Origin of the sequence: Fluviicola sp., from assembly GCF_029266855.1 — a bacterium.
In the GTDB taxonomy this organism is placed as follows: domain Bacteria; phylum Bacteroidota; class Bacteroidia; order Flavobacteriales_D; family Crocinitomicaceae; genus Fluviicola.
On the sequence record NZ_JAQSWB010000009.1, the window covers coordinates 1 to 57,671 of the forward strand.

General features: G+C 40.1%; 54 protein-coding genes and 1 tRNA gene (1 of these 55 running past the window's edge). 38 read left to right on the forward strand and 17 right to left on the reverse strand.

Annotation, left to right across the window (positions count from 1 at the left end):
• From K0S23_RS16120 to K0S23_RS16130, 3 genes are all read right to left on the reverse strand, one after another.
• Positions 1–1,604: PKD domain-containing protein (locus K0S23_RS16120; protein ID WP_300359582.1), on the reverse strand; the 1,604-nt coding region annotated here is incomplete at its 3' end.
• A 2-nt stretch (positions 1,605–1,606) separates the two neighbouring features.
• The gene (locus K0S23_RS16125; RefSeq protein WP_300359584.1) at positions 1,607–2,005 is read right to left on the reverse strand and encodes a hypothetical protein; all 399 of its coding nucleotides are present in this window, start codon (positions 2,003–2,005) and stop codon (positions 1,607–1,609) included.
• Between the two features lie 285 nt (positions 2,006–2,290).
• Positions 2,291–5,671, reverse strand: a complete 3,381-nt coding sequence (locus K0S23_RS16130; protein ID WP_300359586.1) for a methylmalonyl-CoA mutase family protein — start codon at positions 5,669–5,671, stop codon at positions 2,291–2,293.
• Between the two features lie 254 nt (positions 5,672–5,925).
• Here K0S23_RS16130 and K0S23_RS16135 point away from each other — a divergent pair, with 254 nt between their 5' ends.
• The 3 genes from K0S23_RS16135 (at position 5,926) to K0S23_RS16145 (ending at position 12,085) form a co-directional block, all read left to right on the forward strand.
• A complete protein-coding gene (locus K0S23_RS16135; RefSeq protein ID WP_300359588.1) occupies positions 5,926–8,427 on the forward strand; it encodes a T9SS type A sorting domain-containing protein in 2,502 nt (833 codons plus the stop codon).
• A gap of 77 nt (positions 8,428–8,504) precedes the next feature.
• Positions 8,505–11,336: a histidine kinase gene (locus tag K0S23_RS16140; protein WP_300359590.1), complete on the forward strand. Its 2,832-nt coding sequence runs from the start codon at positions 8,505–8,507 to the stop codon at positions 11,334–11,336.
• A 2-nt stretch (positions 11,337–11,338) separates the two neighbouring features.
• A complete protein-coding gene (locus tag K0S23_RS16145) occupies positions 11,339–12,085 on the forward strand; it encodes a LytTR family DNA-binding domain-containing protein (protein WP_300359593.1) in 747 nt (248 codons plus the stop codon).
• Between the two features lie 4 nt (positions 12,086–12,089).
• Here K0S23_RS16145 and K0S23_RS16150 read toward each other — a convergent pair whose 3' ends face one another.
• Positions 12,090–12,536: a hotdog domain-containing protein gene (locus K0S23_RS16150; protein ID WP_300359596.1), complete on the reverse strand. Its 447-nt coding sequence runs from the start codon at positions 12,534–12,536 to the stop codon at positions 12,090–12,092.
• Positions 12,537–12,654: 118 nt separating this feature from the next.
• On the opposite strand from K0S23_RS16150, the gene K0S23_RS16155 reads away from it, so the two are divergent.
• From K0S23_RS16155 to K0S23_RS16190, 8 genes are all read left to right on the forward strand, one after another.
• On the forward strand, positions 12,655–14,619 hold the full coding sequence (locus K0S23_RS16155) for a tetratricopeptide repeat protein (protein ID WP_300359598.1): 1,965 nt from the start codon (positions 12,655–12,657) through the stop codon (positions 14,617–14,619).
• A 32-nt stretch (positions 14,620–14,651) separates the two neighbouring features.
• Positions 14,652–15,152, forward strand: coding sequence for a GNAT family N-acetyltransferase (locus K0S23_RS16160; protein WP_300359600.1), 501 nt, complete (start codon positions 14,652–14,654; stop codon positions 15,150–15,152).
• Between the two features lie 4 nt (positions 15,153–15,156).
• Positions 15,157–15,546, forward strand: a complete 390-nt coding sequence (locus tag K0S23_RS16165; protein WP_300359602.1) for a DUF1801 domain-containing protein — start codon at positions 15,157–15,159, stop codon at positions 15,544–15,546.
• Complete coding sequence (locus tag K0S23_RS16170) at positions 15,543–16,169, forward strand: hypothetical protein (RefSeq protein WP_300359604.1); 627 nt, start codon at positions 15,543–15,545, stop codon at positions 16,167–16,169. The genes K0S23_RS16165 and K0S23_RS16170 overlap by 4 nt, the downstream gene beginning before the upstream one ends.
• A 210-nt stretch (positions 16,170–16,379) precedes the next feature.
• Positions 16,380–16,682, forward strand: a complete 303-nt coding sequence (locus K0S23_RS16175) for a winged helix-turn-helix domain-containing protein (protein WP_300359607.1) — start codon at positions 16,380–16,382, stop codon at positions 16,680–16,682.
• A gap of 245 nt (positions 16,683–16,927) precedes the next feature.
• Positions 16,928–17,491, forward strand: a complete 564-nt coding sequence (locus K0S23_RS16180; RefSeq protein WP_300359609.1) for a LemA family protein — start codon at positions 16,928–16,930, stop codon at positions 17,489–17,491.
• Positions 17,492–17,500: 9 nt separating this feature from the next.
• A complete protein-coding gene (locus K0S23_RS16185) occupies positions 17,501–18,421 on the forward strand; it encodes a M48 family metallopeptidase (protein ID WP_300359612.1) in 921 nt (306 codons plus the stop codon).
• Positions 18,422–18,428: 7 nt separating this feature from the next.
• Positions 18,429–18,863: a hypothetical protein gene (locus tag K0S23_RS16190; RefSeq protein WP_300359615.1), complete on the forward strand. Its 435-nt coding sequence runs from the start codon at positions 18,429–18,431 to the stop codon at positions 18,861–18,863.
• Positions 18,864–19,045: 182 nt separating this feature from the next.
• Here the strand turns inward: K0S23_RS16190 and K0S23_RS16195 are convergent, their stop codons facing one another.
• From K0S23_RS16195 to K0S23_RS16210, 4 genes are all read right to left on the reverse strand, one after another.
• On the reverse strand, positions 19,046–19,264 hold the full coding sequence (locus K0S23_RS16195; RefSeq protein ID WP_300359617.1) for a peptide chain release factor-like protein: 219 nt from the start codon (positions 19,262–19,264) through the stop codon (positions 19,046–19,048).
• Positions 19,265–19,298: 34 nt separating this feature from the next.
• The gene (locus K0S23_RS16200; RefSeq protein WP_300359620.1) at positions 19,299–21,896 is read right to left on the reverse strand and encodes a TonB-dependent receptor plug domain-containing protein; all 2,598 of its coding nucleotides are present in this window, start codon (positions 21,894–21,896) and stop codon (positions 19,299–19,301) included.
• Between the two features lie 287 nt (positions 21,897–22,183).
• Entirely contained in the window at positions 22,184–23,770 is a 1,587-nt protein-coding gene (bshC, locus tag K0S23_RS16205; RefSeq protein WP_300359622.1) for a bacillithiol biosynthesis cysteine-adding enzyme BshC, read from the reverse strand.
• Between the two features lie 9 nt (positions 23,771–23,779).
• Positions 23,780–23,941, reverse strand: a complete 162-nt coding sequence (locus K0S23_RS16210; protein WP_300359625.1) for a hypothetical protein — start codon at positions 23,939–23,941, stop codon at positions 23,780–23,782.
• Between the two features lie 135 nt (positions 23,942–24,076).
• Between K0S23_RS16210 and K0S23_RS16215 the strand changes: the two genes are divergently transcribed.
• A complete protein-coding gene (locus K0S23_RS16215; protein ID WP_300359627.1) occupies positions 24,077–24,529 on the forward strand; it encodes a peptidylprolyl isomerase in 453 nt (150 codons plus the stop codon).
• A gap of 64 nt (positions 24,530–24,593) precedes the next feature.
• Here K0S23_RS16215 and K0S23_RS16220 read toward each other — a convergent pair whose 3' ends face one another.
• Positions 24,594–25,034: a DUF1573 domain-containing protein gene (locus K0S23_RS16220; RefSeq protein ID WP_300359629.1), complete on the reverse strand. Its 441-nt coding sequence runs from the start codon at positions 25,032–25,034 to the stop codon at positions 24,594–24,596.
• 470 nt (positions 25,035–25,504) lie between these two features.
• Complete coding sequence (locus K0S23_RS16225; protein WP_300359632.1) at positions 25,505–26,113, reverse strand: NUDIX domain-containing protein; 609 nt, start codon at positions 26,111–26,113, stop codon at positions 25,505–25,507.
• A 7-nt stretch (positions 26,114–26,120) separates the two neighbouring features.
• Here K0S23_RS16225 and pyrE point away from each other — a divergent pair, with 7 nt between their 5' ends.
• Together pyrE and K0S23_RS16235 are read left to right on the forward strand one after the other, a co-directional pair.
• The gene (gene pyrE, locus K0S23_RS16230; protein ID WP_300359635.1) at positions 26,121–26,762 is read left to right on the forward strand and encodes an orotate phosphoribosyltransferase; all 642 of its coding nucleotides are present in this window, start codon (positions 26,121–26,123) and stop codon (positions 26,760–26,762) included.
• A gap of 4 nt (positions 26,763–26,766) precedes the next feature.
• Complete coding sequence (locus K0S23_RS16235) at positions 26,767–27,168, forward strand: hypothetical protein (protein ID WP_300359638.1); 402 nt, start codon at positions 26,767–26,769, stop codon at positions 27,166–27,168.
• A 74-nt stretch (positions 27,169–27,242) separates the two neighbouring features.
• Here the strand turns inward: K0S23_RS16235 and K0S23_RS16240 are convergent, their stop codons facing one another.
• Positions 27,243–28,004, reverse strand: coding sequence for a biotin--[acetyl-CoA-carboxylase] ligase (locus tag K0S23_RS16240; RefSeq protein WP_300359641.1), 762 nt, complete (start codon positions 28,002–28,004; stop codon positions 27,243–27,245).
• A gap of 81 nt (positions 28,005–28,085) precedes the next feature.
• Between K0S23_RS16240 and rsfS the strand changes: the two genes are divergently transcribed.
• From rsfS to K0S23_RS16265, 5 genes are read left to right on the forward strand one after another with little or no spacing between them, the layout of a single operon-like run.
• Positions 28,086–28,463, forward strand: a complete 378-nt coding sequence (rsfS, locus tag K0S23_RS16245) for a ribosome silencing factor (RefSeq protein ID WP_300359644.1) — start codon at positions 28,086–28,088, stop codon at positions 28,461–28,463.
• Between the two features lie 6 nt (positions 28,464–28,469).
• Entirely contained in the window at positions 28,470–30,578 is a 2,109-nt protein-coding gene (ftsH, locus tag K0S23_RS16250) for an ATP-dependent zinc metalloprotease FtsH (protein ID WP_300359646.1), read from the forward strand.
• A gap of 55 nt (positions 30,579–30,633) precedes the next feature.
• Positions 30,634–31,518, forward strand: a complete 885-nt coding sequence (locus K0S23_RS16255; RefSeq protein WP_300359648.1) for a phosphatidate cytidylyltransferase — start codon at positions 30,634–30,636, stop codon at positions 31,516–31,518.
• A gap of 9 nt (positions 31,519–31,527) precedes the next feature.
• Positions 31,528–32,190, forward strand: coding sequence for a phosphatidylserine decarboxylase family protein (locus K0S23_RS16260; protein ID WP_300359650.1), 663 nt, complete (start codon positions 31,528–31,530; stop codon positions 32,188–32,190).
• 39 nt (positions 32,191–32,229) lie between these two features.
• Positions 32,230–32,433, forward strand: a complete 204-nt coding sequence (locus tag K0S23_RS16265) for a hypothetical protein (protein ID WP_300359652.1) — start codon at positions 32,230–32,232, stop codon at positions 32,431–32,433.
• Positions 32,434–32,511: 78 nt separating this feature from the next.
• Here the strand turns inward: K0S23_RS16265 and K0S23_RS16270 are convergent, their stop codons facing one another.
• Together K0S23_RS16270 and K0S23_RS16275 are read right to left on the reverse strand one after the other, a co-directional pair.
• Positions 32,512–32,943, reverse strand: a complete 432-nt coding sequence (locus K0S23_RS16270) for a DUF2147 domain-containing protein (RefSeq protein WP_300359655.1) — start codon at positions 32,941–32,943, stop codon at positions 32,512–32,514.
• A 139-nt stretch (positions 32,944–33,082) separates the two neighbouring features.
• Entirely contained in the window at positions 33,083–33,661 is a 579-nt protein-coding gene (locus tag K0S23_RS16275) for an aminodeoxychorismate/anthranilate synthase component II (RefSeq protein WP_300359657.1), read from the reverse strand.
• Positions 33,662–33,697: 36 nt separating this feature from the next.
• On the opposite strand from K0S23_RS16275, the gene K0S23_RS16280 reads away from it, so the two are divergent.
• The 14 genes from K0S23_RS16280 (at position 33,698) to K0S23_RS16345 (ending at position 47,616) form a co-directional block, all read left to right on the forward strand.
• Positions 33,698–34,075, forward strand: coding sequence for a Rid family detoxifying hydrolase (locus K0S23_RS16280; RefSeq protein ID WP_300359659.1), 378 nt, complete (start codon positions 33,698–33,700; stop codon positions 34,073–34,075).
• A 21-nt stretch (positions 34,076–34,096) separates the two neighbouring features.
• Complete coding sequence (locus K0S23_RS16285; RefSeq protein ID WP_300359662.1) at positions 34,097–36,049, forward strand: glycosyltransferase; 1,953 nt, start codon at positions 34,097–34,099, stop codon at positions 36,047–36,049.
• 72 nt (positions 36,050–36,121) lie between these two features.
• On the forward strand, positions 36,122–37,480 hold the full coding sequence (locus K0S23_RS16290; protein ID WP_300359664.1) for a dihydrolipoamide acetyltransferase family protein: 1,359 nt from the start codon (positions 36,122–36,124) through the stop codon (positions 37,478–37,480).
• Positions 37,481–37,569: 89 nt separating this feature from the next.
• Positions 37,570–39,909: an OmpA family protein gene (locus tag K0S23_RS16295; RefSeq protein ID WP_300359666.1), complete on the forward strand. Its 2,340-nt coding sequence runs from the start codon at positions 37,570–37,572 to the stop codon at positions 39,907–39,909.
• Positions 39,910–40,118: 209 nt separating this feature from the next.
• Entirely contained in the window at positions 40,119–40,973 is an 855-nt protein-coding gene (locus K0S23_RS16300) for a 3'-5' exonuclease (protein ID WP_300359668.1), read from the forward strand.
• 80 nt (positions 40,974–41,053) lie between these two features.
• Positions 41,054–41,665: a fumarylacetoacetate hydrolase family protein gene (locus tag K0S23_RS16305; RefSeq protein ID WP_300359670.1), complete on the forward strand. Its 612-nt coding sequence runs from the start codon at positions 41,054–41,056 to the stop codon at positions 41,663–41,665.
• Between the two features lie 5 nt (positions 41,666–41,670).
• Positions 41,671–42,543: a hypothetical protein gene (locus K0S23_RS16310; protein WP_300359673.1), complete on the forward strand. Its 873-nt coding sequence runs from the start codon at positions 41,671–41,673 to the stop codon at positions 42,541–42,543.
• Between the two features lie 122 nt (positions 42,544–42,665).
• Positions 42,666–42,748: transfer RNA gene (locus K0S23_RS16315), tRNA-Leu, on the forward strand.
• A gap of 205 nt (positions 42,749–42,953) precedes the next feature.
• A complete protein-coding gene (locus K0S23_RS16320) occupies positions 42,954–43,307 on the forward strand; it encodes a four helix bundle protein (protein ID WP_300359676.1) in 354 nt (117 codons plus the stop codon).
• 118 nt (positions 43,308–43,425) lie between these two features.
• Positions 43,426–43,956, forward strand: coding sequence for a hypothetical protein (locus K0S23_RS16325; RefSeq protein ID WP_300359679.1), 531 nt, complete (start codon positions 43,426–43,428; stop codon positions 43,954–43,956).
• Between the two features lie 367 nt (positions 43,957–44,323).
• On the forward strand, positions 44,324–45,247 hold the full coding sequence (locus K0S23_RS16330) for a T9SS type A sorting domain-containing protein (protein ID WP_300359681.1): 924 nt from the start codon (positions 44,324–44,326) through the stop codon (positions 45,245–45,247).
• A gap of 121 nt (positions 45,248–45,368) precedes the next feature.
• Entirely contained in the window at positions 45,369–45,818 is a 450-nt protein-coding gene (locus K0S23_RS16335) for a hypothetical protein (RefSeq protein ID WP_300359684.1), read from the forward strand.
• Positions 45,819–46,133: 315 nt separating this feature from the next.
• Positions 46,134–46,328, forward strand: coding sequence for a hypothetical protein (locus K0S23_RS16340; RefSeq protein ID WP_300359687.1), 195 nt, complete (start codon positions 46,134–46,136; stop codon positions 46,326–46,328).
• 280 nt (positions 46,329–46,608) lie between these two features.
• Positions 46,609–47,616 (forward strand): hypothetical protein, encoded by a 1,008-nt coding sequence (locus tag K0S23_RS16345; RefSeq protein WP_300359690.1) that lies wholly within the window; start codon positions 46,609–46,611, stop codon positions 47,614–47,616.
• A gap of 78 nt (positions 47,617–47,694) precedes the next feature.
• Here K0S23_RS16345 and K0S23_RS16350 read toward each other — a convergent pair whose 3' ends face one another.
• The gene (locus K0S23_RS16350; RefSeq protein WP_300359693.1) at positions 47,695–48,768 is read right to left on the reverse strand and encodes an SGNH/GDSL hydrolase family protein; all 1,074 of its coding nucleotides are present in this window, start codon (positions 48,766–48,768) and stop codon (positions 47,695–47,697) included.
• Positions 48,769–48,863: 95 nt separating this feature from the next.
• Complete coding sequence (locus K0S23_RS16355; protein ID WP_300359696.1) at positions 48,864–50,081, reverse strand: hypothetical protein; 1,218 nt, start codon at positions 50,079–50,081, stop codon at positions 48,864–48,866.
• Between the two features lie 344 nt (positions 50,082–50,425).
• Between K0S23_RS16355 and K0S23_RS16360 the strand changes: the two genes are divergently transcribed.
• The 4 genes from K0S23_RS16360 (at position 50,426) to K0S23_RS16375 (ending at position 54,274) form a co-directional block, all read left to right on the forward strand.
• Positions 50,426–50,986, forward strand: coding sequence for a hypothetical protein (locus tag K0S23_RS16360; RefSeq protein WP_300359699.1), 561 nt, complete (start codon positions 50,426–50,428; stop codon positions 50,984–50,986).
• Positions 50,987–51,020: 34 nt separating this feature from the next.
• On the forward strand, positions 51,021–51,872 hold the full coding sequence (locus K0S23_RS16365) for a sigma factor (protein WP_300359701.1): 852 nt from the start codon (positions 51,021–51,023) through the stop codon (positions 51,870–51,872).
• Positions 51,873–51,999: 127 nt separating this feature from the next.
• Complete coding sequence (locus K0S23_RS16370; RefSeq protein ID WP_300359704.1) at positions 52,000–52,368, forward strand: VOC family protein; 369 nt, start codon at positions 52,000–52,002, stop codon at positions 52,366–52,368.
• Between the two features lie 211 nt (positions 52,369–52,579).
• Positions 52,580–54,274 (forward strand): T9SS type A sorting domain-containing protein, encoded by a 1,695-nt coding sequence (locus K0S23_RS16375; RefSeq protein WP_300359707.1) that lies wholly within the window; start codon positions 52,580–52,582, stop codon positions 54,272–54,274.
• Positions 54,275–54,338: 64 nt separating this feature from the next.
• Here the strand turns inward: K0S23_RS16375 and K0S23_RS16380 are convergent, their stop codons facing one another.
• Positions 54,339–55,478, reverse strand: a complete 1,140-nt coding sequence (locus K0S23_RS16380; RefSeq protein ID WP_300359709.1) for a DUF692 family multinuclear iron-containing protein — start codon at positions 55,476–55,478, stop codon at positions 54,339–54,341.
• Positions 55,479–55,670 carry a hypothetical protein gene (locus tag K0S23_RS16385; RefSeq protein WP_300359711.1) on the reverse strand — a complete coding sequence of 64 codons (192 nt, stop codon included), beginning with the start codon at positions 55,668–55,670 and terminating at the stop codon, positions 55,479–55,481.
• A gap of 260 nt (positions 55,671–55,930) precedes the next feature.
• Between K0S23_RS16385 and K0S23_RS16390 the strand changes: the two genes are divergently transcribed.
• A protein-coding gene (locus K0S23_RS16390) for a PKD domain-containing protein (RefSeq protein ID WP_300359714.1) crosses the window boundary here: on the forward strand, positions 55,931–57,671 show its 5' portion. The gene runs 299 nt beyond the window's last position; only the first 1,741 of its 2,040 coding nucleotides appear in the window; it begins with the start codon at positions 55,931–55,933; its stop codon lies off the right edge, out of view.

Genomic DNA, 57,671 nt, shown 5'->3' on the forward strand with positions numbered 1-57,671 from the left:
CTCACGGAATTATTGTTGACAGCAGTTGCTTCAAAGCTAACCAGACCAATTGGCAAAGAAGCTCCACAGTTAACAGTAATGCATTGCGGAGCAGTATAAATACACCCGAAATTGTCGGTTACACTATAAGTAAAACAAGGAGTTCCCTGGTTAGTTGGAGTAACGTCAGCGGTTGTAGCTCCCGTACTTGAAAGTATTGGACTTGCCGACCATCCCTGGGAAGCAATGGTTGGGGTAAATGAAGGTGCAGATAAAAGCGCTGCATTGAAATTAATGTCCCAGTTAAAAATATAACCGTTATCTATTGCAAGATGATCCGTAACCTGGATTGTCCAGCTCCCATTCAACGGACAGCCTACTAAGCCTGCAAATGAGTTAGCCGGCATATAATTGCCAGGGCTTATAGAAGTTGCTGCAGGATTACCGGCAGTAGTCGTGGATCCGTTAACCAATAAGGTCGCAGCCGAAGGAGTAAAACAGTAAGTAGCTCCAACACCGGGACCAGTTCCTGCGTCATCCAAAGCACCACCCAAATAAGTACTTCCCCCACCCGGATAATCTTTCAAACTAATTGACAACCCACTCGGACAAATTAATTCAATATCTAAATCTCCCAGGTAAGAATGCTCAATATTCAAACACACATTTGTAATATCTGTCGCCGTAGTTACCACTGCACTCGGACTATAACAATTGGTTGTGATTGATGTGGTGTAGGAAACTCCGGAGCCGTCCGGTAAGAAAGTCGTACCGGAAACGGGCGGTGTACAGTTTACAGTATACGGTGTCATTGCAACATTGGCAGCCAAGGCGCTTGTGAAATTAGTACACACAGTAGCAGGTGTAGCAGAGGTTCCGACCGTTGGTGTAGTTGAAACCTGAACATTACGATTGAGGGAATTGGAGTTCGTACATCCATTTGGATCCGTAATCGTCAAATTGACCAAATAACTGCCGGCTGCCGGATAAGAATAGTTGATGTTTGTTCCATTCACTGTAACTCCATTTCCCATTGACCATGTATAAGTTGCTCCTGCAGCCGAAGTACCGAATGTTCCGCTCCCAACGAAGTTTACACTTTGCCCCTGGCAAACTCGAATAATCCCGTCACCTGCGGGAGCTTCATTCGAACTTACCCAATTGGAAACAATTGATTGACATGGCGTAATACAACTGATCGTTCCGGCCCAACCCGCAGCCGTTGAAGGGAAGAAAAAATTCCCATCCGAAGTGAAACGGAAAGTCAGACAACCGGAAGCATTGCTCAAAGTTGCCTGCACAATACCAGGACTTGAATTTCCTGAATAAACACCCAAGCTAGGGGCTGAGGTATTGGCACCATCGTAGATATAAAGATAATCCCAGCCGTTTTCCGTAGCAAAAGAGGTGAAATTCACCCGGATTTTATTTCCGGCTACTCCCGGACAAATGGTATATGTCCGGTCCTGACCGTATCCGTAATTAGAACCTGATCCACCTGAATCATAAAATGTTCCGCTACAGGTACTGACAGTATTTGTACCACCTGGCATATTATACGTTTGGGCAAATGAATTTGCTATGGATAGTGAAAATCCAAAAATGAGTAGTGTTAGTTTTTTCATAATCAGCGCAGAGTTACTGGATCAATGACTATAATGTAATTAGTTCCATCCACTCTAATGACCTGTTTTTGGTCACTAAAAAACGGAAGGTTATAGGTAATCGGGATAAATGTTGCAGGATTAAATTGGCTGTAATTGATTGCTACAATTGTCGGATTATAGCGATTCATTAAGGGAAACGAAGAAAGTAAAGGATACTTGTCGTTTGGAGTTAAAGGTTCTACCAGGTATTTCATCCGATTGACAAAGCAATCTTCCAGAGCTGTTACCGCATCCGGATTATTAGCAACCCAGCTGTCTCCATATACGGATGTGATCGCGGGAAGATATTGCGCTGAGGCATAATTAGTAGTTAAAATGCAAAAAACGCACGCAAAAGTAGTAGTAAATAAGTAGTTCATTTCAAATAGTGTTTGAACAAAATTAATCGATAAACTACACTAAATGAGTGCTTAACAAGAAGTTAGAAGCGATGAAAAATAGCTAACAATTTAGTAAACTATGGATATTCGGTCGCTAATTACAAATTTTCATTCGCCTGCCTAAAATTTTAAACCTTCACAGATTTATGAAAAAAAAATTCTGTTACAGAAATCACTAAATACAATTTCCTGAGAAATTTTACAAACAAAAAACCCTTCTTTTGCACAGCAAAAGAAGGGTGTAAACTATTGTATTAAAGGATCTTACATATTTCTCCTGTACTGTCCTCCTACTTCAAACAAAGATTTCGTGATCTGTCCTAAGGAAGCGTATTTACAAACCTCCATTAACTGATCGAAGATGTTCTTATTCTGAATTGCCGTTCGCTGAAGTTCACTGAGTAAATCATCCAATTTATCTTTATGGCTTGTCTTCAGGATTTCCAGCATCGTAATTTGGTATTGTTTTTCCTCCTCGGAAGCACGAATCACTTCTTTTGGCTCAACCGTCGGAGATCCCTTTGAACTCAGGAAAGTATTTACCCCGATAATCGGGAAATCTCCGTTGTGCTTCAAAGTTTCATAGTAGAGTGATTCTTCCTGTATTTTTGATCTCTGGTACATCGTTTCCATTGCTCCAAGCACCCCTCCGCGTTCAGTAATCCGATCAAATTCCGTCAGTACTGCCTCTTCCACTAAATCGGTCAGTTCTTCAATAATGAATGAACCCTGCAATGGATTTTCATTTTTCGCCAAACCTAATTCGCGATTAATGATCAATTGAATAGCCATCGCTCTGCGAACCGATTCTTCGGTTGGTGTGGTGATTGCCTCATCATATGCATTTGTGTGCAATGAGTTGCAGTTATCGTAGATCGCATACAAGGCCTGTAGAGTGGTTCGAATATCATTGAAGTCAATTTCCTGGGCATGTAATGAGCGTCCGGAAGTTTGAATGTGATATTTCAACATTTGAGCACGCGGATTTGCGCCATATTTTTTTGACAGTGCTTTCGCCCATATTCTTCTTGCAACCCGACCAATAACCGCATATTCCGGGTCAATTCCGTTGGAGAAAAAGAACGACAGGTTCGGTCCGAAAGCATTGATATCCATTCCCCGGCTTAAATAGTACTCCACATATGTGAATCCGTTTGCCAAAGTAAATGCCAGCTGAGTGATCGGATTTGCTCCTGCTTCTGCAATGTGGTATCCGGAAATAGAAACAGAATAGAAATTCCGCACTTGTTTTTCAATGAAGTATTGCTGAACATCTCCCATCAGGCGAAGAGCGAATTCCGTAGAAAAAATACAAGTGTTTTGAGCCTGATCCTCTTTCAAAATATCTGCCTGAACAGTTCCGCGGACCTGTTTTAATGTTTCGGTTTTGATCTCAGTATAGACATCAGCAGGAAGTACCTGGTCACCCGTAACTCCCAAAAGCATTAGACCCAAACCATCATTTCCTTCCGGAAGCGGTCCTTGGTAGCTTGGTCTCTCAACCCCTTTTGCTTTATAAATTGCAGCTATCTTAGCCTCAACTTCTTTCTCCAGCCCGTTTGCTTTGATGTATTTCTCACAATTCTGATCAATTGCAGCATTCATGAAAAAGCCCAATAACATCGGAGCAGGTCCGTTTATCGTCATGGAAACTGAAGTAGCCGGATGTGACAAATCAAATCCGGAGTATAATTTCTTCGCATCATCCAGACAACAGATCGAAACACCTGAATTTCCTACTTTACCATAAATATCCGGTCTTACATCCGGGTCATTTCCGTAAAGCGTAACAGAATCAAACGCAGTTGACAAACGTTTTGCCGGCATTCCAAGGCTTACGTAATGAAAACGACGGTTTGTTCTCTCGGGACCACCTTCGCCAGCAAACATACGAGTCGGATCTTCTCCTTCTCTTTTAAAAGGGAATAAACCTGAAGTATACGGGAATTCACCCGGAACATTTTCCTGTAAAGACCAACGCAAAATATCTCCCCACGATTTGAATTTAGGAAGTGCTACTTTCGGAATCTGTGTATGAGACAAGGATTCAGTATGTGTAGCCATTCTCAGTTCCTTATCGCGAACCTTAAAAATAAATTCCGGTGCGGCGTATGAAGCCTTCTTTTCTTCCCAAGCCTCCAATAATTGCCAGTTATGCGGATCCAAATCGCGTTTCACGTTTTCAAATGCTTCCTGAACTCCTTTTACCAAGCGGTCTTTGTCCTCCATTGAACTCGCCTGGATAGTTTCAATAGATCTTTGCAAACCATATAACCTGTCTGCTACATCAACCTGTTTGTCAACCCATTTATCAAAATTCCGGTTGTTTTCAGAAATTTCGGATAAATATCGTGTTCTATCAGGCGGGATAACAAAGATCTTTTCAGACATTTCCTTTGTAATCTCGAATTTCGAATCCAAAGGAGCATTCGTTTTCTCTTTCACTTTATCCATGATCACCTTATACAAGGTATTCATTCCCGGATCATTGAATTGGGAAGCGATCGTACCAAAAACAGGCATTTCATCAACCGGTTTTTCCCAGAGATTATGGTTTCGCTGATATTGTTTGCGTACATCTCTCAAAGCATCCAAAGCGCCTCGTTTGTCGAATTTATTCAATGCGATCACATCGGCAAAATCCAGCATATCAATCTTCTCAAGCTGAGTTGCCGCTCCGTATTCCGGGGTCATCACATATAAAGAAACATCTGAGTGATCTAAAATTTCCGTATCCGATTGCCCGATCCCGGAAGTTTCCAGGATGATCAGATCGTAGTTTGCTGCTTTCAAAATCTGAATTGCTTCCGCAACGTGTTTTGACAATGCAAGATTCGACTGACGGGTTGCCAATGAGCGCATATAAACACGATTATTTTTGATCGCATTCATACGAATTCTGTCGCCCAGTAATGCCCCTCCTGTTTTACGTTTTGACGGATCGACGGAAACAACAGCGATTTGTTTATCCGTAAAGTCCATCAGGAACCTGCGAACCAACTCATCAACCAATGAGGATTTACCTGAACCTCCCGTACCGGTAATACCCAAAACCGGAACATCATTTTTAGCAGCCAATTGATGCACCTGTTCCATAACAGGAGCAGCCATTTCTGGATAATTCTCTGCCGCTGAAATCAGACGTGCGATCGAAGGAACGTGTTTTTCAGCCAAATGATCGATCTCTCCATTCAAAACATCTCCAATGGGATAATCAGAGCGCTCAACCAAATCATTGATCATTCCTTGAAGTCCAAGAGAACGGCCATCATCCGGGTGGTATAAACGCGTAATTCCGTAATTCTGTAACTCTTCAATTTCGGAAAGAAGAATAGTTCCTCCTCCTCCACCGAAAATCTTGATATGCGGAGCACCTTTTTCTTTCAGCAAATCATGCATATACTTGAAGTACTCCGTATGCCCACCCTGATAGGATGTCATTGCAATTGCCTGTGCATCTTCCTGGATTGCCGTATCAACTACTTCTTCTACTGAACGGTCGTGACCTAAATGGATTACTTCACAGCCGGTAGACTGAATGATTCGACGCATGATATTAATCGCTGCGTCATGACCGTCAAACAGGGATGCTGCTGTTACAATCCGGATGTTATTTTTTGATTTGTAGGGTGCTTGTTGCTCCATATCAAATGTTGTTTTTTTCGATTTTTAAGTTCCCAAAGATAACTCAATTTGCAGACACTTTTTCGTTCTCAGAAACGAAATTCTTCCTCATTTGGAGTAAAGTGGTCAAAAACTCCATTATCTGGTAATCCGAAAAACAAAAAAACACCTTCTCTTTGCCATACATGAATGAAATTAACCTACAGCTCATTTGTAAAATAAACAGCGGTAGCCGAAAAGCTTATGAGTAGGCATCATTATTCAATTTAATCACAATGATCAAAAAAACATTTACCATTTTGGCCGGTTTGCTCCTGAGTTGGAGTTCACAGGCACAATTTTTTGAAAATTTTACAACGCCTACCTACACCTGGACCCCAGCCGGAGTGAATGTTGGCATTTCCGCAACGCAGGTTAAGTTTACAGGCTGTGCTGACGGGCAATCCAATCGAATTTACACCAACCATGGTTTAACAATGACTGATAATTGGGTTTTGGAAACAGATTTTCAATTCACTGCAGTAGGAACGGGTGGTCCAGGTCATCATATTGCATCGGTAACAGCTGGCACCCAAGATCCGGTTTCGGGTCCCTCACCTACTTATACTGCAACGAATCAAAGTGCTATTGCGATGATGTTTTATTCAACCAATCACACCAATAATCCCAGCAGTTTTGAATTGGTTGGAACTTGCAAAAACGGAAGCGGAGCATGGACTAATTCTGCCGGGATCGTATTATCTAATGGTAAAACATACTATTTGAGATTGGAACGTCTTGATGCAACTCATGCACGTGTTTCCGCTTTTATGGACCCTGCAAGAACAGTACACGCAACAAACTCGCCACAATGTTTCAACTTGGGTATTCATTTTACGAATAACTTATCAGTTATTCAACATGGAAATTCATGTTGGGGATCTCCTGATCGAATATTAACCGGATGGATCGACAATACGCGCCTAACCAGTTACACAACCAGCGAGATTATCGCAGGAAATCAGCAAGTTTGTTCCGGGACAGGAAATCCGGTTGCATTTACTTCCAGTGCAACTTCCAATAATCCGGATGTAACTTACCAATGGCAAGCCTCAACTGATGGTGGTATTACCTGGACAAATGTCGGGGCTAATTCAGCAACTTATGATCCACCTGCAGGCATTACTCAAAACACCTTGTACAGACGACTTACAACACATACATCTTGTGGTGATCAACACTTCTCAAACACCATTAGTGTAACAGTTGTGAATTGCAATAACTTACCATGTGACTATTCAAATGATTTCTCAAGTGCCGCAAACTGGACAACTGAGGGTACAGGATTAGATATTAATGGTGGTACTTTCAATTATAACAATTGCTCAGGTGGAGTTTCCAATCGTATGTTTACCAATCATAATGTAGCCCTTACAAATAACTGGAGACTTGACTTTGATTTCAATTTCACTGATTTCGGAACTGGCGGTCCGGGACATCACTTAGCTTCCTTAACTTCCGGAACATTGGATCCGGTATCCGGTTCGAACGGTTCTCCATGGGTAGCAACGAACCAGGACGCAGTAGCTGCTATGTTCTATTCTACAAACCATACAGATACAGAGTCAACTTTCATGCTTGTCGGCTGTTCAAAAAATGACAACAGTCCATGGGTTCTTTCAAGCGGAATACTGCTTGAGGACGATACTCAGTATTTTATTACACTTGAACGTCTGGATCAAACTCATGGTCGTATTTCTGTGTACTCAAATGCTGCCAGAACAGTCCATGTAGCAAATTCACCACAATGTTTTGCTATAAATGCAGGTGTTACATCCAATTTAAACATTCTTCAACATGGAAACACTTCATGGGCAGGATCTGACAGAAGCTTAACAGGAACGATTGATAACGACTGTTTGTCCCTGTTGAACTTTACAGGCGGTACTATCACTTACAATCAAAAAGTACCTTGCGGAACCGCACCAAACACCATCATGTCAACATCTCCTGCCAGCGGACCGAATAACTTTTACACATTTACATATGTATGGGAACAATCAACTGATAATGTCAATTGGACAGCTGTTGTTCCTGCAGCTACCGCTTTAAATTTTTCTCCACCAATTTTATACCAAACAACTTACTATCGCAGAGTTGCAACAGGACCATGTGGTATGACTTTGATAAGTAATACGATTACTAAAACGGTTAGTTTAAATACTGCATACAATTCAGAGTTCAGTTTAAATGTGAATTGTCAGTCAGGTCAAGCCAATTTCTCTGTAGAGGCCAATCCAGTTGTCAGCTCCGGAAATAATTTCCTAGGCACATGGACTATTACAGACATCACAGCGGGTACTCCGTCTTATTCAGATCCTTCATGGAACAACGACGACCCTTGTTATTTTGCAGGTTACAATTTCATTCAAGGTCATGTTTATGAGATTGTTTATACCGTACAAGACATCTGTACCCAACCAGGTTCAACGCTGCATACCGTAACTTGTTCTGCAGGAATGATCTTACAGGATGGAAGAGAAATCGACGGTAAAACGACAACTACCAGTGCGATAAATCCTAACCCGACAAACGGAGTATTTACGGTTGAGGTAAAAGACTTAAATGCAACGGAGGTTTCTATTTACAATGCTCAGGGAAGATTAATTCGATCTGTTATGATCTCAAATGACGCTATCAGTTCCCGTTTTGATCTATCTGATCAACCAAGTGGCATCTATCTTGTGAACATTCGCACGGAAGATGGAATACTAACACACAAATTAATTAAAGAATAAATATCTAACCCTTAATGAACAAACCGTCCCGAAAGTAATTTTCGAGGCGGTTTACTTTTTTTATTTATTCTTGTAAAATGAATCTGAGAGTCTTAACGATCCTTTTTATTTGCTGTTTCACCAACTCAAAAGCTCAAGAACTTTATGGTAAATACTTAGGTACGGAACAGGGATTATTGTCTAAGGAATGTTACGACATTAATTTTAACAAGGAAGGCTATTTGATTGTAGGCACCCAATACGGTCCTATGAAATATGACGGTGAAAAATTTATTTCCATTTGCATGAACCTTCCCATTGAGCGGCGAATCATTTACGATTTCGAAAAAGATCCATACGGGCAGATTTACATGTTGAATTCAAAAAATGAAATCTATATTCTAAAAAAAGACCGGGCAGTCCGTATCATTTTCAAAACTTCTCCTCCCTTAAAAGCACATATTCATTTTAAAAAAATACATTGGTACAGTAAAGGTTTGATTTTTCTCACGAGCGATGTTTATTATCGGTATCAGTTCAAGAACAACAGTTTGTCGCGATATTCCGAAAAAAACAAATTGTTTAAAAACAGATTCATTTATGACCCTTCGAAAGAATTTCCTTTCGAAAAATATTTTTCCGAAGCAACAATTATTCCGGATTATACTATTGAATTGAATTTAAATAAGAAAAAAATACTGTATGAGGTCAAAGAATCTATTATTTCAGGATCACGCGAAGATATAATCAAAGTAGCAAACACCCATTTCGCTGTTATCAATTCAAATCTCTATCAAATTTATCCGACCAAGATAAAGGCCCTTCCCTACAAAGACATATTATTCATTGAGTTTTTCCATAACAGAATCTGGCTGGCCACTAATGACGGACTAATTGAGCTTGATACCAATGGAAATTTAATTCAAATTCATTTTCGCGGACAAGTAGTCGGAGGCGTTGTATCAATTCCTGATAAAGGCATTGCAGTGTCTCTTAATGAAAATGGAGTTTTTATGTGCTCCAACATATACGAACGCTACTACAAACAAATTATGCCAACAGATATTTCCGGGCACGGAAAAACAATCATTGTAGGAAATAAAACAGGAGAATTGTTTGAGTTCAAAAACCATAAGCTACATAAAATAGAAAATACGATCCAACTAAATGTCAAAGGTCCAACTGCTGCTTATCTGAAAAGTATCCGACGAATCGAATTCATCAAAAACAAATGGTACATCTGTACTATCAAAGGATTGTACGGATTGACACCTAACCTGAAGAGATCAGAAAAAATATTCATGAATCAATATTTAAGTTTCAGCGATTTTTTCATTTCAAAGGAACAGATTTATTCAATCAATTGGAGTGGAGTTACTTTACATAAACCTGTCACACATCGTCTCATCACTCCCTTTATCCGCTGCAAGTGCCAAGTTAATGATTCAGTAATTCTATTGGGTAGTGAAGATGGACTTTTTGAGTTTAACATAAACAACTGGAAAATAACCCGGTCAGCTCTTTTTAAAAAACCATTCTATATTAGTTACATCCAAGCTTTGGGGCCCAACGAGTTACTTGTTTCATCCCGTTATGAAGGCATCTTCCATTTTAAAAACGGACACCTGATAAAAAAGTATCAGGCACCCTGTTTCTCGTTAAAAAAAGCATTAATTTCTGAAAATCAACTTGTTGCCGGTGGAAACCAAGGAATTTATATCACGCAACTATACAACAAGAAAAAAAATTCCTGGACAAAGATCTTCAACAAGGAAATCCAGAATATGTTTTTGATCAAAAAGAAACTATTCATTTGCGCGGATAACGACCTTATTACGAAAGAACTCATTCCCTATCATGAAATCAGGAAACCGGCAATTATTTTGAATGAAATTCTTTTGGGAAGACAGAAGATCAAAAAACTCCCCAAAGAAATCAGCTATAACATCCCTATTTCATTGGATTTCGACATTTTAAACTTTAGCGCAAACAAACTCAGGCTTTATTACCGGTTAAACGGTGAATCCAGGATCTGCCGATATACCGAAGAAACCAAAATCAGTTTTGAGGCACTCCCAAGCGGTAAATATCGGTTAGAATTATTTCCCGTTATTGATAGTAAAATTCAATTCGACAACTCGAAGCAATATCACTTTAAGATCAATCAGCCATTTTGGGAAAGCACCTTATTCTATTTATTGGTTTCCGTCGTTATTCTTCTCCTGCTATTATCCATTCGGCTTATAAGAAATCTCCGGCGTAAGAAAAGAGCAGCCGAAAGAGCAGAGTTGGAAAGTAAACTGAATGAATACAAACTCCTCGCAGTAAAAGCACAGGTAAATCCACACTTTCTGAGTAATGGGCTTGCCGCAATACAAGCATTGATTTTAAAAGGTGACAACGATCATGCAGCACATTACCTGGCGAAATTCAGTTTTCTGATGCGGAAAATTCTCTATTACAGCGAAACCCAATTCATAACTGTAAAGCAGGAGTTAGAGCTGGCAGAAACATACCTAGAGCTGGAACTATTACGTTTAAAGAACCGCTTCATAGTCCATCGCCACGTATATTTATCCGAACCAGAGCTCCGCAGATTCCTCGTGCCTTCACTCCTGCTTCAACCCATTTTGGAAAATGCTATCTGGCACGGCTTGAAATTCAGAGAGGATAACCCGGAACTAGTAATTTCACTTCAATTAAATCAAAATCAGGAACTGGTAATTGAGATTAGTGATAATGGTCCCGGATTCAACTCACTGAATAAAACAGAAGAGCATTTATCCAAAGGAAATAAACTCATCACCGAACGAATTGACACCCTGAATAAACAATTTCAAAAACAAGTCGCCCAAATGGATATTCTGACCTCTGCTTCCGGAACGAAAGTTATTTTCACCTTCACACCTGATCTCTATCAACCGCAGTAAGTATGAAAACATTTATTATAGACGACGAGCAGGCAAATCGGGAAATTCTTCAGATTCTGATCCGGAAATATTATCCGGAAATCGAAATCCAAGGAGAATCAGACAGCCTGGATGTCTTTTTACAAAGCGAAACGCTTCAACGATCTACCGATCTATTATTCCTGGATATTCTGATGCACGATAAAACGGGATTTGACCTGTTGAATCAACTTAACAAACGTACTTTCGAAGTGATCCTGGTAACCGGGTTTGAAGAATTTGCCTTACAAGCGTTTGAGCATTCAGTGATTGATTATATCCTGAAACCAATTGATAAGGATCGGTTTTGTTCTGCAATTGAAAAAGCGAAGAAACGAATTTCCGAAAAAGACCTGCTTGAATCAGTTAAAGACAAACTCAATACCCAGTCAAAAATCCCTGTCATAAAAAATAAAAAAACGCATTACATCGAATATTCAAATGTGGCCTATATGATCGGACAATCAGGAGGTTATACTACCATTTTCTGTAAGAATGGTGAATCCTATCTCCTTTCAAAATCACTCAGCAACATAGAAAATGAGTGTTCCGAAATTCCTTATCTTGTCCGGGCCAGTCAATCGGTCATAATTAATCTGCAGGATATTCAGACTTGTGACCAGGGCGGATCCGGCTACATTGAACTCAGAACAAACAACTTCGAGATCTTCCTTCCCAGAAGAAAAAAAAGAGAGGTTTTGACTCAATTAGAGATATACCTGAAAGCCTAAGGAATTATTCGGCTGAAAAACCTTCTTCTGTAGGCAGCAAAAGTGCTTTGCCATATTTTTCGATCCGGTGAGCATGACGTTTTTTAATGTATTCCGCAATTGGCAAAGACTTTCCTTCTTCATCAATCCGAACAAAAGTCATATTGGTGTGAGTTACCAAATCCTGGTTACCGGTATACACATTATGCTTGCGAATTTCCATATACAATTCAATGGAAGAATTCCCAAAGCGTACCACTTTTCCGTAAACCTTTAAGATCGCCCCGGATTTAACCGCTTTTTTGAAAACAAGTTCATCCACTTTGATGGTTACCATGTTAGGAGAGTCACAAATCTGAGAGGCAAAAGAACCCGCAGCATCATCAATCAATGACATTAACTTCCCACCAAACATATTGTTATGAATGCCGATGTCAAAGTCTTTACAGATATACGTGGTGATCAATTCCATTTCCATTTTGCTTAAAAGTGTTGTAAAAGTAACAAGACTTCCGCTATGAATGGGGTAAATACACAAAATGTTTTAGTCTATTTTATGAGCTTATAAGGATAAGTTGTATTATTGCGATGTGAAAAATTCCTTACTCACTATTGCTTTGATGATTCTATTTGTTCCTGCCTGGGGACAAACAAATCCCATTGATTCTGTTTACAAACTTGGAAAGGCTGAAAAGAACATCAAAAAGAAACTTCTCCTCCTTAACGAGTCTATTGCGCATGGCTGGTATTACGGCGACTACGACAAAGCAATCCGTTACGGAACAGAATCGTTGAAACTGGCCCATAAATACAAAAACGATTCTATTGCCAGTTTAATGGATAACAACATGGGAATTGCCTATGATTATAAGGGTGATTATTCGCAGGCGCTGACACATTTTTTCCGTGCTTTGCGCGTCGCGGAAAAAATCAAAGACCGAAATAACGAGGCGTATATACTAAGCAATATCGGGTTGATATACAACAACCAGGAGCAATATGAAAAAGCGCTCCAATACCATAAAAAATCACTAAAAATAAGACGTGAGCTTCATTTTAAAAGAGGAACCTCTGCGTCTATCAATAATATCGCCATTGTTTTCATGAACCAAAAGAAGTATGAAAAGGCTATTCAATATTATCACCAATCTGTTGCTATTGATTTGGAACTAAAAGACAGTCTCGGGCTTGCAGATGATTACAACAACCTTGGAGTTTGCTACCAACATAAGAAAGAGTTTGAAAAATCGGCATTCTATCAATTAAAATCACTGAAAATCCGGGAAAAACTGGGACAAGACCTGGGAGTTGCAACTTCCAAGCTAAACCTGGGTGTTTTGGCTGTAAAACGAGGAAAACTTGCAGAAGGAGAAAAATACCTGAACGAATCAAGAATCCTTGCAAAAAAACTGGGCGCGAAAGAAACCCTAAAGTCTGTTTATCAAAGTCTTTCCGAGCTTGCTGAAAGGAAAGGAGATTTCAAAAGGGCTTATGAAAACCTTTATCTATACAATGATATTGAAAAAGAACTTGCAGACGAGAACAATATTCGCAAACAGACCCAGGAGGAAATGAACTATCAGTTTGATAAAGAACGTGAAATCCAGCGTTTGAATCAACTGAAAACAGCACTGGAAAACAAAAAGAAACAGGAACAGGCCCTCATCATCAATTGGGCGATCGCTATTGTGGGGATTTTGATTCTTGGTTTCTCCTTCATTCTTTATCGCCGTTGGAACGAAGTAAAGAAACAAAAGGTGATTATCGAAGAGAAAAACCGTCAGGTCGAAGAGAAAAATCATGAGATTTTGGATTCCATTAATTATGCAAAACGCATCCAAACAGCTATCCTTCCTTCAGCACAATTACGGGCAAAAGTACTCCCCGATCATTTCGTATTGTATGAACCAAAAGATATCGTAGCCGGAGATTTTTACTGGCTTGAAGAAACCAAAGATTCGATCATTTTTGCAGTTGCAGACTGCACCGGGCATGGAGTTCCGGGAGCCATGATGAGTGTTGTATGTCACAACGCTTTAAATCGTTCTGTAAAAGAATTCGGTTTGCGAAATCCCGGAGAAATCCTGGATAAAACGAGGGAAATTATTGTCGATGAGTTATCCAAAAACCAGCAGGATGTTTCCGACGGAATGGATATTTCCCTGTGTACCTGGAACAAAAGTAACAATGAAATAAGTTGGGCAGGTGCCAATAATCCGCTTTGGATCTGGAAAAAAGAGAGCAAAGCCATTGTCGAGATCAAACCCAACAAACAACCAATCGGAAAGCATTTCGACATGCAGCCTTTCACCAGTCATTTGGTAGAACTGGAAAAAGGCGACCGCATTTATCTGATTACCGATGGTTATGCAGATCAATTCGGAGGGCCGGAATCGAAAAAATTCAAGACCAAGAATCTTAAAAATCTTTTGATTCAAATTTCAAATAAAAAGATTCAACAGCAAATCGATATTCTGAAGTCTACTTTTTTCAAATGGAAAGGTGACCTGGAACAGATCGACGATGTTTGTATTATGGGAATTGAGATCGAGTAATTCCTAATTACGAATGCCGAATTATAAAACAGATGAATAAAATCCTCGAAACAACCCGTTTATACCTCCGGGAAATGACACCTGAAGATGCTGAGTCGGCTTATTTATTGAATTTGGATCCGGAAGTTATTCAATATACCGGCGATGATCCTTTTGAAAGCATTGAAGAAGCCCGGGATTTTTTGGAGAAATACGAATCTTATCAAAAATACGGGTTCGGGCGTTGGGGAGTTATACTCAAAGAAACAAATGAATACCTGGGCTGGTGCGGATTAAAATACACCCCCGAACTGGATGAATTCGACATTGGTTACCGCTTCATGAAAAAGTGCTGGGGAAAGGGATACGCAAGCGAAGCCGCCGAAGCGTGTATCAGACTAGGATTCGAACAATTCAACATGAAAACAATCGTTGGAAGAGCAATGCCAGCTAATGCAGCCTCTGTTCGTGTACTTCAAAAAATCGGGTTAACTTACCTTGAAAACCGGATTACGGAAGGAACAGAAGAAGTGATTTATATCAAACACAAATAAGATTATGACTGACCCAAAAGTAGATGAGTTCATTTCAAAGCAGGAACCAAACGAACAGGAATTTGTAAGCTACCTGAGAAATTCGGTTCTAAAAATTGATCCGGAAATCCAGGAACAGATCAAGTGGAATTCGCCCAGTTTCTTTTACGCCGGTGAAATGAAAGCCTTCGATTCGAAAGAATACAAACGCGACCTGCTGGTATTGAATCTACACCACGGGAAATTCTTACTGGTCTTCCCTACCGGTGCAAAAATTGAGGATTCCATTTTAAAAGGAAAAAACTATCCCGATGGCAGAAAAATTGTTACGATTGAAAACCTGGAGGGGCTCAAAAAAATCGAACCTTCCTTAAAAGCCGGAATTTTAGATTGGATCAAACAAATTGAGAAATGAAAAAAGTAAATACACCATTTTTATTGCTTTTAATCGGGACTTTATTCCTGGTATATTCCTGTGGAGAAACTGTTTCGAAAAAAGAATCCGGGGAAACTCCTGCAGTGAAAGAAATAAAAGAAACAGAAGAACCCAGAGAATCTGCTTCAGCAACTAAAAAATCTGACATTCTAATTGAAAACAAGGTTCTACATGCCTTTTCCGACCCCTCAAAAAAAGATGAATTCCGGATTGCAATAAGCGGAAAAAGTCTTTTGAAAGGAAAAGTGCTTTTTACGATCACCAATTCCGAAGGAAAGAATCTGCTAAGAGAAGAATTTGACGCGAATTATTTGCTTGGCTATGATTTCACGGGAAATATCAATTCCAAAAAAGAAACAGATGCCTTCATTCAAAAACGCATCCGGGAATTTTTCTCTGAAGATCGTTTCAACACTCCTGCAATTGAGGAAGATGTTGTTTTCGAAGATCAAAGTTACTATATCGACAAGGAAACCTGGGAAGAAGTAAAAGCGAATAAACAGTCGATCGGATTTTATTATTTGCTTGGTTCGGAAGATGGAAGACATATTGCTTTTTCAGGTAAAAAGGGGAAAGTGGTGATGTTTTATAATTGTTGCTAAACTTGATAATCAGCAATTTATCTGGAACCTGTAAACGATTTTATTAACATGCTGACATTTAGATATCAATGATTTGATATTCAAACACATACCCTCTATTTGTCAACCATTTTATTAATTCGTTTACAGAAAAAAAATCAAGAAAAATTATTGAATTTCCTATTGCATCAAATGAACTTTTCTATTAACTTAAATGGAAAACAGTAATTTATGCGTGCATTTAAACCAAACAACTACACACTGGAAGACTTTGAAGTAACTGTAATTGGAGAGGCAATTTGTCATCCTGCAAGAAAGCGAATTATTCAGCTACTGAAGACAAACAAAAATCTGACTAATACCAGATTATCGAAAATCCTTAATTTAAGTAAACCAGCCATAACAAAACATCTCTTAAAACTTAGCGATGCCAATATCGTAAGCTACAAGTACACTATTCACGAATTCAAAATCAGACTAAACACCAATGGATTCAACAAAATGGAGCAATTCATTATAGAAATGAAATCATAAGCGATTCGCTGATTTTTATAATCAGCGATTGGCCTCGTCTTGTAAACCATTTAGTTAACTCGTTTACACGCAAAACCAACATAAACCTAAAAATCAACTAGATAAAAGCATTTTGTTAACCATTTTATTAATTCGTTCATCCCCCCCACCCATCCAGATAATCCACTTTTTAGTTAAGAATTCATAAACCCGCACACGAACAAAAATTAGTGGTATATTCGCTTAACTTTTAAACTAAAAAAAACATGATCGCTGGTATTATCATTGGAGTTGTTGTATTGATTTTAATCATTTGGTTAGTATCCATCAATAACCGACTTGTTTCATTAAAAAACAATCGTGAAAGCGCTTTTGCTGACATTGACGTTCAATTGAAGCAACGTTACGACCTAATTCCACAATTACTTGGAGCTGTTAAAGGCTACATGAATCACGAAAGTGAAGTCCTAACACGTGTTACAGAAGCTCGTTCAAGATACCTGAAAGCAGATACTATTTCTGAAAAAATTGCAGCTGAGAACAACATGGGTGCTGCATTGAACGGATTGAACATTCAGATTGAAGCTTACCCGGATTTGAAAGCAAACACGAACTTCATGCATTTACAACAGGAAATCGGTGATTTGGAAAACAAACTGGCTGCAGTTCGCCGTTTCTTTAACTCTTCTACAAAAGAGTACAACAATGGGATCGAACAATTCCCAAGCAACCTGATCGCAAACTTCAAAGGGTACAAAACAGAACCTATGTTTGACCTGGGAATTGATCAGCGTCAAACACTTGACAAAGCACCGGAAGTTAAATTCTAATAGACTTAAATGGCAGCTTATATTGGTCTTCACGAGCAAATTCGAAGCAATAATTTAAAATCTTCATTGATATTGGCAGGATTCCCGTTATTAATTTTAGCGGGAGTCTATGCTTTTTTCTTCTTTATGATGGGAGGAAAGGAACACATGGACCAGGTAAATCAGCGGTTCATTACAACCATTCCATTTGTTATCGGAGGAGTGCTGATCTGGTTTTTTATTGCCTATTTTGCGAATTCCACCCTCATCCAATTAGCTTCCAATTCAAAACCTTTGGAGCGAAAGGAAAACATGCGGGTGTATAACCTGACGGAAAATTTATGCATGTCTATCGGTATGAAAATGCCGCAATTATTTGTCATTGATTCCCCGGCATTGAATGCCTTTGCTAGCGGGATTAATGAAAAAAGTTATGCAGTAACATTAACCACAGGAATCATCGATCACTTGAATGATGAAGAATTGGAAGGTGTAATTGCCCACGAATTAACACATATCCGGAACAAAGACGTTCGCTTACTGATCATTTCTATCATCTTTGTTGGGATCATTTCTTTCGTAGTAGATATCTTATTGCGAAACCTCATTTGGGGCGGAGGAAGAAGAGATAAGGAAGACAATAAATTAGTTATCGTTGCATTGGTCATTTCAGCTGTAGCCTTATTATTATCCATCCTGTTCAAATTTGCTCTATCCCGCCGACGCGAATACCTCGCAGATGCAGGAGCAGTTCAGATGACCAGAAATTCCAGGGCAATGGCTTCCGCTTTGCGAAAGATTTCCGGGAATTCCGAAGTTAGCGATGTAAAAAGCGAAGACGTAAAACAGATGTTCATCGAGCACAAAGCATTGGACGGAGCAGGATTTGCAGGCTTGTTTGCAACTCACCCACCGATCGAAAAACGCATTGCTGTATTGGAGCAGATGTGATTATCGAATGAAAAAAACATCCGCCCTTTACTTAAAAACAACATTAGTTATTTTTGGATTTCTGCTTGTTACTTTTGGATTTTTTATTGAATTCAAATCTATTTGTGGATATGCCCCTATTCCTGGCTCTGAATCACAACTTTGGTACATCTTTTCACTTAGCTCAATTTCCATTTTCTCTCTAAGCTATTTTTTTAATAATCTCCTTGGTAAAATCCTCGTTTATTCCTTCGCTGTAATTTTAATTTCTTACATGATCATCGCTACTTGGGGATCAAAAGTTGGATGGGGCAAACCATGTGATTCATCTGAAAACGGATACTATTTAACAATATTAGGAAGCTTATTGATCCTAGTAGCCGCAATAATCGCTCCAATAATCTCAAAAAAGAAAGCTAGCAGAAATACATCAAGTGAACTAATAGATCAGAATGATTTCTAATTCACCTTCCCCCTCAATTTCTTAATCTCAGCCTTTTTCTTTTTGACCAGAAGCCGGCGTTCTTTAACTGCTCTTGGAACTTTTGTTTCTTTCCGGTTCTTAACTACCTTAAAAGCGTAGGCCAACAACTCGTCCAGTTTTTCAAGCACCAGCTGTTTATTCCCTAATTGAGACCGGTCAGCTTATGAAACGATTTGAAGCACCCCGTCTTTGGTGAGCTTATGTGAAAGTTTACTTAACAGTAATTCACGCTGCTCATCGGTGATTAAGGATGAAGTTTGAATATTCCAGTTCAATTCGACTTTCGAAGAAACCTTATTAACATTCTGTCCACCTTTCCCCCCGCTTCTGCTTGTCTTGAAGGAAATTTCAGAAAGGATCTGATGTGCGGATAAACTCATGAAAGTCTTGATATAAAGTCATCAATAAAATTAACTAAATCCTGACAATCAGTTTTACATTGAAGCGGCGTTGCGTTAAATAATTCGGGATTGAATAATACTTTCCGGATACATCCTGGACCCATTGCTTGGAAAGTACATTGTTTACGCCAAGCAAGTTAAATACTTCAAAAGAAATAATCGCGCTTTCCATCTTTTTCAGGAAGTTCCGTGTTTTTCCAGGTTTGCGGTATAAAATATCATAAGACATTCCCATATCTACCCGGAAGTAAGCTTTCATCGTCAGGGTATCTTTGTAACGCGAATGATCCGGCGGACCATAAGGCAAGCGGGAACCATAAGTAATCCCAACCTGAACGGTCAATTGTTCTACCCCTGGCATGTGATCCTGGAATAATACACCCACGGTTACACGCTGGTCAGTCGGTCTGCGGATATATCCCGGGCTCACCCGGTTTGAATCCACTGCAACCTGGTCTTCACTAAACCCGAAAATGATCTTTTCGCCTGCTGCATTATAGTAATCGTAGTAATAATCGTCTTTGATATCTTCTTTCGTAGATAGTAACCCCAATTTAAAGAAGGACATTAAACCGGGAACGAACTCACCGTTTAGATTCAAATCCAATCCTGTTGCATATGCGACTGCGTTATTCGTTGCAAAGTAACGTGTACGAACATTGTCTACTTCGTAAGGATTTACGTCCCACAAATATTTATAATAAGCTTCTGCCGAAAATTTAAACGGAGATTCGCGTTTCCACATAAAGAAACTGTAATCCATTCCCAGCACAAAATGAGCGGACTTCTGGGATTTAACGTTTTGGTTGATTTGACCCGTAAATGTTCTGAATTCCCTGTAAAAAGGAGGCTGATAATATAAGCCCGAAGAAAAACGGTAACGAACTCCTCTTCGAACAAATCTCCCATTTTGATATACATATTTTATAGGAAAATAGGTTAGAGTTAATCGTGGTGTGATGAATCCTTCACTGTTGAAGGTTGTATAAGTTCCTCTTAATCCATAATCCAAACTCAAGCCGGAACGCGACTCTTCAATCGTATCACGCAAGAAACGTTCATGGATCGTACCCACCGAGTCCTTATAGGTAATCTTCTTTGAAACCGGGATATTTTTACGCGCCTTCTTCCATTCCCAATGGTCCTGCGCATACCCATTGTAACGCTGATTATCAAGCTGCAGATTACTTTTAACGGTTTCAAACAGATCCACTTCATCTGTTGGTTCATTGACCTGGGAAAAACCTGCCGAATCCACAAATTGCCATTCGCTCAGCACATCGGTAAAATGATCCAGCTGAATTCCTGCACCGACCTTTAATTGGTGACGGGTCTCTTTATTTTTCGTTTTGAAACTGACTGTTCCATCATGGTATACACTGATGATGTCTGCATTCAATTTGTTTCGTGCATGATTTAAGAATCCGCCAATTCCAAGAACCGCAATAGAATCACCAAATTCCTCTTTGGACGGATCCATTTCCAATTCATTGATATAATACTCACCTAAAATATCAAAGGTCTCACGCTCATCGCTTCGGAAGTAAGTACAGAACGTTTTTCCTTCGTATTTTTTGGAGGTATAATTCAAAGATGTTCCCACTGTTGAAGTTAAAAACTTGGTTTTTTCCTGGCCTTCAAAGTAGATATTGAATGAGTAAGCCTGATTTGCCGTCCCGAAATCTGTTTTACTGGTTTGCGGAGCAAATTGATAGGTATTTGAGGAAACATGACCAAGCATTGTCCAGCTCCAACGTTCATTGATCGTATAATTTGTGACCGCCTGTGCATCCCAAAAAACGGGATTATAATTTCCTTTGGTAGGAAGCGAATTCAACAGGTAACCATTTGCGCGATATCTCGCTCCGAATAAATACTGGAAACGATTGTGCTTTCCAATCTGATCTTCTACATGAGCTTCAACACCCAACAGGGAAGCCATTGCAGAAATACGCAGTGAATCCGGTTTTTTATAGTGAATATCCAAAACAGAACTCAGTTTATCTCCATACATAGATTGAAATCCACCGGAAGAGAAATACACATCCTGAACCAGGGCTGTATTAATAAAGCTTAAGCCCTCCTGCTGGCCCGAACGCGTTAAAAAAGGTCTGTTAATCAAAAACCCATCAACATATACTAAATTCTCATCGTAATTTCCTCCGCGTACATTGTAATTGGAAGTTAACTCATTATTAGAGTTTACTCCTGCCTGGGTAAGAACCAGCAAACTGGTAATTCCGTTCGGCATGGGAAGTTTTTGCAGGTCAATCGGAGGAATACGATCCAAGCCATTGATATCCTCCTTGGTGGTTTTTATCACCACACCATCAATAATCCCAAAATCAAAAACAACGGGGTCCAAAACGAATGAATTCACATCCGGGATCTGAACATTTTTCCGGAATTCGTTTTCAGTATCATACCGGGCAATCATCCCATATTTGTTGGGAGTAAGCTGAACCCTGAAGCGACCGTTTTGATCTGTTTTAGCAGCAATGGTGTCCGTTCCGAGAATGAAATAAACCACCACATTTTGCAATTCCACTTTGCGGTTATCAAGTACACTTCCAGTTACCTGAACTTGAGACCAAACAGTGGTCAAGGGCATAAAAACAAGAAGAAGTAATACTAGAAATTGGTTTCGCATCTTCGATTAAACGTTGAATTGTCGAAATTAGTGTAAATGTTTCTATTTCGTTGGCACAAGCAAGCGTTTTTTATTATTTCTCGCAGAAAGAACTTTTTTTCAAGTTTCCCACAGACGAGCACGGAAGTACACAGAAGAAATTCTTTAGTTTCAAAAGGCTTCTGAAATGATCCAAAAAGAGTTTGTGAAAACACAATACTAAAAACCTCCGTGTCCTCAGCGTACCTCCGTGGGAGATAACCCCAAGATCAACCTTTTACCAAATCAATCACTATCAATTCCCTTTCAAAAGGATCAATTTCCCGGTGAATCTGGTTTAAAAGTTCTTTATAAGCCCCGCTTGGTGCAAATTGCAGCCAATGAAAATATCGTTCCTGCAGCGTGTTTTCAGGTATAATGCGCTCCGAAATAAAATCAATGGATTGAAGTACTTGTTCATGACGCTGCTTCAATTGTTTGACCAAACGCTGTTCAAATGATTCCAGTTGTTTTTTGATGCGAACAGTTTCTGCTTCCGCAAAAGATTCGAGAGTGGCTTCAATCGATTTGGCTTTTTCTATCATCGTCGAACGCAAAGCATTGAATTCAGAATAAAGTACGGAAAGATCCAGATCATCTCCTTCATTTTCTATTAGAAACAGCTTCTTCAATTCTTCTTTTGATTCAAAATAACGTTCATTTGGCCAGTTCAATTTATCCATCCGTTTCTTCAATGCGCCATCCATCAATTGAATGGAAATGCGCTGCTGAATTAATGGGAACAGAGTATTATGCACATCAAAAACACCTTTCAACTGGATCCAGTAAGCCATTTCGCCACCACCTCCTACGTAAACCAGGTTCGGCAGAATAGTTTCCTGGTAAACCGGGCGTAAAATCACATTGGGAGAAAAATTCTCCGGTTCTGATTCCACTAAGTTGTTTAATTCTTCCTTAGTGTAAATTTTACCGTCAATTGCCAAACCGTTTTCAACCGGCTCAATGCGCAAACGCTCACCGGCTTTCAGGTAAAATAAGTTGCAATCCCGTGACTGTGCCTGTGCTTTAAATCCGGAAGTTTCAATCAGTTTATTCGTATCCAAAACTGCATGGTGTGCCGAAGGACTTGCCATTTCCCGCAAGATTACTGGAATAAACTCACGCTTTAATTCGCGGTTATCAGGCTGAAGTACCAGCACTCCAAAGTCAGCAAACAGTTTACTGATAAATTCCTGTAAATACGAAGCATAATCCGTTTTCTCCGGAATAGCGATCAGGTTGGAAATCTCCGTTTCTTTTCCTTCAAAAAAAGTCTTGAACTGTGACAAAATTTCCTGGAAATCATTCATATTGAAGCGACCCACAGGACCGGTCTGACTAGATTCCCACGTTAGCTTTTGACTGAACAAATGCGTCGATTTCACTTCATCAAAATCATGATCTTCGGAAGCCATCCAAAAAACAGGAACCGCTTTAAATTCATTCTGAGCTTTGTTAAATTCTTCAGCCAAACGGACCACATGCAGTACTTTATAGATCAAATAAAGCGGTCCGGCAAAAAGGGTAAGCTGATGGCCCGTCGTAATAGTGAACGTGTTTTCGTCCTCCAGTAATTTCAGGTTTTCCAACTGACTTTGCGACGCAAAAGAACTGATCTGCCTATTCCAGGCCTGTAGCAGGTTCTGTCTTGTTGAAGAAGAATAAACTTCCTTCTTTTTTTGTGCCTGAAGCTGAAGATCCGAAATGGAATTCAATGGTGTTGTAAGAAATTGCCCGAATGTTGATTGATTCCCGAAAGCATGGGAAAAAGATGAAAACTGTTTGATTTTATCTCGAGCGATTGTTGTATGACTCATGAAACAAAGTTACACATCATTTCCACTTGTAGAAATTACCATGGAAGGCAATTTGTTAAAAATAGGAAAAATGAAATCTGTAGGTTTCCAATAATCTTCTTTTCCTCCCTCTCTATCTCCCTCTAAAGGGAGAGGTTTTAATCCTACTTCTATCGGACCAAAATTCGGCATTCGTATCCGGATAACTATCGGGATGTTATCCTACCTATCCCAAATCACTTCCGCATTAACATTTGTCGTGATTTGGTCTTTCCGCCGCGGCGGACTATCGCTTTTTCTTATCTTTGCACTTAAAATTTAAGAAAAATGGAAGCTATCATTCGCACTGAAAAGGGAGATATGCGTGTAACCTTCTTCCAGGAAGATGCACCGAAAACAGTTGCTAACTTTGTCAAGTTGGCCAAAGAAGGATTTTACGACGGGTTAACATTTCACCGTGTTTTACCGGATTTTGTTATCCAGGGAGGATGTCCGAATTCACGTGAAGGAGCCAAAGGAATGCCGGGAACGGGCGGACCAGGTTACAGTATCGATTGTGAATTAACGGGTGGAAACCAGTTTCATGACCGCGGAGTTCTTTCTATGGCTCACTCAGGAAGAAATACCGGAGGATCTCAATTCTTTATTTGTCACAGCAGAAACAGAACATCACATTTAGATCGCCAGCATACTTGTTTTGGAAAAGTACTTGATGGTTTGGATATCGTTGACGACATCAGAGAGGGCGACCGTATTCTTGCAATAGAAATTCAAGATTAAAATAAACCAGGCAAAAAAAGAGGGGTGGAAAAATTTCCACCCCTCTTTTTTAATATAAAGATTCTTAGTTTGCAGTTCCTTCAGTAGTTTCCTGAGGCAATACTTTACCGGTAATTGTTAAGATAATCGGCTCCGTAGAAGCATTTGTTGTTACAGTAATTGTTTTGGTAAACTGACCAACACGCTTCGTATCGTAATTCACAACAATCTTAGACGATTTTCCTTTTGCAATCGGTTCAGTTGGCTTTTCAGCAGCTGTACACCCACAAGAGGTCTGAACATTTGTGATGATCAAAGGAGTTTTCCCCGTGTTTTTGAATTCAAAAATGAAAGGTTCTTTAGAATCATACTTGATTTCTGCTCTTTCTATTTTAAGCGTTTTAAAAGTGATCGGTGACTTGGTTGTAGTCTTCACTTCTTTTTTAGCCTTATCTTTTTTCTCTGCTGTTTGCGCAAATGTTCCAAATGAGATCAATGAAACCGCAAGAATTGCTATTACTTTCATGTGTTTTAGTTTTAACTGTACAAGAATACGAACTCTTTTCTTAATGGTTGTTTAATTAACAAAAAATTAGCCAAATTTCTAATTGCTTCCGATAGCTATCAGAATACGAATCCCAAGCTGTGCAACTTATCTGATTTTTACATTTGTGAGAAATGATATCATGGAGTAAAGCGGATACAGTTTGATCCATTCATACAATTCAGCTTTGCTATTTTGCAATTTATTAGCACCCACTTATTAATTAAAAAAACTGAGTATGCAGGGGTAATTCCATACTTAAAATTGATTCAGAAATTTGTTAGATCCTTAACAGTTCCATACTTCCTTCATACTATATCCATACTTGATCCATACTACACCCGTACTTCACCCCTATTTCACCTTCCTGTTTCCACACCTTAAGGGACAAATTCCTTCAACAAAAGATGTTTTAAGGTGTCACACTTTTGTAAACACATTCGTAAATTATTTCACCAATCTTTTGCCATATCCAGCACTTCCCGGATCGAATCATAGGTATTGTTCCGGATCATTTCCCATTCCTCTTTTTCAATCCATACTGCTTGGGTTATTGACTCTTCTTCCTGCGGAAACAAATCCATCGGACCGGAATAATTCAATGCGTACCACCAATTCTTTTTAATAGTTGCTCTTCCCATATAGGAATAGGTATGAAACGTAATTCCCAGTAAATGGTCAATTACCGGTCCTTTAATACCACATTCCTCCTCAATTTCCCTCACTGCAGCTTCCCAGGGTTGCTCATTTGCATCCAATTTTCCCTTTGGGATATCCCATACGCCATGTCGTTCAATAAATAAATACCGCCGATCACACTTTACTATCCCTCCGGCAGCATCCATAAACTCGTATGCATGAAAAACCTGATTGAATGCCATTTCAAAATCCTCGTAAACTACTAGTATACAAACTTCTGAAGCGGGAAAATCAAACTGATCCAAAAGCTTTGACAAATCATTTTCCAAAGAATTCAGAACCAAATTATACTCTTTTGAAGGTCTTTCTTCCGAAGAATCCAAAAATTCTATAACCGAATTATCAATAAAAACTTTGTACATTTGTAACATGATTTTAAATAAAGATCGAGCACTAAAAGTAGCTGAATTTTTGCTACAAATTAAAGCAGTAAAGTTACAACCAAATTCTCCATTTACATGGGCTTCCGGTTGGAAATCGCCTATATATTGTGATAACAGAATCACACTTTCGTTTCCGGCAATCAGAACATATATTCGCCAGGGATATGCGGAAGCAATTCTGGAACATTTCGGAAAGCCGGACATCATTGCTGGTGTTGCAACCGGTGGAATTGCCCAGGGAGCATTAGTGGCACAAGAGCTGGGAATTCCTTTTATCTATGTTCGCAGTTCTGCAAAAGGGCACGGTATGGGGAATATGATCGAAGGTCATTTTGAAAAAGGACAGCGAATCGTTGTTATTGAGGATCTGATCTCTACCGGGGGAAGCAGTCTGCAGGCAGTTCATGCTTTAAGAGATGCCGGATTGGAGGTAAAAGGATTGGTAGCAATCTTTACTTACGGTTTTGATCTTTCGATAAAGAATTTTGCCAATGCGGAATGTCCGTTTGTAACACTTACAGATTATGATCATTTGATCGATCAGGCACTGAAATCGGATTACGTTACTGATTCAGATGTGAACTCCTTACGCGAATGGAAGATCAATCCTGAAAACTGGAAAAACTAAAACCATGTTATTAAAGACTGAATCTTCACATGTCAACGCTTCGGCAGAGCGCGTATTTGAATTTCTTTCGGATGCAAAAAACATCGAACATTTACTACCGAAAGATAAGATCTCTGATTTTCAGTCGGATGAAAACGGCTGTTCGTTTAAGGCCCAGGGAGGAATTGTCATTCCATTGATCTATGTCTCGAAGGAACCGAATACCAAAATTTTGATGGAATCGGGTGATAAAGCACCTTTCAGCTATACCTTATCGATCATTCTTAAAGAAACCAGCGACGCAAGTTGTGAAGGTCATATTGAATTCGAAGCAAACATAAATATGTTTATGAAAATGATGGTGGAAAAACCATTGAGCAATCTTTTCGGAGTGATGACTAAAAATTTGCAGAAACAATTTGAATAATTACGAATTATTAGATCATTTATTATTCTATCAATATTCAAACTAACTCGGAATAGGAATTATTCGTAATCATCCTACATTTTCAACTTCTCCGAAGCGTAATTTGCTTCAAAATTTAATTCCTGGTTGTGGTAAATAGTGATTACTCCCTCCTTTTCAACCAATAGATTTCCAATCAGGTCTACTCCACGGATAATTCCGGTGAAAGGAACAGGATTTTGGCGTTCCTCGAGGATGATTTCCTCATCTTTCTTCCACAGAAAAGATTCATAAGTGCTTTTCAGGTAATCAAAATCACTTTGCCTGACATACTGATAGAATTTGTTCATGTTTTCAGTTAAAACATCCAAAACGTCCAGGACATCCGGTGATTTCCCTGAAATTTCTTCCAGGGATGTAGCATAGACCACACTCTGAACCGGTGAAAGATTTATTCCAATTCCGATGATCGCTCCTTCTACCCTGCCATTTTTCCAATTCGTTTCGATCAGAATTCCCGCAATTTTTTGATTATCAATGAAAATATCATTCGGCCATTTAATGGTTACGTTTTTGCGTGTAAAGGATTGAATCATCCCGCGAACCGCAAGTGCAATGCCCATATTTAAATAACACAAGTGGTCGACTGACAAAAAATCAGTTTTCAAAAAATAGCTCCCGGTAAACTGTTTAGAGCCTACAGACTGCCAATTTCTACCTCTTTGTCCTCTTCCCGCCGTCTGATGCTCTGCCAAAATTACAGTCCCATGCGCCAATTTACCCTCTGAAAGTAACTTGGCAGCATAATTGTTGGTAGAGTCTACCTCATGTAATTGGATAATTTGTTGACCAATCATGTTTTATTAACAAGTATTTGCATTTAACAATCACACAAATCAAGCTAATAAATGCTTAGATTTGTACTTACAAATTTACGAATGTATAAATTAAAAAACGACATAGATTCTAAAGTACTTTGCGACGCTATCGTTGAAGGTATGCAAGAAAACAAAGCGAGAGACATCGTTGTATTAGACCTACGAAACATTTCAAGTGCAGTTACAGACTTTTTTGTCATTTGCTCCGGTGAGTCAAGTGTGCAAGTGGATGGTATTGCTTCTACAGTGGCAAGACATACACGAAAAGAGTTGCAGGAAAAACCATGGCACCAGGAAGGTAAAACAACTTCCGAGTGGGTTTTACTGGATTATGTAAGCGTAGTAGCTCATATTTTCTACAAGGATGCACGACATTTTTATGAATTGGAAGATTTATGGTCAGATGCACTCAGAACTGACATTCCAAATTTGAATTAATCTATTATGGCTGAAAATAACAATTCAAACAAACCGAAGAAGAACCCCTACGCAATTTATTGGATTTACGCAGTAATTGTCCTGGGAATCATTTTTGCGGCTTATTACAACAATTCTTCGGATCCAAAATTGCGGAATATCAATACATTCTACGCCTTAGCAGATTCAAGTATGATTGCCAACGCGCAGATCGTAAACCGTTCAAGAGTAGATTTCAAACTGAATGAAGCAGGCGAAAAATTTGTCAAAGCAAATCCAAAGGGGGAATTTAAGTACCTGAAAACTGCATTGGAAAAGAAAGGAACTCCTCTCTCTAGTAAGAGTGCCCCTGTTTTTTCCATAGATATAGTAGATGCAGGAAACTTTGAAACGAAGCTGGATCAAATCAATGAGCGTCTGGTTGCTAAGGGAAAGGCTGCTATATCAGCTCCTCCGGTTGAAGAAGTAAATTACTTCAGTTCCATTTTGGGATTCCTTTTACCAATTATCATCATTATCCTGATTTGGGTTTTCGTAATGCGAAGAATGTCGGGCGGAGGCGGTGGTGCCGGAGGCCAGATCTTCAATATCGGTAAATCAAGAGCCCAGGTTTATGAAAAAGGAAAATCTACCAACATTACATTTAAGGATGTTGCCGGTTTAGAAGGAGCAAAAGAAGAGATCCAAGAAATCGTTGAGTTCCTGAGAAGTCCGCAGCGCTATACTGAACTGGGTGCTAAAATTCCGAAAGGAGCTTTACTTGTAGGTCCTCCGGGAACCGGTAAAACCTTATTGGCAAAAGCAGTAGCAGGAGAAGCAAAGGTTCCGTTCTTCTCACTTTCAGGTTCTGATTTCGTTGAAATGTTTGTTGGAGTCGGGGCATCACGGGTTCGTGACTTATTCCGCCAGGCAAAAGAAAAGGCACCTGCAATTATTTTCATTGATGAGATCGATGCAATAGGTCGTGCAAGAGGTAAAAACAATGGTTTCAACTCAAATGACGAGCGCGAAAACACCCTGAACCAGCTATTAACTGAGATGGATGGTTTCGGAACGAACTCCGGTGTAATTATTCTTGCGGCAACAAACCGTGCAGATGTACTGGATGCAGCCCTGATGCGTGCAGGTCGTTTTGACCGCCAAATCTATGTTGACATGCCGGATCTGAACGAACGTAAAGAGATTTTCCAGGTTCATTTAAAACCTTTGAAACTGGATAAGAACATGGATATTGATTTCCTGAGCAAACAAACACCAGGTTTCTCCGGAGCAGATATCGCAAACTTATGTAATGAGGCAGCTTTAATTGCTGCACGCAAAAACAAAAAGTTTGTAGAAAAACAAGATTTCCTTGATGCAGTCGACCGTATTATCGGTGGACTTGAAAAGAAAAATAAAATTATTACAAAAGGAGAAAAGCGTGCGATCGCTTTCCATGAAGCCGGTCACGCGACTACTTCCTGGTTGTTGGAACATGCGCATCCTTTGGTAAAAGTGACTATCGTACCTCGCGGCCGTTCATTAGGAGCTGCATGGTATTTACCAGAAGAAAGAAGTATCACTACCACGGAACAAATATTAGATGATATGTGTTCGGCATTGGGTGGTCGTGCAGCAGAGCAATTGATCTTCGGAAAAATCTCTACCGGCGCCTTGAGTGATCTGGAAAAAGTAACCAAACAAGCTTATGCCATGGTCTCAATCTACGGATTGAATGACCGTGTCGGGAATATTTCATTCTACGATTCACAAGGTCGTGATTCATTTACAAAACCTTATTCCGAAGATACTGCACGTATTATTGACGAAGAAGTAAGTAAACTGATCGAATCCCAATATCAGCGTGCATTGTCAATCTTGTCGGAGAACAAAGATAAGTTGGGCTTGCTGGCAGATAAACTATTGGAAAAAGAAGTTATTTTCAAAGAGGATTTGGAAGAAATTTTTGGGAAACGCTTATGGATTTCGGAAGAAGAAGAAAGCAGAGCAGTGAATACACCTCCGAATGAGGATTCAACTCCGCTTGATTTCAATTCGGAAGAGACACCAAGCAATGATACCGAACCGAATTCGGATTCAAACAAGATCAATCCAAGCATTGAACCCTTGGATAACTCGAATAAATCGGAAGCGTAGTATAAATTTAATAAGCCTCCCGCGGGAATAAAACCCTGCGGGAGTGTTTTTTTTGATGAAAGATGTATTGATACGCTCCGTTTTCGGGGCTTTATTTTTGATGGTTGTTTTCACTCCTTTCGTATATGATGTGCGAAACGGCGGGAACATCATGAACATGGTATTTTACGTATTTACCATGCTCGGAACCCATGAACTGTTCGAAATGAGCAAGAAGAGTTCCTTCAAAAACAACCTCAAGGCACCAGCCTTATTATTAGTAACAGCATTATTTATGCCTCTGCTGATCCAAACCGCATCCCAGTTTTTCCCTTTGCTGTATAATCCCGTTTGGGATTTCATTCTGCAAACACCCCTCATTTTTGTCCTGTGGGGAATTTTAATTCTCAGCATCCTGGTAATGAGTTACTGGATCTTCAAAAGAGAAAAGATCGACTTTGTTTTCAAGAACACCTTTCTATTCAATTTCTTCTATCCGCTTTTACCGATGTGGATTTTAGCCTGTGCTTACACATTCTCCAATGGCGAAACAAAGACCCTCTTATTAATCGTTCTATTACCGATTTACCTAAACGATACACTGGCTTATGTTTGCGGCCGTTTATTCGGTAAAACACCGTTAATCCCGAGTGTTTCTCCCAAGAAAACGCGTGAAGGATTTATCGGCGGATTAATTGGTGCGGCACTGGTAATGCTGGCCATTCTTTATTTCACAGACCAATTCACAAAAGCCAACGCACTTGCGATAGTAGGTGTATCCGTTCTAGCCAGTATTTTGGCAACTTTAGGCGACTTATTCGAGAGCAAATTAAAACGCTCTATTGCTATTAAAGATTCCGGAAATATTCTTCCGGGCCATGGTGGAATTCTGGACCGAATTGACGCGATGCTTTTCGTAGCTCCCGTTTTATATGTACTTTTGGCCCTAATTATCAGTTAACAAAAAAACATGACACTTCACAGAGAAGGAACAACTACAATTATTATTGCGGTTATTATTTTAGGATTGATCCAATGGGGGAATTACTGGTTATACACCATAACAGGCTGGCTTTGGTTATTCTTGTTATTATCTGCCGGAGCATTGGTAATGCTTTATTTGGTGGTCCAGTTCTTCAGAATCCCGAAACGCACATTTACCTTTACTGATACGGATATTTTATGTCCCGCAGACGGAAAAGTAGTTGTAATTGAAGAGGTTGAAGAAACAGAATACTTTAAAGACCGCCGCATCCAGGTTTCTATTTTCATGTCTCCATTGAATGTACATGCGAACTACTTCCCGATCAGCGGGTTGGTGAAATACGTCAAATACCACAAAGGATTATTTTTGGTTGCATGGCATCCGAAGAGTTCCACAGATAATGAACGAAGCACAGTAGTTGTTCAGCATTCATCGGGGCAGGAAGTTCTGTTCAGACAAATTGCCGGAGCTGTGGCGCGAAGAATCTGCTATTATGCGAAAGAAGGCCAAACTGCGGAAGCAGGACAGGAGTTCGGGTTTATTAAATTCGGTTCCCGTGTGGATATCCTTTTGCCGCTTGGCACGAAATTAGATGTTAAAATTGACCAGGATGTTAAAGCTAAGTTAACGAAGCTTGGCTCATTCTAATATTAATTGTATTTTTAGTGAAATTAAAAAATTGAATCCATGAAAAAAGCATTTGTTGCATTGACTTTATTAATGTTCGTAGGTTCTGTAAGTGCTACAGTTTACGCTGCTTCTAACAACACTTCAGTTTCTGTCGTTAAACATGACGATAAAAAAGAGAAAAGAAAAAAGAAAAGCAAAAAAGGTTCTTCTTGTGCTGGTGAAAAATCAGGAGGTACTTGTTGCCAAAAGAAAGCTGCTTAATACATTGAACAAAATTAAAAACCCCGTAGCAGAATTTATATTCACTACGGGGTTTTTTATATCCGATAATTTCCGGTCTTAGTCTGAACTTTTAACCCAGGTTTGAGTCCTGTAAAAAGGTCCGACATATCCTCTCACATGTAATTTAGTGAAGTCGTCACGATCGATCCAAATTGCGCAGTTATATACTTTCCCGTTTTCAGGATCTACGATCGTTCCATCTTCCCATTCTCCACCATCCCACTTCAATCCGCGCACGATCTGCAAACCAACCAAGGGCTGATCCTTGCGATCGTCCGTGCATTTCTTACACTTCGGATTGTCTTCTCTTCCTTCGCGCGGGTACAAATAGGTGATTTTCCCATAGAGTTTCTCATCCTTTTTGTAGAGTTCCACTTTAGACTTCTTCTTGCCTGTTTTGTCGTCAATTGTAACCCAGGTGCCAATGCATGATTGTGCCTTAGCAGCTACAAAAAACAACAGAAATAATGATGTGATGATCCATTTCATAGTTTCGAATTTTACCCCAATATACAACTTTTTGTTATGATTGCATAGGAAAGTAAAGCTTATCGACATTTGAGCTAGCAGGATTCAGAATTTTAGAATTCTAGTTTTAACGAACCAGTGTATTCAATTTTAGGTCACATTAAGTCCCTTGTACAATCTCCACGAAATTCCCGATCATCATCAGACCCTGCGGGGTCAAAATGCTTTCGGGGTGGAACTGGACGGCATAGATTTTTTTTGCCGGGATCTCCATCGACATCAATACTTCGCTTTCGGAATATGCTGTTGGAATAAACGGCGAATTCTCCTTCAATTTCACTGCCCAGGAATGGTATAAACCAACTTCAACTACCTCAGGAATTCCAGTGTAAAAAAGAGAATCCTTCACCACTAAGCGAATTTCTTCACTCAGGCCGTGTTTCACCATTTCCTGGTTGTACAAAGAATCTCCGGTATGGATAGCCAAAGCCTGCATTCCGAGGCAAACACCCAAGACCGGGATATTCTTTCTAACTGCTTCTGTTACAACTTCCATTAGCTTTCCGGCCTGAGGCGGCAGTCCGGGACCTGGAGAAAGAACCACAGCATCATAGTTTATAAGAGCAGACAGATCCACATCCAAATTTGTACAGACCTCTACTGCCACATCGCATTGTTCCAGATAATGAACAATGTTATAGGTAAAGGAATCGAAGTTATCTACTAATAAAAACCGCATGTGGGCCAAATTTACTAAACTTGCAAAAAAGAATCGATGAAAAAAGCAATTCAAATTCCAGGGGCTCCTGCTCCGATCGGGCCATATAGTCAGGCAATTGTCAGCGGAGATACGGTTTATGTCAGCGGACAGATTCCATTGAATCCATTTACAGGTGAATTGGAGGTAGGATCTATTGAAGAAGCCACCCATCGTATTCTGAAAAACATTGAAACATTATTGAAAGAGTGTGAAATGACACTTGGCAATATTGTAAAATGCAGCATTTTCATGACGGACTTAGGACAATTTTCCGAGATGAATGCCGTTTATGGCTCATACTTCCAGGATGTACCTCCGGCAAGGGAAACCGTACAAGTTTCCAAATTGCCAATGAACGTACCGATCGAAATATCCTGTATTGCCGTAAAATAACTTAAAAACACACTTGGTATTGTGACTCATTCCGCTCCAAAAATTGCTGTTATTATAGTCAACTATAACGTTGTCTTTTTCCTGGAGCAATGCCTGAATTCCGTTTCCGAAGCAATGAAACAGGAACCAGCAGAAGTATGGGTTGTCGATAATAATTCAGTGGATGGCTCCGTGGAAATGGTCCGCGAGAAGTTTCCCTGGGTGAATATCATTGCAAATAAGGATAATAAAGGGTTTTCCAAAGCGAATAACCAGGCGATGGAAATCTCCCAGTGTGATTACCAGTTGCTTTTAAATCCCGATACCGTTATTGAAGAAGACACTTTGTTCAAAGTTGTCAAATACATGGATGAACATCCGGAAGTTGGCGGATTAGGAGTTCGAATGGTGGACGGAAAAGGAGTTTTTCTGCCCGAATCCAAAAGAGGTTTGCCCACACCGGCCGTTGCTTTCTATAAGATTTTCGGGATCTCACGTATTTTCCCGAAATCAAGAATCTTTGGAAAATACCATTTAGGCTATTTATCCGAATTTGAAACCAACGAGATCGAGATCCTTTCAGGTGCATTCATGTTAATGAGAAAGGAAGCCCTTGATAAGGTCGGTTTGCTGGATGAAGAATTTTTCATGTACGGGGAAGACATTGATCTTTCCTACCGCATCATCAAAGGAGGATATAAAAATGTGTATTTCCCGGAGACCCGTATTATTCACTACAAAGGCGAAAGCACGAAAAAAAGTTCGGTAAACTACGTGTTTGTCTTTTACCGGGCAATGGTCATTTTTGCACGGAAACACTTTTCGCAAAAGAATGCCCGCCTGTTTTCATTCCTGATCAATTCGGCTATTTATTTCAGAGCCGGCCTGGCAATCGGAATGCGCTTCATCCGCAAGATCACACTTCCGGTCTTTGATACTTTGTACCTTTTACTCGGTTTATTTGCATTAACCAATTACTGGCAGCAAGCTCAAATCGATTTCCCGGAACAAACGACCAATATCCTAATCCTGTTCTATACATTTATCTGGATGACTTCAGTGGCCCTGCAAGGTGGTTACGATCAGCCTGTTACCTTCAAGAAGTTCATTTTCGGGGGAGCGATCGGAACCGCATTCATACTGATCTTGTATGCCCTGTTCCCGAAAGAATGGCAATTTTCCAGGCTTTTTATCCTGCTGGGAGCAGTTTGGATCATTTCCTACTACATTCTTTCAAGATGCATCCTTCATTTGGCGATCGGGAAACGATTCATCATTAATGGCCGCAAGCATGCTAATTTTGCTATTGTAGGTTCACAGGAAGAATTTGAACGCGTTTCGCACCTGCTTCATCAAACCCAGCCCAAGATTGCCCGGATCATCTCCGTTTCCATTGACGAAAATCATGGAAAAGACGCTTTGGGATCAATCAGTCAACTGGAGCAGATCGTACGGGTACACAACATTGATGAGCTGATCTTTTGTGCCAAAGATACCAGTGCGCGGGATATTATTCATTGGATGACCGCCATCCCGGATCTATCCGTAGATTACAAAATCGCGCAACCGGACAGCCAATACCTGATCGGCTCCAACTCGATCGAAACTGCGGGCGATTTGTATATCCTGGAAATCAATGCAATCAGTCAGCCAGCAAAAAGACGTCAAAAAAGATTGTTTGATTTTATCATTGGCCTGATCCTGTTCGCCTGTTCGCCTATCTTAATCTGGTTTTACAAAAATAAGTTCCAATTCTTAGGAAATAGTTTGAAACTGATCAGCGGAAGAAAAACAGTTGTATCATACACCGAACAAAGCAACTTAAGCAACAAGCAATTACCCAAAATAAAAAAGGGAATCCTCACTCCTACCGACCATTTAAGCGGATTGGATGAGAATCTGAAATCCAAACTGGATTTGCTGTATGCACGTGAATATTCAGTTTTCCGTGACATTCAGATATTATGGAAAGCGTGGAAAAAATTGGATCATTAAAAACCATTGATGAAAATCCTATTTTTTCCGTTATTTTTGTACGAAAATTAATCGAGAATTCTTAGTCGTTATATGGCACAAATTGAAATTCGTCTTCCAAAAATGGGAGAAAGCGTTACAGAAGCTACCATTACCAATTGGTTAAAAGAAGTTGGTGATACCGTAGCAATGGATGAACCTTTGGTAGAAGTTGCAACGGATAAAGTTGATAACGAATTACCATCAGAAGCTGCTGGAGTTTTGGTTCAAAAACTATTTGAAAAGGACCAGGTTGCTCAAGTTGGCGATGTAATTGCGATTATCTCTACAGACGGAGATGCTGCGCCGGTTGCACCAAAAGCTGAACCTGCTGCAACAGCGGCGGTTGCTGATACGGTAAGTCAGGCACAGGCAGTTGTTTCAAACGGAGGAGTTACTTTGGAAAAAAGCAGTGGAGACGGAAAATTCATTTCACCGCTTGTAAGAAGCATTGCACAAAAAGAAAATATTTCCATGTCGGAGATCGATGCGATCAGCGGAACAGGCATGGGCGGAAGAGTGACTAAAAAAGACATTCTTTCATACCTTGACACACGTGGGACCGGAGAAGCTGCACCAGCTGTTACCCAGGCAAAACCTGCTGTATCTGCACCGGCTGCATCCAACGGAGCCGCTCCAGCGGTTGTTTCAGGCGGATCTTCCTTCTTAAGCAATATCAAAGAACCGGTTGTGATGCCAATGGCCGGAGACGAGATCATCGAGATGGACCGTATGCGTAAGCTGATCGCTGAGCACATGGTGATGTCGAAACACGTTTCTCCACACGTTACTTCTTTTGTTGAAGCAGACGTTACGAACATCGTAAACTGGAGAAACAAAATGAAAAAGGAATTTGAAAAACGCGAAGGTGAAAACTTAACGTTCACTCCTATTTTCATGGAAGCTGTTGTGAAAGCAATTAAAGATTTCCCGATGATCAACGTTTCCTTATCCGGAAATCAGATCATCAAACGCAAGGATATCAATATCGGAATGGCAACTGCACTTCCTTCAGGAAACTTGATTGTTCCTGTAATTAAGCAGGCAGACCGTATGAACTTAACAGGAATTGCAAAATCGGTAAATGAATTGGCGAGAAACGCACGCGACAATAAATTGAAACCGGAAGATATTCAGGGCGGGACATATACCGTAACAAACGTAGGAACATTTGGAAACGTGATGGGAACTCCAATCATTAACCAACCTCAGGTTGCAATCCTTGCTTTGGGAGCAATCCGTAAGATGCCTGCAGTTATTGAAACTCCTGAGGGAGACTTTATCGGAATCCGTCACAAAATGTTCTTATCTCATTCATACGATCACCGCGTGGTTGATGGTTCATTGGGAGGTCAGTTTGTGCGCAGAGTCGCTGATTATTTAGAGCAATTCGATGTTAACCGCGAACTATGATGACACTAGTTGTAACTAAAAAATAAAATACACGTAAGACCCACCAACTTTAAACTGAAAGCGGTGGGTCTTTCTTAATTTATACTACAATGAGATTACTGAAATCTACTATTTTACTAACTCTCTTGTGTCCCTTTATATCCTTCGGGCAATATGACACAAAGCGCGTAATGGAACTGATCAATAACGGATCGGAATCCGAACTGGTAATGGAGAGTGCGATTATGATCCAGGAAGGCTATTTCTATCAAGCCGGGATGATCGTAGACAAATTACTCGAATTTCAACCTACCAGTTCCAATTATAACTACAGACGTGGATTCATTTACCTGGAAATGTCTACCGATTTCGTGAAAGCAACTCCTTACCTGGAAAGAGCAGTATTGAAAACGGACAAAAAGTATGATCCCTTCAATACCAAAGAAACAGCTGCTCCGATCGATGCTTATTTTGAAATGGGTAAATGTTATCACAGATCGGGAAATATTGACAAAGCTGAAGAGTTTTTCAATAAATTCCTGGCTGCATCCATTACGAAATCCAACAATGTATTTTTTGCGAAATTGTACCTGGAGCAATGTAAGGTCGCTCGTGCGGAAATGGCAAATCCCAAAAATGTTTATTTGAAAAACATGGGGAATTCTGTTAACACAACTAACCCTGAATTTTCGCCTGTCATTTCACTCGATGGTTCGGCATTGTATTATACCTCCAAAAGAAGATGGCCTACAGGAGCATCGGACAAAGGTCTGGACCCGAGAAACAACCAATACCCGGAAGACATTTATGTTTCATACCGCGATTTCGATTCCACCTGGATGGATCCGATCAAACTGGAATTTTGTGATTCGCTTCAAAACGAGGCAACTTTGGCTGTAAGCCCGGATGAGCGCCGTGTATATGTTTACCAGGATACCAAAGGAAACGGAGATATTTTCTACTCCGATTTCTCTACAAATAAATTCCAGGAAGTAACACATCTAGAGGACAAGAAAATCAACACCAACGATTGGGAGACACATGCAACCGTGACTCCTGACGGACAAAAAATGTACTTTGTATCTAACCGCAACGGCGGTATGGGAGGAAGAGACATTTACTACTGTACAAAACAAAAAGACGGCAGCTGGGGAACACCGGTGAATGCAGGACCAAATATCAACGGACCGATGGATGAGGAATCACCATTTGTTTCCATAGACAACAGCACGCTTTACTTTTCCAGCAACGGAAATAGAAGTATGGGTGACTTTGATATTTTCATGTCGACCAGTGACGGTAAAGGTCAATGGGGACCTTCAGTAAATTTAGGCTCTCCTATCAATTCAACCTGCGACGATATCTTCTACACAACTACCGTTGACGGTTTAACCGGATACATGACTTCCCTTCGTATTGACGGCAAAGGAGAAAAAGATATCTACGAGATCAAGAACAATTACCTGGGAGTTAAAAACATTGCTGTTTTAAACGGGAAGATCAGTGTAATCGGGAACAGACCGCTTCCTGAAGACGTATCTGTAACATTGAGATGTCTGAACTGCGACAATCCATATGACCGTAAATTATTCCCGCGTCTGCGCGACGGAGTATTCATGAACTCACTGGAGCCGTGTAAAGAGTACGACCTTACTTTCTCTTATGAAAAAGACGGTAAGAAAAACTTCTACAGCGAGAAATTCAAAACAGAATGCAACAAGGAATATTCGGAAGTTTACCGCGAATTCTGGCTGGACCTGGACAAGCAAATGATGGTGAAACCTTACTATGTAGCCGGAACCATTACTGACAGCAAGACCAAAGAAAAATTGTCCGGCGTAACAATCAGCCTGACAGACAAGAAAACAGGAGACAAACTTTCCCGATCATTGACTAAGAACAACGGGGCTTACAAAACCGATACACTTGGCGGAATGAAGAAAGGTGATAACGTGGAGTTTGCTTTAACCTTGGAAAAAGAAGGATATCTTACCATGAGTTATGATGCTCCTGTGACCCTGGATGACAATTCCGAAATCCGTATCGATGGTGTATTGGTTAAGAATGAGGTAGGAACAGATATCGGTTTGAACGTGAACCCGATCTACTTCGACTACAACAGATGGGATATTCGCCCGGATGCAGCCAAAGAACTGGATAAGATCGTGAAAATCATGAAAGAGAATCCGGGGATTAAGATTGAATTGGGTTCTCACACGGATAGCCGTGGTAAAGATGAGTCCAACATCAAATTATCCGATCAGCGTGCGAAAGCTTCAGCCCGTTATATTGTTTCCAAAGGAATTTCTGCAAACAGAATTACAGGAAAAGGATATGGTGAAACGAAACTGAAAATATCTGAAGCTCAGATCGAAAGTATGCCAAGCAAAGAAGAAAAAGAAAAAGGACATCAGTTGAATCGTAGAACTGAGTTTATTATTGTGAAGTAAGAACTATATTTCATCTATGAAGGCCGGTTTGTCGCGAGACGGACCGGCTTTTTGCTTTAACAATTGAATGGAGAATTGAAAAGATTGGATTTACATCCTAAACTATCAGCGCTTGGTTTAAAAAAGTGCTTTTTCTTTTTCAATTTTACATTGTCAATTATCAAACTTCCACGCATTTTCCGCATCTTTGAAGTATAACTTTTAGTATTATGAATTTATCACTCACTCGAAATTTTGTTATGCTGGACCTGGAAACAACAGGATTGGATGTAGCAAAGGATCGGATTATTGAAATCGCTTTGATCAAAATTACTCCGGATGGAGAACAGAGTGAGTATTGCAGACGCGTCAACCCTACTATTCCGATCTCTGCAGAATCTGCACAAATTACAGGAATTACAGACGAGATGGTTGCCGGTGAACCTACTTTCGGACAATTGGCCGACGAGATCGCAGCATTTATCGGTGATGCAGATCTTGGTGGATACAATTCAAACAAGTTTGACATTCCTGTCCTGGCAGAAGAATTCCTTCGCATCAATCATTCCTTCAAGATCAACGAACGGAAATTTATCGATGTGCAGAATATCTTTCACAAGATGGAACAGCGAACCCTTGCGGCGGCTTATCAATTCTACTGCAAAGAACCCATGGAAAATGCACACAATGCCTTATATGATACCAAAGTTACTTTAGACGTTTTCAAAGCACAATTGGAGCGCTATCCCGACCTGGCTAAATCCATTCCCGAACTGGCAGATTTTTCGCGCCAGGGAAACCAGGAATGGCACGATTTCGCAGGAAGGCTTGCAAAAACAAAAGATGGCCAGGTATGTTACAACTTCGGCAAGCATAAAGGAAAAACAGTAGAAGAAGTTGCAGACTCGGAGCCCGGTTATTTCGGTTGGATGATGGACGCCGACTTCCCCCTATTCACCAAACAGTTGTTGCGCGAAGAAATGGAACGCATCAAGCAAAAACGCCGCGAGAAACGGGAAGGTGAAACTTCCAATCTGAGTATCGAAGATAAATTGGCGGCATTACAGAATAAGTTCAAAAAATAGAAACGTACACTTCGACTCCGCTCAGTGTCCTTTCAATAGAATTGGTGACTGAGCGGAGTCGAAGTCACCAATTATAAAGTATGAAAATCATTTGTATCGGGCGAAACTACGCTGATCACGCGAAGGAATTGAATAATCCGCTTCCGAGTGAGCCCGTTTTTTTTATGAAACCTGATACGGCATTGCTGCCCGCAGGAAACGATTTTTACATCCCCGACTTCACAAAAGATTTGCACTACGAATGCGAGATCGTTGTGAAGATCAAAAAAGTGGGAAAGAATATCCAGGAGAAATTTGCCAAAGATTATTACAGCGAAATCTCACTGGGAATCGATTTTACAGCACGCGATTTACAGGAACAATGCAAGGCGAAAAGTCTGCCATGGGAAAAAGCAAAGGCATTCGACAACAGTGCTCCCATGGGAACACATTTCGTTCCGGCGGACTCGCTAGACCTTAGCGACCTGCATTTCAGCTTAAAGAAGAACGGTGAAACAGTTCAGAAGGGCCATTCAGCCGACATGATCTTTTCGATTGACAAAATCATCGCATTTGTATCTCAATATGTGACACTGAAAACCGGCGACCTGATCTTTACCGGAACACCTGCCGGAGTTGGTCCGGTTGCAATCGGAGATCATTTGGAAGCGTTTATCGGGGAAGAGAAGATTTTGGACCTTAAAATTAAATAGGTAATATGAAAAACTTTTTATATCTGATATTACTATGTTCTGTTTTTAGTTGTAAGAAAGATGAGGACAAAATCAAAACAGATCTTGATAAAATGAATCTTACCGGTCCCGTGCGGATTGTTAAGTCCCATTCTTATTATGTGGAGAACAATAGAAAAACAGATGGTTTAATTAATATCCAGTTTTTTAATAAAAAAGGAATGCTTGTCAAATCTATTGAAAAGTATTTTTACTCACCTACCAAAAAGTGGCACATATCAACAAATATTTACAATCGAAAAGGAGACATTTCAAGACGATACTCAAACTTGGGAGCATTAACCGTTTTTCATAAGTATGAATACAATAAATATGGCTTGAAAACCCGGGAGCGTTTTGGAACTAAAAAATTTGGATTAACTCGATCAGTCGATTACAAATACAATCATAATAATCTGATAACAAAAGAAATACACAGAGAAGAGGACAAAACATACATCCGTACTTACAGTTATGATTCTAGAGATAATCCTGTTTGTCAAACAACATATCTGGATGGGAAAGAAGTAACTAAACATTATTGCAAATACGATCAGAATAACGATCTTATTTGGTCCCGTTATCAAAATAAAAATGGAGTTTGCACACGTTCACTAACGTTGAATAATCGAGGTGATGTTACCAAAGAGGAATCTTATGGTATTTCCTTTGAAGGCGAAGATTGGGTAGAATTCGATAACATTAATATGTTAGGTTTTTTAGTAAATCCCCAAAAATATAGTAGCAGATCAACATTCAAATACGACAAAAATAGTAATTGGCTATCGCGCAAATCTTTTTTTATGGGCAAAAAATCTCAAGAAGAAGTAAGAACAATTGCTTATTATGATATCGATTAAATAGCTCTTCTTTACTTCAAGAAAGCAGAAAAATAGTATATTCGCAAGCGCTTAGAACGCAATACCGCGCATGTGGTGGTCCGCCGCGGCGGATGGCAGACACGCAAAGTAAAAGTATAACTGCGCATGTGGTGAAATTGGTAGACACGCCATCTTGAGGGGGTGGTTTCCTATGGATGTGCTGGTTCGAGTCCAGTCATGCGCACAAAAAGAAAAAGCGAATCGCGTCAGCAGTTCGCTTTTTCTTTTTCCCTCTATACTCACACTCTCCCTCACACTTTCCTTTACTTTTTCTTTTTGTGCAGTAGTGAGTGTGGAGTTTTGAGTGTGAGGGGAATCTGGCTTCGTGCTGTTTCATTTCTCGTTTCAAATGCTTATATTCAAGTAAAGAATAACTTAAACCAATATTCATGTTTGATTTTGAAAAGCTGGATGTTTACCAGAAAGCCAAAGCATTTAACAAAGAGGTTTTAATGCTGATGAAAAACACTAAACCTATTGATATTGTTACGAAGAATCAGTTGCGAAGAGCCTCATTAAGCATCGTATTGAATATTGCAGAAGGTACAGGCCGTTTTAATAAAGCTGACAAACGACACTTTTACATTATGTCAAGGGGATCGGCCTTCGAATGTGTTGCCATCTTTGATGTGTTGAAAGATGAAACTATTTTGAATGAAGAAGAGTTCACCCAATTTTATGGAAAAGCAGATGAATTGTCGCGGATGTTGTTTCGGATGATTGGGAATTTGTCAAGCAATTAAGTCATACACTTAGAGAAAGAGGTGATGAAAATTATCTCCTTTTTTCATTTCATTAAGATGGACGAGAAGTTGATGTGAAAGCAATTACTTAATTTTATTCAAACAATGATTTAACCTTATGAATAAGTCCCTTCTCTATCCCATACTGTGCCTGTTGATCGGCGGTTGCACGCAAAATTCCAAACCTTCGAAAGAAGCTCCGGCGATTCAGTCTGTCCCGGACAATACTGTATCGTTCGAGAAAGTGGAAGCGCAATATGACACCTTGATCCCGCTCTTCGACGGACTATTTCTCACGTATGACGATGCAGATACATCGGCAGGTTTTTGGCAAATACACAGTGAGGATAAGAAATGGGGAGTAATAGACAGTGCCGGTCAGATCATTGTTCCATTCGTCTGCGATGGTGTTACCGCTACTGGAGAGCATACGGGAATTGCTTCTGTATTCGGAGGTGCCACCCCACTCAATACCGGAGTTCCCAGGTACAGGTATTCAGGAGTGTACTTCACTTTTACTAAAGACGGAAGTAACCATAAGAACGGTAAACCCTGGAGTCGCGTCATTACTCATATCGCCGACAGGCACAAAAATGAGTTCATTTTTACGCTCGGCCCAGCTTATTTCGTTCCGGAAGAAATAAATTAATATTGCCACTTCAAGATACAAACAGAACTGCAATCGCTATAATTTTTTGGTTCTACTTTTAGACTGAATTGCGCACACACGATAAGGGAGATAACGGAAGTTATCTCCTTTTTTCATTCTATAAGGACTGGACGAGAAGTTTATGCCGACAAGTTGAGCTGTAGCTCAACTTCGTCGGTAAGTCCAGTCGTGCGCAAAAAAAAGAATCGGGATTTTATGGTAGTAAGGTTCCGATTTTTTTTTCACTCCTCTCTCACCTTCTTCCAAATTCAATAATGCCATTGATTAATTGGTATTAACCAACTATTTTACAAGTACTATTTATCCGGTGTTTTATGTTATTATTGATTCATTAAAACTCCTGCTTATGAGACATCACCACACTTTATTTGTGTCCCGGATTTATTTGCGACTCATTATTACCGTTCTATTATCCTCTCCGTTTTCAGTTTCAGCGCAGGAAGAAACCGCCTTTCCTAATGATTATGGAGCCTGGCAGGTTGAATCTAGTTGGATAGAGATTGAACCCTTTGGTTATGTGTGGTTCTCACATCTGGACCAATTTGAAGCTCTTTCCTCTCCTGATTCAGATACGTTGATGTTATTGTTCGACAACGGAGCCTGGCTTGGAAATTGCTATTCTACAGCTGATAAAATGTATTTTAGCTTTGTGTCTAATGATAGACCTTTTAATTTTAATTTTCAAGCAGATACAGGTGTTTATTACCTGCTTTATGATTTTTCGCTTGAGGTTGGTGATACGGCATACACAGATGACCTCGGAGCTGGCCCTCCACATCCTGTCACTGTTGACAGCATCACGATGGAAGAGATTTACGGAGTCATGCTGAAACACTTCTACCTTTCAAATTCGGACATAATTGTTGAGAAGATAGGCAGTCTTCAGGGTTTATTTCGCCCCTATTCCCGTTCATTCGAAATAAATCAATATTTGTGTTCCTATTATGGCTTTTTTCTCACAGCAGGTCTCTCCACACAATATAGTTATAACATGGAAAACTGTCCATCAGGTCTAGGCCTGGAAACAAATGAAATGAATGCAGTAAATGCATATCCGAATCCCGCTAATGACAAACTGACTATTACTACCAAGCTTCCTGTATTGGAATATCACCTTTATTCGGCAGCAGGAACGGTTGTTGAAATACCAAATGTAATGCAGGAAAACAAACTGGAATTAGTCGTGTCCGGATTGCCTTCCGGTATTTATTTCCTCGAATTAAAAGACCGCAGTGGGAATTCAAAAATGTTACACTTTATACGAAATTAGTCCAGTTGTGGGGCACACGATAAGGAAGATAATGGAAGTTATTTCTTCTTTTTATTTCTGAGCAGATAAAGTAGTTTTTTAAATAAATTTTTCCTTTTTTAGCAGTCTTTAATAATCTCAAATGGATAATCATAATTTGCCAAAAACAGAAAAAGAGCTTGAAAATTGGATGAAAAACAATTGTTATAACTTCAATGGCTATTCAATAAACGGAAATTCCATTTTTGAAGGTTTCGGCATAAATAAGTTGGGCGGACTTTTCAGTTGGTATTACACTGAAAGAGGTAAAAAAAAAGATCTTAAATACTTTCAATCTGAAGAAGAAATTATTGCATATGCTTTTAACCAAATAAAGGGGGATAAGTGGGCAAAAACGAATTGTATTGGATTTACAACGAGGATAGAGGAGAAAGAAGAACTTGAAAGCATACTCAAAGAAAAACAAGTTGCCTTTTTTCAAGATGAAATCCCCTATTATGGAATTGAAAAACCAGTATATCGAACTTTTGTTTTGGGATGTGATATCAATAGCACAGAGTACCTAAAAGAAAAGTATTACAAAGAGAAATAACCCTCTAGTTATATTGTTTTTGAATTCGTTAAAAGTTAGCTTTTCCGGTTCGAACTTTGAACTGACTTGCGCACAAAAAGAAAAAGCGAATCGCGGCAGCAGTTCGCTTTTTCTTTTTCCCTCTATACTCACACTCTCCCTCACACTGAGTCGTAGCTATTCTTCGTCTTTTCTGTCTTGTGAGACAGAGCCTCAGTCTTCGCAAGCAGTGCTTGCTCTTCTTTTTGAGTAGTGAGTGTGGAGTTTTGAGTGTGAGGGGAAACATTATATCTTCGCAGACTAAAACAGTTCAACATGTCCTGGAATTACAGAATAATGAAACGGGAAATATATTCCGGCGAATTTGAATATTCAATTCACGAAGTTTATTACAATGATGAAGGTAATGTAATCAGCACTTCAAGCCCCCTGATTCCATCTTGTCCTTCACCCGAAGCTATATTGGAAGAATTTGAGATCATGAAGATTGCTTTCGAAAAGGAAATATTAATCTATCATCAAGAAGATTGAGATTTAAAATGGTTCTACTTTTAGTCCGAATTGCGCGCGCAAAAAAATAAGAGCATGATTCTATAACTTTGTGCACTGCTTAAATTTTGCCAAAATCCCGTCGGGAATTCTGATGGACAATTAATCAATAGTTCCGCTTGGAACCATGGTTAATATTAAGCACTAAAAGTCGAAACGTTTATATTTCATGTTAAAATATAATTAATTGTGAATATTTCAGCTTTAGTTGTAATAACATCTTTGTCTGGTTAATTTACAGTGAATTAAATAACCATTATTCATGAGATTAGTAAAACTAACAGTGGCCGCATTGTGCGTCGGAATGACGTTTGTGGCCTGCGAGAAAGACAAACTTTCCGCAAGAAGTAAAAAACCGGTATCCGCTACCGAAACAGAAAAAGCGGATGATCCAATCAGTAAGCTTTTCAGGAGTTACGTAGCCCAGAACACGGTGTCCGCCCAGTTCAATGCGTTGAATGGTGGAGAGCTTATCAATCCAGGTGGTAATGTTAGGGTCTCTATCGATGGGTCAGCGCTGACACGTCCGGATGGAACTCTTGAGACAGGACAGGTAACTATCAGTATGTTTGTTGCTGATGAGCTTTCGGACAATGCGCTTGGTGGCATGCCGACACAAAGTGCTTTTGGTTCGCAGCAAGACTTCGGTGGCGGAATCGTGACAGCCGGTTCGATGCGCATCGAGATGTTCAACGCACAGGGAGAAGCACTGCAAGCCCTGGACGGCGGTGTTGTGGTGAATGTTGCCACAAGCCAGTTTAATCCGGAAATGACACTCTGGATAGGTGAAGCTTCTGTCAACCAGCCACGTGATAATGTCTGGGTGAGTGTACCCGATCCTGTTACACCGGGAGCAAACGGGCAATCCTATAACTTCAATTGGAGTCGGAATGCTAATTACAACATCGACATGCGAAACCTGTGTCCTGGATTACAGTTAACTGATCACAAGGTGACTATTTCGGGATCAGCTGCTTTCAATCGCACGAATACGCAGATCTATGTTGTACTCGAACCTTGTACTCAGCAAGGGCAGAAAATCATTTTCAGCCTTGACATGTACAATGCGACACCAAGATGGTGGTTTGCCAATCCAAATGCAAAACTTCCGATAGGATACCAGGTAACTTACGTAGCTATTACAAGCTATAACAACCAGCTCTTTTACGGAAATGCCACGACCATTGTTACTCCAAACATGACAACGAACATCCCTGTTATGATGCCGACTACCATGGCTGCGCTGATGGCGTATTTGAATAGTTTGTAATCGAATTTCGAACTGACTTTATAAAAAATAAGAGCATTACGCGAGTGGTGCTCTTATTTTTTTTAGTTCCGGCGAGTTCTACCTTTTCACTATTTTAACCGAATGTTCGCCATCGGATTTGATGATGTACAAACCACTCGGAAATTCATTGAAATCGATAGTTGCTGTTTGCTCAAGCTCCATTTCTTTGATTAGAACACCTAGCATATCGTATATGTACACTTTATTCTTTGCATTGTTTCCGGAAAATTTAACATGCAAAACATCTGTCGTCGGATTTGGAAAAACGCTCCAATATTCATTCATGGTATTTTCTTCGGCTCCTAAAACCGGACAACTAGCATCCAGCAAATAATCGTATGGCCCGACATTCCAATCTGATAAATGATCATAAACAGTTTGTTTTACTGCGTATTTAATATTTGCAGCATCAGTAGGAGAAAGCCCGGAATTGAAGGTGATTAATGTGGGATCACTTCTGAATAACGTCGCATAAAAACAACAAGCGGCTGTATAACTTCCTGCCAGTGACGGATGACTCTCATCGGCTTGAAATAATTCTATCGAAGGATAGTTTTGCCTGATATATCTCCATGCCGCACCTACCGGTGTTATACCTGCTTTTACAGAATCTGCATATACTTTATAATGTGATGTGATTGTACTGTCCATTTCATAGTAGGTACGGGTAATCCATGTATCAACTGCACATTCGGGTGGAGTGCATAAATAAGTATCACCGGGTCTTCTCCCCCATGTACTGTAAAACATAGTCTGGGCGCATAGATTATGTGCTTTAATTATACTATCGAGTTTAACACTGTATGAAATACCATTCATATAAGTAGAAGGATATGCAAGTGCCATACTTTGATCTTGCAAAACAACATTATCCCAGTTTCCGCTTGCTATTTTTGCCAACGATGTTTGGTTTGTTAAATGCTGCCCTATGTAATATCCACCAGGAGCATTTATATCAAAAATCAAAGTTTTACCTGTTGAATTGGCTATATCTGCCAGTAACTGAGGCAGATTATTTACATGTGTGTAGCTATTTCCTAAAAACAGTACTCTTTTTGTCTGTTGTCCAAATAAGGTAACTGAACACAAAATGAATATACCTAAAACGAATTTTTTATTGATATTTCTCATTATTCTGGTTTTTAAGAAGCGCTTTTTAAACGTTTGATTAATATTATTGCAATTCGGTTTGACTTTCAAACTGACTATACACCTAAAAGAACCACCTATCTCTTCGGGATAATCCCCTCTTCAATCCGCATGACCTCATCATCTCTTTTTGTTTTGATCATCAACATTTCCAGGGAAGCCATTTTCTTACTCCATTCCCTGAATTCACAAAAATCAGTGAAAACAGGTATTTTTTGCTCGTTCACCTCCACAATGGTATCATTCAATTGCAGTCCTGCAAGAGCTGCCGAAGATCCTACGTAGAGAGTCCCTACATAACATGTGCTGCTTTTCGAATCATAGAGCATATTGAACCCAAGTTCTTTTTCATCCTTGGTCTTCTTTTCAAGCGGTTTCAGGTACATATCTTTTTTTCGGAAATCAATAACCATCGCATAATTGGAGAAGATTTCCATACCAAGCAGGGATTTATTTTGATTGGCCACATCAATTCGGTGCTTATCGATACGAACGTTCCCCATATAGATATCTGAAGAACTGTAATTATAGGAAGTATCCAAGTTGGCCCCAAACAATCCAAAAGAAGAGTATCCTGTCAGAACTTCCTTTAAGTCGTTTTTAAACAGGGTATCTGTTACCGCATTTTTAGGAATAGTCAACGCTCCGCTTGACCCTGAATCCACTAACACGTCTTTAAACAACTTCCCGTTTACGTTTACATCTACTGTCATACCCGGAACAATATCCAGGCCGAAGGCAGACCGTTTTGAAAAGGAAACCCGTTGGTAGTCTTTGAGGTCCGGCAATGAGGACTTCTTTCGGTCAGTAATAATGAGTTTTTTATTCTCAAAATCGATTTGCCAGTTGGCAGTTTGCATCAAATTTGCACCTATTATTCCGTCATAAGCAATACATCTGAGAAGTTCATGCGGGTTCGAATGAGCGGTAAGAATATCTTTAAATACCAGGTTTCCAATCCCTACATGAAGCATGACACAATCATTCTTAACAGCATTTCCCTGAGAGTCAGATACATTATAGACCAGCACCGTTTTTGCTTTTGTTTCTTCCAAAGCTTCCTTATAAATCACAGAAAACGGTGCGCCTGAATCTACGATAAACTCATATTCCTTGTCTGAATCATTGAGTTTTACTTTAATCACAATCAGTCCATTTTTTGATTCGAAAGGAATTTCTGTCCGGAAAGTTCCCTTAGGTGCTTCTCCTTTTGACATATAGCGAAACAATTTGATCGAAGAGCAGCTGCTGGTCAGCAAAACAAGTAAAAACAGAATAAGCGTAGTTTTTTTCATTGGTGTGTTGTAATATAAAATAATTAGAAGCCTGATAGGACTGAATATAAGGCCGCTAAGATAAGAGATAGTTTAACACTGACAACTTTGCAGGTCATAGAACAAACAAGGGCATTTCACAGGAATAAGCATACTTTTTCGTTTAGTTAAAACTGCCTGGATTGATCAGTAACACCAGAAATACCATCGGGAAATGAAAAGGTTGCCCGGCAAGCTATTTTTTATCTGACGCGAATATCCTAAGGTTTTGTGATTTAAAAATGCCAGCTGAGAATTCTTAAAAAAAATTTCACTTCTTTTTGTCACAAATCAGGTTCCTTCCGGTCTTTGGTATAAAAAACGTTATGGATACTCCCTTTCTTTTACCAATTGAGAGACCCAAAGGACTACTTTGGAAGCTCATTTATTTTATGACCCGCAAACGTTACGGCAAGGTCATCACTCCTTTAAAAGTCGCCGCAGTAAGAATGCCTGTAAGTTTCGGGATGTTCTCCGGGAAAATTGCACAGTTGGATAAAAAACTCAGTCTGCCAGCTGAAACCGTTATGCTTGTCAGGGAACAAGTAGCCCAAACCAATGTTTGCAAATTCTGCATTGATATCGGTCGTGCTCAGACCATTGTTTCGTACATGAATCAGAAAAAATTTGACGCATTGCATGATTATCAATCGAGTCCATTATTCTCAGAAAAAGAAAAAGTATTGCTGGACTTCGTTACTATGCTTGCTCAAGAACGCAAAATGGAGCGGGATCTTTTTGAAAAACTGGCAAAACATTACGATGAACGTTCTATCTGCGAAATCGTTTGGGTAGTAGCCACCGAATTTTACTACAACATCGGCAATATCGGGCTAAACATTCATTCGGATATGCTGTGTGATATTGCCAAAAGAAAAGTCGGATAATCGTTCACACAGAACTTAGTAATTTTGTTTTTCAATGGAACTCACAAAAGAAATATTAGGGCTTCGCTCCTATCTCTTTAGCATCTCCTACAATATGCTGGGTATGGTCGAAGAGGCCGAGGATGTTGTACAGGATGTTTTTGAAAAGTGGATATCCGCTTCGGAAGTTCACGATGCAAAAGCCTACCTGGCGCGAATTGCGGTAAATCAAAGTATCAACCGACTCAACGATCTTCGTAAAAGCCGGGAAAACTATATCGGAATGTGGCTTCCGGAACCTTATATTACTTTAGAACCGGAACCTGTGCCAACACTTGAATACGGCATGCTCTTTTTGCTGGAACGATTGAATCCCAATGAACGGGCAGTCTTTATTCTGCGCGAAAGCTTTACGGAGGAATATACTTCGATTGCCGATATAACGGGGCTTACTGCTGAGAATTGCCGGCAATTGCTGCATCGCGCACATGAAAAGCTCGGACGAAGCAAGCCCTTACAGGTAGATGCTGAGAAACAGCGAAAGTTCACCGAAGCCTTTCTTGCGGCGCTACACGGTCAGGATCGTTCGGAGCTGGATTCATTGTTGCGCAGTGATATCGAACTTTTCAGCGATGGCGGAGGCAAACGTGCTGCTGCCCTCAAAGCTCTCTTCGGGTTGGAGAAAGTTCTCAAATTTCTCATCGGGGTTACGCAGCTTCAGGAAGTCCAGCAACATCAATTCGAGTATCGGTCTGCATTTGTAAACGGCCGGCCTGCAGCTATTATTTTCAATCAGACAACCGGAGAGCTGGACTCAATGCAGTACGTGGAGCTGGAAGGTCGGGAAATCACACGCCTGCTCTTTGTCAGAAATCCGGATAAACTGAGAATCAGGGGCAAATATTAATCTTAAGCAGATGATTCTTTTCGCATTTTAATAAGTTAGATACACAAACAATTGCCGCAGGCTTGAATTTTATACAGGAACTTATTAATATTAATCCCTCAGGAAGGAACAACTAAATAACAAGCATATGGTTAATTCAATCAACTGGTTCGAAATCCCAGTCAAAGATTTCAACAGAGCCAAAGCATTTTATGGAACACTTTTCGGAGCAGAGATCCAGGAAATGCCTCATCCGGATTTCAAGTACGGTATTCTGCCGTGCGATATGCAAAATGGTGTTGGTGGAGCAATTGTTCAGGGCGACGGATTTGAGCCTTCCATGACAGGATCTGTCATTTACCTGAACGGCGGTGATGACCTAAGCGGACCTCTTTCCAGAATTGAAAGTGCCGGAGGTAAAATCCTGATGCCCAAAACTTCAATCGGGAACAATGGTTTTATGGCACATTTCGTAGATACGGAAGGAAATAAAATGGCATTACATTCGATGAATTAACAGTAAGACACAGAATGTATTGAAAAAGGAGTTGGCTTAAGGTCTACTCCTTTTTTTATTTAATAACGGACAAAACCCTTGATAGTTAGTAATCTAACCAACCCAATCTCTTTTGTTTTATATTTTACAAAGCCTAAAATTTAACGGTTTGCATTTGACTTGCGATAGGGAATGCCTTAACTTACTTCCTTTAACTATTATTCACTTTATTATGAAGACAACACTATTTACAGTGGCAATTCTATTGGTGTCACACCTGTGCAGCGCACAACGAATCTTAGAATCTACCAACGGAAGTTGGGACAATCCGAATCTATCTGTTGAAACCTATAAAGACTTTGTCTTTAGCGGTTATACGGAAACAAACCCTGCAACAGGATTGTTAACTCCCACATTTAAGGTTTCCACCGTCACCGGAGCGCCGGTTACAACCTATTATGTCGATTATCCGGATGCTGTTTATTTAATGGATTTCACTATTAGGGAAGCTACAAAAACGATCGTTCTTACCGGAATGACAGCTGTAACTACCGGTGGAACAGCTTACAAGATGATTGTGACCGAAGTCGACTTCATGACCGGAACACCGGTTCAAAGTTCACTGGAGTATCCTTTCAGTAACAACTCAATGATCCCTCACCAGGTGATTCTTTCGGAACCAATGGGACAGGTAACCATAGTAGGAACTGAAGTTATAGGTACAATGTCATCCACCAGTTTTGCTTTCAACCCCAAATACGGTTTTGTGCTAGGACTGGATATCAACAATTTCAATAATATTCTTTACATGCCAATCCAACTGGATCTTCCTCCTGCAAGTAATGCGGATTATGATATGCTGGAGAACATTACGGAAGTGGACGGATCTGGCTATTTTATTTCCGGGTCATGTAACGGACCGTCAGGGGAACAAAACCTCTTAATAATGGGAACCGATTATAGTGGCAATGTTACTTTTTCATACATTATTGACAATACCAATTCCCGGTTTGCAGGCTCATCCGTTATGTATAATTCGGCACTGAATGTAGTTTACCTCACGGCTAACAACAGCGTTATGCACCAGTACCAAATCGCAAAGTGTGATCCGACTACCGGAGTGTTCCTGACTTCATGGGTCAGCCATCAATTCACTACACTTCCGATCGGAGGCGGTGTGGACCAAAATGGTTTCCGCTTACAGCAAACTCCGGACAATTATATTATTTTGGGCGGATACTTAAGCGCTCCGTTCGGTGCATTGCCGCAGCAGCTCACTCCTTTCCAGGTAGTCATGCGGGATGATTTGGCATTTATTGTAGCAAAGCAGTACCAGTCAGATAATAACTCGCCTCTTTCTCCGAGTTATTTCGAACAAAACGGGAACTCTGTTTTTATCAATACACCGGATATGATTACTTATAATCCTTATGAAAGACGAACTTATTTGGTTAATCAAAATACAAACTACGGTGGTTTTGACTTAAACGTATCTTCCCTGTTCAAGGCTTCGAAATGCGAAAGATTATTGGAGGCGTATACGTTTTCCAATCCACCTAATGTGATTGGCACCGGAAACTTCAATCCGCTTCCGATGTACCCTGCTGTCTACATGCCAACTCCGGGACCGCGACCAATCTTAGAGCACATTCTTTGCCAAAGCATTGCACCTAAAGCACTTAACACAGCTACTCCGGAAGTTTCATTGGCACCGAATCCTGCTTCTGATCTGTTGAACATTACACTGGAGGATGAAACAATCCGGGAAGTGGTGGTTTACGACATGAAAGGCAAACTTGTGCTTTCGCAAAATGCAACTGAGCGAACATTAACTCTTGATGTAGAAAAACTGGATCAGGGAGCTTATGTCATTGAGATCACCACGAAAGAAGGCACAATTCACCACGAACGTTTCGTGAAAGAATAGCTTCAAATAGTAAATTTATTTTAAAGGCCTCGTTTGTTAACTCAAACGAGGTTTTTTTATTGAATCACCACCCCTGTTTCCACTTCTGTGCGATTCGCAAAGCCGTTTCCAGCATATAGGGCGACCATTTTTCGATTTCCCAGGAAGAATGTGCCAATGACGATCGATGGAGTGAACGAAGCGCTTCATTGTAATCTGCCGAGTGTTCGAGTATGGAAGACAATTCGACTTGCTGTTCGTACAATTTTGCCGATTCGGGAACCGGTTCGTTTAGTGAAATGGATTCTTTCGGCAAAAAATCTGTAACTGAAATGGATTGATTTCGTGAATTGAAAGTATGGATAATTGACTGCATTCGTTCGAAATCCATTTGGAATTGGCGCTGACTTTCCATTGTATGAAGTGCAATTCCCAATTGTTCCAATATGACAAACTTTAGATTCTTACACAAAGGCAATGTTTTTCTCAGCAAATCAAAGACAGCTTCCGGAACTGCATCGTCGTGTGTATCTCTCCGGATAGTACGTTCGGGCCGGATTCCGGATGATTCCCAACTTCCACCGGAAATATGAATCTCCCGCACTCGGTCGAGCGGATAGGCCCGGATCAATGTTTCAAAATCGAGTGAAAAGTTTTGAAGCTGACAATACAGGTTGTGCAGGTCCAGAATAATGAATCCGTTAACGGGTTCAATCAACCGTTCCAAAAATTCTCCATGACGTTGCACTTCATCCAAAGAATAGGAAAAAGCCAGGTTTTCCAATCCGACAGGACAGGAACAGGCTTCCTGGATGCGCTGCAGTCGATCAATACCAATCGCCAGCGTTTCGGAAGTGTATGGAACAGAGATTGGTGCACCTTTATGGAAATCCTCGCCGGTCATGAAACCGAAATGCTCCGTTATGTGATCGAACTTGAAATTAGCGGAAACCTTGCGCAAATGATCGAGCCAGCGTTGTTGTTCGGTCGTCCATTTCCCTGAAAAAAGTGAAAAGTAGACACCATGACCTATAAGCCTTCCTTCCTGGCTGAAAGCCCGGAGGAGTTCAACAAACCAATCCGGGATCTCACGGACTTTGTATAAGGTATCGAAAGACCATTCGATTGCCTCCACTTTTTCAGAAGCAAACAAGGGCAAGGTTGCTTGTAAAAGCTGGTTATCTAGATTACACGAAACCCCCGAACGTATTTTTGAAACTGACATTTATCCCATTCCACAAGCAGGACATGGTTCGCAATGAGTTGTAGTGGAATTGGAGCTATCCGTTCTGTTTTCATTGAGTTGCTCGTTCTTTTTTCTGATGTCTTGTTTCTCACAAGAAGTTGTTGCAGCAGAGATAGTTGCAACGGAAACACCTAAAGTGATTGCTTGTAGTAAAGATGATGATAGTTTCATGGCTTCAAATTTTTTCAAAAGATAAACCTTTCACCCAAAAAGGACAAATTTATTATTTTAAATGTGTTTTTCTTTGATTGACTTGTACACAACGAAAAACATGCAGGAATCTTTATTTTGCACACATAGACAACTATTCTTACCATTTGTGCGTTTCAAAGAAGGAAGAAAAGCCCTTTCACAAACCATCCATGAAGTATCAGTTATTATTTGTTTATTTTCTTATTTCCACATTGCCAGTTCTGGCACAAAATCAACACATGAATTGGTTCTTCGGATCTGGGAGTGGTTTGAGCTTCAGTTCGGGTAATCCTGTTCCAGTTGGTGGTAACGGGATGACGACCAACGAATCCTGTGCTTCCATAAGCGATGCAAATGGCAACAAACTATTTTATACAGATGGTATAGAAGTTTGGAATGCTTTCAACTCCGTCATGCCCAATGGATCCGGACTGCTCGGTCATAAAAGCTCTCAGTGCATAATCATCCCCAAGCCGGGAAATTCGGGCAAATACTATATTGTTGCAACCGATGGTATTGAACACAACTGTCTAAACGGACTCACTTATTCCGAAGTGGATATGAGTTTACAAGGCGGTACCGGAGATATAACAGCAGTAAAAAATGTTCAATTGAATGCGCTCAACGGCGAATGGGTTACAGCAATAAGGCATGCAAATTGTGTTGATACCTGGATCATTACTCATGGAAAAGATCCGAACAATGTTTTCCTTGCCTATCATGTAAGTACTTTAGGAATCAATCCAATCCCTGTATCAACAAATCTCGGAATCTCTGTTCCATCTAATTTGTCGGGAGTTGGGATTATGCGACCAAATCCACAAGGAACAAAAATTGCGATGGCAAGATCTTATTCCGGCATGGGAAGCATTGAACTCATTGATTTCGATAACGCAAGTGGTATCGCAACAGGAATCAACAATCTATACACAGCGACCACTACAAGCAATAGCTATGGGTTGGAATTCTCGAGAAGCGGTAATCGATTGTACTCAGGTGAATTCGGAAATACTTACAACAGCATTTTTCAATACGATATGACAGCAGCAAATATTACAGTCACTCGTACAAAGGTCGGTCAGTTAGCATCAGCTCCTGGAGAAATCGGTCAACTCCAAATAGCACCGAATGATAAGATATATGTTAGCTACAATATGTGGCCTGCCGTCGACTTTATTGGGGTTATCACAGATCCTGAACTACTTGGAACAAACTGCGGGTATGTGGAAAATGGAACTTCGATTGGAGCTCCTGCCATGTATGGACTACCCTGGTATTATAATCCGGATTACCTGATTCCATCCCCATTAGAACTTGGTCCTGATGCTACACTGTGCCTTGAAGGATCCATCACACTTTCGAACAATTTATCTAATGTTCCAGGTGCCACGTACCTTTGGTCTGATGGAAGCACGAATCCCACACTTCCCGTTTCAGAAGCAGGAACATACTGGGTTCAATATCAAATGGAATCTTGCCTTCCAACTATCGATTCTATTACCATTACTTTAGATACAACACAAATAGGTCATACAGTCGGTGATACCTCAGGATGTACACCATTTACTATTCAATTGGTTGGGATAGGTCCTCCGGGAATATCCGAATGGATTTGGGATATGGGTAACGGAACCATTATGCATACGCAAAATCCTGTATATGAATTTAAAACCCCCGGAATCTATACCGTATCGCTTACAGCAATCAGTGCAAACAATTGCTTAGTGCAAGACTCTGTAGTGATTCTTGCAGAGGCATTTCCAGTACCTATTGCTGATTTTTCCTTTCAACCTACAGTGGTTAAGCCCAACATTCCCGTTACATTTACAGATCAATCAACTGGTAACATCGCAAGTTGGTTATGGCAAATCAACGACCAACAAATTTCCGTAGTCCCGCAATGTTCGTATACCTTGGATGATTATATATTATTATCTGTTTCACTGACTGTGACAAATTCAGATGGCTGCAGCGACGAAA

Excerpts from the sequence above, each read along its gene's own strand:
- K0S23_RS16125 (WP_300359584.1), bottom strand. The coding sequence starts at position 2,005 with ATGAACTACTTATTTACTACTACTTTTGCGTGCGTTTTTTGCATTTTA.
- K0S23_RS16130 (WP_300359586.1), bottom strand. The coding sequence starts at position 5,671 with ATGGAGCAACAAGCACCCTACAAATCAAAAAATAACATCCGGATTGTA.
- K0S23_RS16135 (WP_300359588.1), top strand. The coding sequence starts at position 5,926 with ATGATCAAAAAAACATTTACCATTTTGGCCGGTTTGCTCCTGAGTTGG.
- K0S23_RS16140 (WP_300359590.1), top strand. The coding sequence starts at position 8,505 with ATGAATCTGAGAGTCTTAACGATCCTTTTTATTTGCTGTTTCACCAAC.
- K0S23_RS16145 (WP_300359593.1), top strand. The coding sequence starts at position 11,339 with ATGAAAACATTTATTATAGACGACGAGCAGGCAAATCGGGAAATTCTT.
- K0S23_RS16150 (WP_300359596.1), bottom strand. The coding sequence starts at position 12,536 with ATGGAATTGATCACCACGTATATCTGTAAAGACTTTGACATCGGCATT.
- K0S23_RS16160 (WP_300359600.1), top strand. The coding sequence starts at position 14,652 with ATGAATAAAATCCTCGAAACAACCCGTTTATACCTCCGGGAAATGACA.
- K0S23_RS16165 (WP_300359602.1), top strand. The coding sequence starts at position 15,157 with ATGACTGACCCAAAAGTAGATGAGTTCATTTCAAAGCAGGAACCAAAC.
- K0S23_RS16170 (WP_300359604.1), top strand. The coding sequence starts at position 15,543 with ATGAAAAAAGTAAATACACCATTTTTATTGCTTTTAATCGGGACTTTA.
- K0S23_RS16175 (WP_300359607.1), top strand. The coding sequence starts at position 16,380 with ATGCGTGCATTTAAACCAAACAACTACACACTGGAAGACTTTGAAGTA.
- K0S23_RS16180 (WP_300359609.1), top strand. The coding sequence starts at position 16,928 with ATGATCGCTGGTATTATCATTGGAGTTGTTGTATTGATTTTAATCATT.
- K0S23_RS16185 (WP_300359612.1), top strand. The coding sequence starts at position 17,501 with ATGGCAGCTTATATTGGTCTTCACGAGCAAATTCGAAGCAATAATTTA.
- K0S23_RS16190 (WP_300359615.1), top strand. The coding sequence starts at position 18,429 with ATGAAAAAAACATCCGCCCTTTACTTAAAAACAACATTAGTTATTTTT.
- K0S23_RS16195 (WP_300359617.1), bottom strand. The coding sequence starts at position 19,264 with ATGAGTTTATCCGCACATCAGATCCTTTCTGAAATTTCCTTCAAGACA.
- K0S23_RS16200 (WP_300359620.1), bottom strand. The coding sequence starts at position 21,896 with ATGCCCTTGACCACTGTTTGGTCTCAAGTTCAGGTAACTGGAAGTGTA.
- bshC (WP_300359622.1), bottom strand. The coding sequence starts at position 23,770 with ATGAGTCATACAACAATCGCTCGAGATAAAATCAAACAGTTTTCATCT.
- K0S23_RS16210 (WP_300359625.1), bottom strand. The coding sequence starts at position 23,941 with ATGCCGAATTTTGGTCCGATAGAAGTAGGATTAAAACCTCTCCCTTTA.
- K0S23_RS16215 (WP_300359627.1), top strand. The coding sequence starts at position 24,077 with ATGGAAGCTATCATTCGCACTGAAAAGGGAGATATGCGTGTAACCTTC.
- K0S23_RS16220 (WP_300359629.1), bottom strand. The coding sequence starts at position 25,034 with ATGAAAGTAATAGCAATTCTTGCGGTTTCATTGATCTCATTTGGAACA.
- K0S23_RS16225 (WP_300359632.1), bottom strand. The coding sequence starts at position 26,113 with ATGTACAAAGTTTTTATTGATAATTCGGTTATAGAATTTTTGGATTCT.
- pyrE (WP_300359635.1), top strand. The coding sequence starts at position 26,121 with ATGATTTTAAATAAAGATCGAGCACTAAAAGTAGCTGAATTTTTGCTA.
- K0S23_RS16235 (WP_300359638.1), top strand. The coding sequence starts at position 26,767 with ATGTTATTAAAGACTGAATCTTCACATGTCAACGCTTCGGCAGAGCGC.
- K0S23_RS16240 (WP_300359641.1), bottom strand. The coding sequence starts at position 28,004 with ATGATTGGTCAACAAATTATCCAATTACATGAGGTAGACTCTACCAAC.
- rsfS (WP_300359644.1), top strand. The coding sequence starts at position 28,086 with ATGTATAAATTAAAAAACGACATAGATTCTAAAGTACTTTGCGACGCT.
- ftsH (WP_300359646.1), top strand. The coding sequence starts at position 28,470 with ATGGCTGAAAATAACAATTCAAACAAACCGAAGAAGAACCCCTACGCA.
- K0S23_RS16255 (WP_300359648.1), top strand. The coding sequence starts at position 30,634 with ATGAAAGATGTATTGATACGCTCCGTTTTCGGGGCTTTATTTTTGATG.
- K0S23_RS16260 (WP_300359650.1), top strand. The coding sequence starts at position 31,528 with ATGACACTTCACAGAGAAGGAACAACTACAATTATTATTGCGGTTATT.
- K0S23_RS16265 (WP_300359652.1), top strand. The coding sequence starts at position 32,230 with ATGAAAAAAGCATTTGTTGCATTGACTTTATTAATGTTCGTAGGTTCT.
- K0S23_RS16270 (WP_300359655.1), bottom strand. The coding sequence starts at position 32,943 with ATGAAATGGATCATCACATCATTATTTCTGTTGTTTTTTGTAGCTGCT.
- K0S23_RS16275 (WP_300359657.1), bottom strand. The coding sequence starts at position 33,661 with ATGCGGTTTTTATTAGTAGATAACTTCGATTCCTTTACCTATAACATT.
- K0S23_RS16280 (WP_300359659.1), top strand. The coding sequence starts at position 33,698 with ATGAAAAAAGCAATTCAAATTCCAGGGGCTCCTGCTCCGATCGGGCCA.
- K0S23_RS16290 (WP_300359664.1), top strand. The coding sequence starts at position 36,122 with ATGGCACAAATTGAAATTCGTCTTCCAAAAATGGGAGAAAGCGTTACA.
- K0S23_RS16295 (WP_300359666.1), top strand. The coding sequence starts at position 37,570 with ATGAGATTACTGAAATCTACTATTTTACTAACTCTCTTGTGTCCCTTT.
- K0S23_RS16300 (WP_300359668.1), top strand. The coding sequence starts at position 40,119 with ATGAATTTATCACTCACTCGAAATTTTGTTATGCTGGACCTGGAAACA.
- K0S23_RS16305 (WP_300359670.1), top strand. The coding sequence starts at position 41,054 with ATGAAAATCATTTGTATCGGGCGAAACTACGCTGATCACGCGAAGGAA.
- K0S23_RS16310 (WP_300359673.1), top strand. The coding sequence starts at position 41,671 with ATGAAAAACTTTTTATATCTGATATTACTATGTTCTGTTTTTAGTTGT.
- K0S23_RS16320 (WP_300359676.1), top strand. The coding sequence starts at position 42,954 with ATGTTTGATTTTGAAAAGCTGGATGTTTACCAGAAAGCCAAAGCATTT.
- K0S23_RS16325 (WP_300359679.1), top strand. The coding sequence starts at position 43,426 with ATGAATAAGTCCCTTCTCTATCCCATACTGTGCCTGTTGATCGGCGGT.
- K0S23_RS16330 (WP_300359681.1), top strand. The coding sequence starts at position 44,324 with ATGAGACATCACCACACTTTATTTGTGTCCCGGATTTATTTGCGACTC.
- K0S23_RS16335 (WP_300359684.1), top strand. The coding sequence starts at position 45,369 with ATGGATAATCATAATTTGCCAAAAACAGAAAAAGAGCTTGAAAATTGG.
- K0S23_RS16340 (WP_300359687.1), top strand. The coding sequence starts at position 46,134 with ATGAAACGGGAAATATATTCCGGCGAATTTGAATATTCAATTCACGAA.
- K0S23_RS16345 (WP_300359690.1), top strand. The coding sequence starts at position 46,609 with ATGAGATTAGTAAAACTAACAGTGGCCGCATTGTGCGTCGGAATGACG.
- K0S23_RS16350 (WP_300359693.1), bottom strand. The coding sequence starts at position 48,768 with ATGAGAAATATCAATAAAAAATTCGTTTTAGGTATATTCATTTTGTGT.
- K0S23_RS16355 (WP_300359696.1), bottom strand. The coding sequence starts at position 50,081 with ATGAAAAAAACTACGCTTATTCTGTTTTTACTTGTTTTGCTGACCAGC.
- K0S23_RS16360 (WP_300359699.1), top strand. The coding sequence starts at position 50,426 with ATGGATACTCCCTTTCTTTTACCAATTGAGAGACCCAAAGGACTACTT.
- K0S23_RS16365 (WP_300359701.1), top strand. The coding sequence starts at position 51,021 with ATGGAACTCACAAAAGAAATATTAGGGCTTCGCTCCTATCTCTTTAGC.
- K0S23_RS16370 (WP_300359704.1), top strand. The coding sequence starts at position 52,000 with ATGGTTAATTCAATCAACTGGTTCGAAATCCCAGTCAAAGATTTCAAC.
- K0S23_RS16375 (WP_300359707.1), top strand. The coding sequence starts at position 52,580 with ATGAAGACAACACTATTTACAGTGGCAATTCTATTGGTGTCACACCTG.
- K0S23_RS16380 (WP_300359709.1), bottom strand. The coding sequence starts at position 55,478 with ATGTCAGTTTCAAAAATACGTTCGGGGGTTTCGTGTAATCTAGATAAC.
- K0S23_RS16385 (WP_300359711.1), bottom strand. The coding sequence starts at position 55,670 with ATGAAACTATCATCATCTTTACTACAAGCAATCACTTTAGGTGTTTCC.